The 56,127-nt window shown below is 71.6% G+C and carries 55 protein-coding genes (2 of these 55 cut by a window edge); 28 read left to right on the top strand and 27 right to left on the bottom strand.

Annotated features, from left to right (window positions below; genetic code table 11):
- The 7 genes from WN71_RS33405 to WN71_RS33375 all read right to left on the bottom strand — a co-directional run.
- Positions 1–485 carry the 5' portion of a TMEM175 family protein gene (locus WN71_RS33405; protein WP_052743274.1) on the bottom strand. The gene continues 214 nt to the left of window position 1, outside the view, so only the first 485 of its 699 coding nucleotides appear in the window; the start codon lies at positions 483–485; its stop codon lies off the left edge, out of view.
- A gap of 343 nt (positions 486–828) precedes the next feature.
- Positions 829–1,545: an ABC transporter ATP-binding protein gene (locus WN71_RS33400; RefSeq protein ID WP_046592919.1), complete on the bottom strand. Its 717-nt coding sequence runs from the start codon at positions 1,543–1,545 to the stop codon at positions 829–831.
- On the bottom strand, positions 1,542–2,315 hold the full coding sequence (locus tag WN71_RS33395; RefSeq protein ID WP_046592920.1) for an ABC transporter ATP-binding protein: 774 nt from the start codon (positions 2,313–2,315) through the stop codon (positions 1,542–1,544). The genes WN71_RS33400 and WN71_RS33395 overlap by 4 nt, the downstream gene beginning before the upstream one ends.
- Positions 2,312–3,916: a branched-chain amino acid ABC transporter permease gene (locus WN71_RS33390; RefSeq protein ID WP_052743275.1), complete on the bottom strand. Its 1,605-nt coding sequence runs from the start codon at positions 3,914–3,916 to the stop codon at positions 2,312–2,314. Before WN71_RS33390 ends, WN71_RS33395 begins: the two co-directional genes overlap by 4 nt.
- Before the next feature lie 5 nt (positions 3,917–3,921).
- Positions 3,922–4,827 (bottom strand): branched-chain amino acid ABC transporter permease, encoded by a 906-nt coding sequence (locus WN71_RS33385; protein WP_046592939.1) that lies wholly within the window; start codon positions 4,825–4,827, stop codon positions 3,922–3,924.
- A 50-nt stretch (positions 4,828–4,877) separates the two neighbouring features.
- On the bottom strand, positions 4,878–6,104 hold the full coding sequence (locus tag WN71_RS33380) for a branched-chain amino acid ABC transporter substrate-binding protein (RefSeq protein WP_046592922.1): 1,227 nt from the start codon (positions 6,102–6,104) through the stop codon (positions 4,878–4,880).
- Positions 6,105–6,310: 206 nt separating this feature from the next.
- Positions 6,311–7,924, bottom strand: coding sequence for a PucR family transcriptional regulator (locus WN71_RS33375; RefSeq protein ID WP_052743276.1), 1,614 nt, complete (start codon positions 7,922–7,924; stop codon positions 6,311–6,313).
- A gap of 223 nt (positions 7,925–8,147) precedes the next feature.
- Between WN71_RS33375 and WN71_RS33370 the strand changes: the two genes are divergently transcribed.
- The 4 genes from WN71_RS33370 (at position 8,148) to WN71_RS33355 (ending at position 12,821) form a co-directional block, all read left to right on the top strand.
- Entirely contained in the window at positions 8,148–9,116 is a 969-nt protein-coding gene (locus WN71_RS33370; RefSeq protein WP_206300207.1) for a sulfurtransferase, read from the top strand.
- A gap of 206 nt (positions 9,117–9,322) precedes the next feature.
- Positions 9,323–10,402 carry a PP2C family protein-serine/threonine phosphatase gene (locus WN71_RS33365; RefSeq protein WP_206300206.1) on the top strand — a complete coding sequence of 360 codons (1,080 nt, stop codon included), beginning with the start codon at positions 9,323–9,325 and terminating at the stop codon, positions 10,400–10,402.
- Between the two features lie 148 nt (positions 10,403–10,550).
- Positions 10,551–11,690 carry an SPFH domain-containing protein gene (locus WN71_RS33360; RefSeq protein ID WP_240529857.1) on the top strand — a complete coding sequence of 380 codons (1,140 nt, stop codon included), beginning with the start codon at positions 10,551–10,553 and terminating at the stop codon, positions 11,688–11,690.
- Between the two features lie 48 nt (positions 11,691–11,738).
- On the top strand, positions 11,739–12,821 hold the full coding sequence (locus tag WN71_RS33355; RefSeq protein WP_046592925.1) for a TFIIB-type zinc ribbon-containing protein: 1,083 nt from the start codon (positions 11,739–11,741) through the stop codon (positions 12,819–12,821).
- 90 nt (positions 12,822–12,911) lie between these two features.
- On the opposite strand, the gene WN71_RS42065 is transcribed toward WN71_RS33355, so the two are convergent.
- Positions 12,912–13,574 (bottom strand): hemopexin repeat-containing protein, encoded by a 663-nt coding sequence (locus WN71_RS42065; protein ID WP_046592926.1) that lies wholly within the window; start codon positions 13,572–13,574, stop codon positions 12,912–12,914.
- A 226-nt stretch (positions 13,575–13,800) separates the two neighbouring features.
- On the opposite strand from WN71_RS42065, the gene WN71_RS33345 reads away from it, so the two are divergent.
- Entirely contained in the window at positions 13,801–14,571 is a 771-nt protein-coding gene (locus WN71_RS33345) for a hypothetical protein (RefSeq protein ID WP_167382984.1), read from the top strand.
- 231 nt (positions 14,572–14,802) lie between these two features.
- Here WN71_RS33345 and WN71_RS33340 read toward each other — a convergent pair whose 3' ends face one another.
- The 3 genes from WN71_RS33340 to WN71_RS33330 form a co-directional block, all read right to left on the bottom strand.
- The gene (locus WN71_RS33340; protein ID WP_046592927.1) at positions 14,803–15,246 is read right to left on the bottom strand and encodes an anthrone oxygenase family protein; all 444 of its coding nucleotides are present in this window, start codon (positions 15,244–15,246) and stop codon (positions 14,803–14,805) included.
- 186 nt (positions 15,247–15,432) lie between these two features.
- On the bottom strand, positions 15,433–16,407 hold the full coding sequence (locus WN71_RS33335) for an L-threonylcarbamoyladenylate synthase (protein WP_046592928.1): 975 nt from the start codon (positions 16,405–16,407) through the stop codon (positions 15,433–15,435).
- Between the two features lie 125 nt (positions 16,408–16,532).
- Positions 16,533–16,961, bottom strand: a complete 429-nt coding sequence (locus WN71_RS33330; RefSeq protein ID WP_046592929.1) for an organic hydroperoxide resistance protein — start codon at positions 16,959–16,961, stop codon at positions 16,533–16,535.
- A gap of 246 nt (positions 16,962–17,207) precedes the next feature.
- On the opposite strand from WN71_RS33330, the gene WN71_RS33325 reads away from it, so the two are divergent.
- The 3 genes from WN71_RS33325 (at position 17,208) to WN71_RS33315 (ending at position 19,464) form a co-directional block, all read left to right on the top strand.
- Positions 17,208–18,026, top strand: coding sequence for an LLM class flavin-dependent oxidoreductase (locus tag WN71_RS33325; RefSeq protein ID WP_240529856.1), 819 nt, complete (start codon positions 17,208–17,210; stop codon positions 18,024–18,026).
- Complete coding sequence (locus WN71_RS33320; protein ID WP_046592930.1) at positions 18,023–18,694, top strand: alpha/beta fold hydrolase; 672 nt, start codon at positions 18,023–18,025, stop codon at positions 18,692–18,694. The genes WN71_RS33325 and WN71_RS33320 overlap by 4 nt, the downstream gene beginning before the upstream one ends.
- Before the next feature lie 83 nt (positions 18,695–18,777).
- Positions 18,778–19,464, top strand: a complete 687-nt coding sequence (locus WN71_RS33315) for a winged helix-turn-helix transcriptional regulator (protein ID WP_046592931.1) — start codon at positions 18,778–18,780, stop codon at positions 19,462–19,464.
- A 24-nt stretch (positions 19,465–19,488) separates the two neighbouring features.
- Here WN71_RS33315 and WN71_RS33310 read toward each other — a convergent pair whose 3' ends face one another.
- The gene (locus WN71_RS33310; protein ID WP_079178304.1) at positions 19,489–20,925 is read right to left on the bottom strand and encodes an RNA polymerase sigma factor; all 1,437 of its coding nucleotides are present in this window, start codon (positions 20,923–20,925) and stop codon (positions 19,489–19,491) included.
- Complete coding sequence (locus tag WN71_RS33305; RefSeq protein WP_079178303.1) at positions 20,922–21,344, bottom strand: YciI family protein; 423 nt, start codon at positions 21,342–21,344, stop codon at positions 20,922–20,924. The genes WN71_RS33310 and WN71_RS33305 overlap by 4 nt, the downstream gene beginning before the upstream one ends.
- Positions 21,345–21,801: 457 nt before the next feature.
- Between WN71_RS33305 and dacB the strand changes: the two genes are divergently transcribed.
- A complete protein-coding gene (dacB, locus tag WN71_RS33300) occupies positions 21,802–23,379 on the top strand; it encodes a D-alanyl-D-alanine carboxypeptidase/D-alanyl-D-alanine endopeptidase (protein WP_107469837.1) in 1,578 nt (525 codons plus the stop codon).
- Between the two features lie 47 nt (positions 23,380–23,426).
- Positions 23,427–24,302 carry a PhzF family phenazine biosynthesis protein gene (locus tag WN71_RS33295; protein ID WP_046582744.1) on the top strand — a complete coding sequence of 292 codons (876 nt, stop codon included), beginning with the start codon at positions 23,427–23,429 and terminating at the stop codon, positions 24,300–24,302.
- A gap of 144 nt (positions 24,303–24,446) precedes the next feature.
- Here WN71_RS33295 and WN71_RS33290 read toward each other — a convergent pair whose 3' ends face one another.
- A complete protein-coding gene (locus WN71_RS33290) occupies positions 24,447–25,475 on the bottom strand; it encodes a serine hydrolase domain-containing protein (protein WP_052742909.1) in 1,029 nt (342 codons plus the stop codon).
- A gap of 520 nt (positions 25,476–25,995) precedes the next feature.
- On the opposite strand from WN71_RS33290, the gene WN71_RS33285 reads away from it, so the two are divergent.
- The 7 genes from WN71_RS33285 to WN71_RS33255 all read left to right on the top strand — a co-directional run bounded on the left by WN71_RS33285 (position 25,996) and on the right by WN71_RS33255 (position 32,513).
- A complete protein-coding gene (locus tag WN71_RS33285) occupies positions 25,996–27,192 on the top strand; it encodes an ATP-binding protein (RefSeq protein WP_046582742.1) in 1,197 nt (398 codons plus the stop codon).
- On the top strand, positions 27,189–28,040 hold the full coding sequence (locus WN71_RS33280; protein WP_240529855.1) for a roadblock/LC7 domain-containing protein: 852 nt from the start codon (positions 27,189–27,191) through the stop codon (positions 28,038–28,040). The genes WN71_RS33285 and WN71_RS33280 overlap by 4 nt, the downstream gene beginning before the upstream one ends.
- A complete protein-coding gene (locus WN71_RS33275; RefSeq protein ID WP_046582739.1) occupies positions 28,033–28,443 on the top strand; it encodes a DUF742 domain-containing protein in 411 nt (136 codons plus the stop codon). The genes WN71_RS33280 and WN71_RS33275 overlap by 8 nt, the downstream gene beginning before the upstream one ends.
- A 3-nt stretch (positions 28,444–28,446) precedes the next feature.
- Positions 28,447–29,007, top strand: coding sequence for a GTP-binding protein (locus tag WN71_RS33270; protein ID WP_046582737.1), 561 nt, complete (start codon positions 28,447–28,449; stop codon positions 29,005–29,007).
- 10 nt (positions 29,008–29,017) lie between these two features.
- Entirely contained in the window at positions 29,018–30,379 is a 1,362-nt protein-coding gene (locus WN71_RS33265; RefSeq protein ID WP_046582735.1) for a cytochrome P450 family protein, read from the top strand.
- Positions 30,380–30,471: 92 nt separating this feature from the next.
- The gene (locus tag WN71_RS33260) at positions 30,472–31,719 is read left to right on the top strand and encodes a cytochrome P450 (RefSeq protein WP_046582734.1); all 1,248 of its coding nucleotides are present in this window, start codon (positions 30,472–30,474) and stop codon (positions 31,717–31,719) included.
- A complete protein-coding gene (locus WN71_RS33255; RefSeq protein WP_046582731.1) occupies positions 31,716–32,513 on the top strand; it encodes an enoyl-CoA hydratase/isomerase family protein in 798 nt (265 codons plus the stop codon). Before WN71_RS33260 ends, WN71_RS33255 begins: the two co-directional genes overlap by 4 nt.
- 98 nt (positions 32,514–32,611) lie before the next feature.
- Here the strand turns inward: WN71_RS33255 and WN71_RS33250 are convergent, their stop codons facing one another.
- The 4 genes from WN71_RS33250 to WN71_RS33235 form a co-directional block, all read right to left on the bottom strand.
- Positions 32,612–33,193 (bottom strand): sugar O-acetyltransferase, encoded by a 582-nt coding sequence (locus tag WN71_RS33250; protein ID WP_046582729.1) that lies wholly within the window; start codon positions 33,191–33,193, stop codon positions 32,612–32,614.
- Between the two features lie 93 nt (positions 33,194–33,286).
- Complete coding sequence (locus WN71_RS33245) at positions 33,287–34,021, bottom strand: M15 family metallopeptidase (protein WP_046582727.1); 735 nt, start codon at positions 34,019–34,021, stop codon at positions 33,287–33,289.
- Between the two features lie 73 nt (positions 34,022–34,094).
- Complete coding sequence (locus tag WN71_RS33240; protein WP_046582726.1) at positions 34,095–34,451, bottom strand: hypothetical protein; 357 nt, start codon at positions 34,449–34,451, stop codon at positions 34,095–34,097.
- Positions 34,429–36,624, bottom strand: a complete 2,196-nt coding sequence (locus WN71_RS33235; protein ID WP_046582722.1) for a glycoside hydrolase domain-containing protein — start codon at positions 36,622–36,624, stop codon at positions 34,429–34,431. The genes WN71_RS33240 and WN71_RS33235 overlap by 23 nt, the downstream gene beginning before the upstream one ends.
- A gap of 627 nt (positions 36,625–37,251) precedes the next feature.
- Here WN71_RS33235 and WN71_RS33230 point away from each other — a divergent pair.
- A complete protein-coding gene (locus tag WN71_RS33230) occupies positions 37,252–38,649 on the top strand; it encodes an MFS transporter (protein ID WP_046582717.1) in 1,398 nt (465 codons plus the stop codon).
- Between the two features lie 254 nt (positions 38,650–38,903).
- Here WN71_RS33230 and WN71_RS42060 read toward each other — a convergent pair whose 3' ends face one another.
- On the bottom strand, positions 38,904–39,494 hold the full coding sequence (locus tag WN71_RS42060; RefSeq protein WP_052742908.1) for a PepSY domain-containing protein: 591 nt from the start codon (positions 39,492–39,494) through the stop codon (positions 38,904–38,906).
- A gap of 145 nt (positions 39,495–39,639) precedes the next feature.
- Here WN71_RS42060 and WN71_RS33220 point away from each other — a divergent pair, with 145 nt between their 5' ends.
- The 3 genes from WN71_RS33220 (at position 39,640) to WN71_RS33210 (ending at position 42,507) form a co-directional block, all read left to right on the top strand.
- The gene (locus tag WN71_RS33220) at positions 39,640–40,302 is read left to right on the top strand and encodes a response regulator transcription factor (RefSeq protein ID WP_046582713.1); all 663 of its coding nucleotides are present in this window, start codon (positions 39,640–39,642) and stop codon (positions 40,300–40,302) included.
- Positions 40,299–42,071 (top strand): sensor histidine kinase, encoded by a 1,773-nt coding sequence (locus tag WN71_RS33215; protein WP_420856550.1) that lies wholly within the window; start codon positions 40,299–40,301, stop codon positions 42,069–42,071. Before WN71_RS33220 ends, WN71_RS33215 begins: the two co-directional genes overlap by 4 nt.
- A gap of 82 nt (positions 42,072–42,153) precedes the next feature.
- The gene (locus WN71_RS33210; protein WP_046582712.1) at positions 42,154–42,507 is read left to right on the top strand and encodes a VOC family protein; all 354 of its coding nucleotides are present in this window, start codon (positions 42,154–42,156) and stop codon (positions 42,505–42,507) included.
- Positions 42,508–42,706: 199 nt separating this feature from the next.
- Here WN71_RS33210 and WN71_RS43005 read toward each other — a convergent pair whose 3' ends face one another.
- Positions 42,707–43,042 (bottom strand): hypothetical protein, encoded by a 336-nt coding sequence (locus tag WN71_RS43005; protein WP_046582710.1) that lies wholly within the window; start codon positions 43,040–43,042, stop codon positions 42,707–42,709.
- Positions 43,043–43,209: 167 nt separating this feature from the next.
- Between WN71_RS43005 and WN71_RS33200 the strand changes: the two genes are divergently transcribed.
- On the top strand, positions 43,210–43,710 hold the full coding sequence (locus tag WN71_RS33200; protein WP_052742907.1) for a YcxB family protein: 501 nt from the start codon (positions 43,210–43,212) through the stop codon (positions 43,708–43,710).
- A gap of 60 nt (positions 43,711–43,770) precedes the next feature.
- Here the strand turns inward: WN71_RS33200 and WN71_RS33195 are convergent, their stop codons facing one another.
- Together WN71_RS33195 and WN71_RS33190 are read right to left on the bottom strand one after the other, a co-directional pair.
- Positions 43,771–46,041, bottom strand: coding sequence for a serine/threonine-protein kinase (locus WN71_RS33195; protein ID WP_052742906.1), 2,271 nt, complete (start codon positions 46,039–46,041; stop codon positions 43,771–43,773).
- Between the two features lie 82 nt (positions 46,042–46,123).
- On the bottom strand, positions 46,124–46,861 hold the full coding sequence (locus WN71_RS33190) for a TetR/AcrR family transcriptional regulator (protein ID WP_063777670.1): 738 nt from the start codon (positions 46,859–46,861) through the stop codon (positions 46,124–46,126).
- Between the two features lie 175 nt (positions 46,862–47,036).
- On the opposite strand from WN71_RS33190, the gene WN71_RS33185 reads away from it, so the two are divergent.
- Positions 47,037–47,477, top strand: a complete 441-nt coding sequence (locus WN71_RS33185; RefSeq protein ID WP_046582706.1) for a VOC family protein — start codon at positions 47,037–47,039, stop codon at positions 47,475–47,477.
- A gap of 10 nt (positions 47,478–47,487) precedes the next feature.
- Here the strand turns inward: WN71_RS33185 and WN71_RS33180 are convergent, their stop codons facing one another.
- Positions 47,488–48,228, bottom strand: coding sequence for a hypothetical protein (locus WN71_RS33180; protein ID WP_046582757.1), 741 nt, complete (start codon positions 48,226–48,228; stop codon positions 47,488–47,490).
- A 184-nt stretch (positions 48,229–48,412) separates the two neighbouring features.
- Between WN71_RS33180 and WN71_RS33175 the strand changes: the two genes are divergently transcribed.
- The 4 genes from WN71_RS33175 (at position 48,413) to WN71_RS33160 (ending at position 50,600) form a co-directional block, all read left to right on the top strand.
- Positions 48,413–49,324: an LLM class flavin-dependent oxidoreductase gene (locus WN71_RS33175; RefSeq protein WP_240529854.1), complete on the top strand. Its 912-nt coding sequence runs from the start codon at positions 48,413–48,415 to the stop codon at positions 49,322–49,324.
- Positions 49,325–49,608: 284 nt separating this feature from the next.
- Positions 49,609–49,824: a hypothetical protein gene (locus WN71_RS33170; protein ID WP_046582705.1), complete on the top strand. Its 216-nt coding sequence runs from the start codon at positions 49,609–49,611 to the stop codon at positions 49,822–49,824.
- Between the two features lie 120 nt (positions 49,825–49,944).
- Entirely contained in the window at positions 49,945–50,223 is a 279-nt protein-coding gene (locus WN71_RS33165; protein ID WP_046582702.1) for a hypothetical protein, read from the top strand.
- Positions 50,223–50,600 (top strand): hypothetical protein, encoded by a 378-nt coding sequence (locus tag WN71_RS33160; RefSeq protein ID WP_046582700.1) that lies wholly within the window; start codon positions 50,223–50,225, stop codon positions 50,598–50,600. Before WN71_RS33165 ends, WN71_RS33160 begins: the two co-directional genes overlap by 1 nt.
- Before the next feature lie 73 nt (positions 50,601–50,673).
- On the opposite strand, the gene WN71_RS33155 is transcribed toward WN71_RS33160, so the two are convergent.
- Together WN71_RS33155 and WN71_RS40375 are read right to left on the bottom strand one after the other, a co-directional pair.
- Positions 50,674–51,045 carry an antibiotic biosynthesis monooxygenase family protein gene (locus WN71_RS33155; protein WP_046582698.1) on the bottom strand — a complete coding sequence of 124 codons (372 nt, stop codon included), beginning with the start codon at positions 51,043–51,045 and terminating at the stop codon, positions 50,674–50,676.
- Between the two features lie 238 nt (positions 51,046–51,283).
- A complete protein-coding gene (locus WN71_RS40375) occupies positions 51,284–53,218 on the bottom strand; it encodes a lamin tail domain-containing protein (protein ID WP_240529853.1) in 1,935 nt (644 codons plus the stop codon).
- A gap of 296 nt (positions 53,219–53,514) precedes the next feature.
- Between WN71_RS40375 and WN71_RS33145 the strand changes: the two genes are divergently transcribed.
- Entirely contained in the window at positions 53,515–54,939 is a 1,425-nt protein-coding gene (locus WN71_RS33145) for a DEAD/DEAH box helicase (protein ID WP_046582695.1), read from the top strand.
- Between the two features lie 63 nt (positions 54,940–55,002).
- Here WN71_RS33145 and WN71_RS33140 read toward each other — a convergent pair whose 3' ends face one another.
- A complete protein-coding gene (locus tag WN71_RS33140; protein WP_046582693.1) occupies positions 55,003–55,590 on the bottom strand; it encodes a histidine phosphatase family protein in 588 nt (195 codons plus the stop codon).
- Positions 55,591–55,741: 151 nt separating this feature from the next.
- On the bottom strand, positions 55,742–56,127 hold the 3' end of the coding sequence (locus tag WN71_RS33135) for an FAD-dependent oxidoreductase (RefSeq protein WP_046582692.1). Its footprint extends 724 nt past the window's final position; the window shows 386 of its 1,110 coding nt (coding positions 725–1,110); the start codon falls outside the window, past its right edge — the gene reads right to left on this strand; it ends in the stop codon at positions 55,742–55,744.

Here is a 56,127-nt window from a genome sequence, read left to right as displayed (position 1 = left end):
GCGAGGAACAGCAGGCTGAAGGCGATGCCCATGGCGACCATGGTGGCGGCGTAGATCGCGGCGGCGGTGTGGGCGTCGCTGTTGCGGGCGGTGAGGTAGGTGGCGAGCAGGCGGGTGGGGAAGGGGATGACGGAGACGGTCAGGAGCAGGAAGAGGTTGGCGAACAGGGTCCGGCGGTCCACCCGGCGTGCCAGGGCGCACATGGCGTGGTGGTTGATCCAGATGATGCCGATGACGAGGAAGCTGACGAGATAGGCGAAGTAGGACGGCCACTGGTGGCCGAGCGCGGCGCCGAGCGACTGGCCGTGCAGGGTGTCGGGTTCGGGAACGTGGAGATCCAGGACCAGCAACGTGATCGCGATGGCGAAGACGCCGTCACTGAAGGCCTCCAGGCGGCTGGTGCTGAAGTCCGCGGCGGCCGTGTCCGTGGCCGGGGCGGTGGCCGCGGGCTCCGGGGAAGCGGCGGACGAGGCGTCGTCGGTCATGCGGACTCCGGGACGGGGTGGTCGGTGAGGCCCGCCGGGCCTGGGAACCCGTGGGGGACAAGGGCCGCCGGCACGGTCGTACGCCACGGTGGGGTCGCGCGGAGTGCGGTGTGCCCGAAGGAGACAGGTGACGCGGAGCGCGTGCGGTCCATGCACCGCAGAGTAGAGCAGGAACGCGGATGCGCCCCGGCATCGGAGGGGTGGAACTCGCGCTGCTCCCGGGGAGAGTGGGCCGTCCCGACGAGGCGATCGATGTGATGCCCTCGGCGGCGGCCCCGCGGGAGGGCAGGGCGCGGCGCCGACGAGGAGGGGGGCTCACCGCCCCCGCCCCCGCCGCCGAGGATCAGTCCTCGCCCAGATACGCCTTGCGCACGCTCTCCGCGCGGGCCAGTTCCGTGCCCGTGCCCTCCAGGACGATCCGCCCGGTCTCCATCACGTACGCGCGGTCCGCCAGCGCGAGGGCCGCTCGGGCGTTCTGTTCGACGAGGAGGATCGTGGTGCCGGTCCGTCTGAGCTCGGCGACCGTGTCCATGATCTTCCGCATCATGATCGGCGAGAGTCCCATGGACGGCTCGTCGAGCATCAGCAGGGCCGGGCGGCACATCAGCGCCCGCCCCATGGCGAGCATCTGCTGTTCGCCGCCGGACAGGGTGCCCGCGGCCTGTGCCCGGCGTTCCCTGAGCCGTTCGAACAGGGTGTAGGCCCGCTCCAGGTCGTCGGCGATCCCCGGGGCGTCCTTGCGCAGGTACGCCCCGAGGAACAGGTTCTCCTCGACCGTCAGGCTCGGGAAGATGTGCCGGCCCTCCGGGCAGTGGGCGAGGCCGAGCGCGACCACCCGGTGGGCCGGGACGCCCGCGAGGTCCTCGCCCCGGAAGCGCACCGAGCCGCCCGCGGGGCGCAGCAGCCCGCTGAGCGTGTGCAGGGTGGTGGTCTTGCCGGCCCCGTTGGTGCCGATCAGCGTGACGGCCTCGCCTTCCTCGACGGTGAAGGAGATGCCCTTGACGGCCTCCACCTTCCCGTAGGCCACCCGCAGGTCGTCGACTTCGAGCAGCGCGCTCACGCGGTCTCCTCCTGGGGCGCGCCGAGGTACGCCTCGACGACTCGGGGATCGGCCTGTACGTCGGCGGGGGCGCCCTCCACGAGTTTCGAACCCTGGACGAGAACGGCGACCCGGTCGCAGAGGTTCATGATGAAGCGCATGTCGTGCTCGATGACGAGGACGGCCACGCCCCGGTCCCTGATCGCGCAGACCAGTTGTTCCGTCTCCCTGGTCTCCTGGGGGTTCATGCCCGCGGTCGGCTCGTCGAGGAGCAGCAGGCCGGGGTCGGAGGCGAGGGCGCGGGCGATCTCCAGGCGGCGCTGGCCGCCGTAGGAGAGATTGCGGGCCGTCTCCCGCGCGTGTCCGCCGAGGCCCACGAATTCGAGCAACTCCCGTCCCACCGTGCGGGATTCACGCTCCGTACGGCGGTAGCGCGGGCCGCGTCCGATGGCGGACAGGAGTCCCTCCCTGGTGCGGGTGTGGCGGCCGACCATGACGTTCTCCAACACGGTCATGCCCGCGAACAGGCGGATGTTCTGGAAGGTGCGGGCGATGCCCGCGCGGGTCACCTTGGCGGGCCGGGGCGGCAACAGCGCTCCCCGGAAGCGGACTTCGCCCTCCGTGGGGACGTACAGGCCGGTCAGGCAGTTGAAGAAGGTCGTCTTCCCGGCGCCGTTGGGGCCGATGAGGCCGACGATCTCGCCGCTGTCGACCGTCAGGTCGACGCGGTCGACGGCGGTGAGTCCGCCGAAGCGCATGGTGACGCCGTCGGCCCGCAGCAGGGTGCTCATGTGGTGACCGCCTCTTCGTGGAACTCCAACTGCCGTTTGCGGTCGGGGATCAGGCCCTCGGGGCGGTAGATCATCATGACGACGAGGGCGAGGCCGAACAGCATCATCTGGTACTTGCTGAAGAACTCGAACTTCGCGGGGATGAGGTAGAGCAGTGCCGCGCCGACCAGCGGTCCGGAGACGGTTCCCATGCCGCCGAGGACGACGGCGGCCAGCAGGAAGGCGGAGTTGGGCGGGGCGGTGTCGGCGAACTTGTAGTTGTCGGGTACGGCGTTGGTCTGGAGGTGGGCCATCACCGTGCCGGCGAGGCCCGCGAGGGACGCGCCCATGGCGAACGCGAGCAGCTTGAAGCGGAAGCCCTCGATGCCCATGGCGGTGGCGGCCTTCTCGTCCTCGCGCAGGGCGATCCAGGCCCGGCCGATACGGGAGTCGCCGACCCGGGAGTAGAGGAAGACCACCAGGGCGATGACCGCCAGGAGCAGCAGGTAGTAGTTGGCGAACCGGCCGAACTCCACGCCGAGGATGTGGTGTTCGGCCCCGAAGTCGAAGCCGAGCACGTTGATGTCCGGGACCGAGTTGATGCCGTTGGGCCCGTTGGTCAGGGACGGTCCGGAGCTGCCGTCGAGGTTGTTGACGGTGATCCGGAAGATCTCGCCGAAGCCCAGGGTGACGATGGCGAGGTAGTCGCCGTGCAGTCGCAGGGTGGGCGCGCCGATCACGATGCCCGCGACGAGCGAGACCGCCATGCCGAGCAGCGCGGTCGCCCAGAACGGCAGCGGGCCGATGTCCAGGGTGGAGAAGCTGGAGCCGGAGACCAGGGCCGCGGTGTAGGCGCCGGTGCCGAGGAAGGCGACGTAGCCGAGGTCGAGCAGTCCGACCAGGCCGACGACGATGTTCAGGCCGAGGGCGACGGCGGCGAAGATGAGGATGTTGTCGGCGATGGCCGTGTACTGGCCGTCGGACTGGGTGAACGGGAAGACGAGGGCGGCCGCGAGCGCGGCGACGGCGGTGGCGGTGCGGTTGCGCGCGGTCAGCGCGCCGAGTGCGGCGCCGAGTCCGGACACGGTCAGGGCGCGCCCGAGGAAGAGGGCGGCCGGCAGGAACGCCAGGAATTCCTCGGGGGAGCCGGTGGTGATGCCGTACGTCAGGACGTACATGGCGAGCACGAACACGGCCGTGATGACGAGGACTTCGGCCCAGCGGGGCAGGCGCGGGACGGGCCGTGGCGGGTCCAGGGTGTCGTCGGGGAGCCGGTGGGCGCCGACGGCGAGCAGCGCCGTGGAGCCGGCCGCGAGCCAGGCGCCCGGCTCCAGGTTGACCACGCCCCCGAGGTCGACGGCGATCGCCACGACGGTCACCCACGTGGTGGTGAGGGCGGCGAGGGAGGCGGCCCGCAGTGCGCGGACCGCCCCGGCGGGCGCCAGGCGTGGTGCGGCGAGCAGTGCGGTGGCGGTCAACGCGCAGACGAGTGTGACCAGTTGGCTGCCGCCCGGGTAGCCGTAGAGGGTGAGGTCGCCGGGGTAGAGGGGGGTCCAGGTCCAGGCGAGGAAGGGAGAGATCAGTGCGAGGGCGGCGCCGGCCGCCGTGAGGTGCTTGTTCATCCGTATCACGCCCGGTCCGCGACGCGTTCGCCGAACAGGCCCTGGGGTCTGATCAGCAGGACGACGATGAGGATCACGAAGGCCCAGACGTCCTTCCAGACCGAGCCGCTGAACATGGCCAGCGCGTCGATGTGCGGGAGCGCCCCGGAGGCCAGCGACTCGGCGAGGCCGAGGACCACACCGCCCGCCATGGCGCCCTGGATGTTGCCGATGCCGCCGAGGACGGCCGCGGTGAAGCCCTTCAGGCCGGTGATGAAGCCCATGTTGTACGAGACGGTGCCGAGCCTGAGGCCCTGGGTGACGCAGGCGACGGCGGCGAGCGCGGCGCCGATGGCGAAGGCGATCACGATGATCCGGTCGGTGTCGATGCCCATCAGCCGGGCGGTGGCGGGGTCCTGGGCGGTGGCCTGCATGGCCCGGCCGGTGCGGGTGCGCCGGACGAACCAGGTCAGCGCCACCATGCCGAAGGCGGCCAGGGCGAGCGTGAGCAGCCCGGCGACGGACACCTGCACGCCGGCCAGGTCGAGCGGCGCCGTCTCGAACTGCGGGAACGGGACGGGCGCGGTGACGCCCATCGAACTGCCCGGCAGGGTGAAGAAGTTGAAGACGACCTGCTGCAGGAACAGGGACAGTCCGATGGCGCTGATCAGCGGGGCGAGCCGGGGCGCGCCGCGCAGCGGGCGGTAGGCGAAGCGCTCGGCGCCCGTCGCGGCGGCGACCGACACCGCGACGGCGACGACGAGCAGGACGGGCAGCGCGGCCCACAGCGGGATCGCCCGCAGCCCCGGCACCCATGCGTAGACGAACAGGGCGCCGAAGCCGCCGAGCATGTAGATCTCGCCGTGCGCGAAGTTGATGATCTGGAGGATGCCGTAGACCATCGTGTAACCGACCGCGATCAGGCCGTACATGGAGCCGAGGATCAGTCCGTCGGCGAGGAGCTGGGTGAGTTCGGTGGCGGTCACTTGGTGAAGACCTTGATCCCGTCCTGCCAGGCGCCGTTCTTCACGGTGTTGATGCTGATCACCTTGTTGACGCTGTCGCCGTACTCGTCGAAGCCGACCTGGCCGGTGGCCCCGGTGAAGGTCACGGATCCCATGGCCTTGACGACCTTGGGCCGCAGTTCCTTCGCGGCCGGCGCCCCGGTGTCGGCGGCCGCCTTGACGGCCTGGATGAGGGCGTTGGTGGCGTCGTAGGTGTAGGCGCCGAAGACGCCGTACGGCTCGTCGTAACCGGCCGCCTTGTAGGCGCTGATGAAGCTCTTCGCCGAGGCCAGGTCCTCCACCGGGCGGCCGTCGGATGTGGTGTAGATGCCGTCGGCGGCCTTGGTGCCGGCCAGCGGGATGACCGCGTCGTCCTTCACGGCGTCACCGCCGCCGAGCGGGCCGTCGAACCCTGCCGCGACCAGCTGCTTCTTGAGCGCGCCCGCCTGCGGGTACTCGCCGCCGTAGTAGACCCCCTGAGCGCCGGAGGACTTGACGGTGCCGACGACCGACGCGTAGTCGCTCTCGTCCGGGTTGATGCTCTGGTGCACGACTACCTTGCCGCCGAGCGCGGTGAACGCCTCGGTGAACTCCTTGACCAGACCGGCGCCGTAGACCTTCTTGTCGTCGACCGCGGCCACCTTCTTGATGCCGAGATCCTGGTAGAAGTACTCGGCGGCGACGGGGGCCTGCACGTCGTCCGTGGTGATCACGCGGAAGTAGTTGTCGAACTGCCGCTTGGGCGCGCTCTTGTAGTCGGCCCCGCGGGTCAGGGCCGGGTTGGTGTTGGCGCCCGAGATCTGGACGATCCCCGCCTGGTGCAGCGTCGACTGCATCGCGGCCGACACCGAGGAGTTGTAGGCGCCGACCACGCCCACCACGTCGTCGTCGGCGGCGAAGGCGGCCGCGTTCTGCTGGCCGATGGTGGGGGTGGCCTGGTCGTCCTTCGCGGCGAGCTTGAAGGTCACACCCGGCACGGTGTGGTTCTTGTTGGCCTGGTTCACGGCGAGTTCGGCCGCGTTCTTCATGCCGAGCCCGACCGCCGCCAGGTCCTTCGACAGCGGCGCGTCGAACCCGATGGTGACGGTGGTGGTGGCGCTCGTTCCCGAGGCGCTTGCTCCCTTGTCCCGGCTGCCGCACGCACACAGGGCCAAGGCCCCGGCCGCGAGCGGCACCCCGAGACGGAACAGACGGGTGCGACGCATGAGTTGTCTCCCCTTCAGCGATCGACGGCTTCGGCCACCGGCCGCCGGGACGACCGGTGCTTCGGCGGTCCGTGGCTTCAGCGATCAGTGGTGGCTGAAACCTAGGCATCGGGGGGTGCGCCGCATCCTGTCGAAACGGCAGACGTACGGCGCTCGTTGTTGTCCGCGCGGACGATGCCGGGCGGCCGATGATCTGCTCGGGGCGCTCAGTGCGGGAAGTACGGGCTGCTTCCGGCCTCTTCGTCCGCTCGGGTCAGCAGCCGCAGGCCGATCATCGCCGCCAGCCGGTGCTCGGGATCCTCCAGATCCAGTCCGGCCACGGCCACGGCCTTGCGGACCCGGTAGCGCAGGGTGTTGGGATGGACGTTCAACTCCTTCGCCGCGACGCCCACATCACCGAACGCGTCCAGGTAGAGCAGCAGGGATCGGGCCATCTCGGTACTGTGCGCGCGGTCGTGGGCGACCAGCGTGGCGAGCCCCGGGTGGCGCACCCCGCCGTGCCGCGCCAGCACGTCGAGCGCCTCGCGGACCATGAGCGAGGAGGTGAGCCCCTGGTGCGAGGCGACCAGTCGGTCCGGGGTGCGGGAGAGGATCTGCAGCCCGTGGTGGCCACGCAGCTTCACCTCGGGGATGTCGTCGAGACGGGCCGCGGTCCCCGCGACCACCGCCTGCACCGGTGTCCTCGTGTGCGCGCGCAACACCGCCACCAGGTCCCCGGCCCAGCGCAGCAGTGCGCCCTGCGCGTCCGCGGTGCCGGTCTCCGGGAGCATGGCGTAGATCTGCCCGCAGGCCTGGGCGACCAGGGCGTTCCTGCGGTACGCGGCGGCGTGCACCGCGACCATCCCGGAGGCCTCGGCGAGGCGGGCGTCCGACGCCGTCGTATCGCCGTCGGGGTCGTCGCGCAGGTCGACGGCGACGACGGAGGCCCCGGCCGTGGGCGGCACGCCGAGGTGGACGGCGAGCGCCCGCGCGTTGAAGCGGCCGGTGAGCAGGCCGTGCGCGAGGTCGTCGCGGGAGCGGACGCGGCTGGTGGGATCCCCGAGGTAGTAGTGGTCGACCAGCCGGCCGGCGGCGAGGCGGGCCGCCCCGCGCAGGATCTCCCCGGCCTGCTCGGCGAGCGGGCCGTCGCCTTCCTGGAGCCAGATGGTGCCGAGGGGCCGCAGGCCCGCCTGGATGCCGACGACGAGTCTGCGGCGGGCGCCGATGTCGGGTCGCGCGCCGACCTCCACCACGTCCTCGCTCTCGCGGACCCTGCGGTGGACCCCCTCCTCTCGCAGCAGCGCGAGATACGGCTCCGGGCAGGCCCGGCCGAGCACGGAGCGGCGGCGCAACTCGTCGGTCTCGTCCACCGATCCGGCGTGGGCCAGCACCCGGTGGGCGGTGTCCTCGATGCTGACGGGACCGCCGGCGAGGGCGGCGACGGTCTGGGCGAGGGAGTAGAGGTCGCCGTGCGAGGGGCTGTCCGCGGCGGCGGCGCGGGCGAGTTCGCCCTGCACGACGGCGGCGACCTCGTCCCAGCGCGTGCCGTGCGCCACCACGAGCAGGGTCGCGCCGCTCCGCTCCGCCGCCCGGGGGAGTGCGGGGTCCTGTCGTACGGCGATGACGGCGTCCTCGCCGAGACGGGCGGGGAGGTCGTCGGCACGGGCGCCGACGGCCAGCACCAGCGTGCCGGGGGAGGCGGTGAGCAGGTCGCCGGGTTCGGCGATGACGACCTCGCTGACGAGGGTGGGCCGACGGGAGGCGGGCAGGACGGTGGCGCCGAGAAGGTCCGCTATGCGGCCCAGAGGGGCGGGCACGGGAGCGCCGAGCTCGTGAGGCATGGCGGCACATTAGGGGACGGCGCTGTGCGGTGGCGGCGCGGGCGCCCGCGGCCGTGCGCCCGTCACTCACGCGACAGGCGCCGGCGGCCGTACGGTCCGTCACGTGACCGGCGCCCGGCCTCGTGCGGCCGTCGGTCGGAAGGCCCGGCGGCAGAGATCGGCGACTGTCTCAACATGAGAAACGATCTTGCTCGAATAATGGACACCGACCTAGGGTGCCGGCATGAGTGACATCGCGGATGTCCCGCCTTTCGTGCGGGTCGAGGAGCTGGACGGTCTTCCCGGGCGCGTGGTTCTGGCGGACATGAGGTGGTACCTGGACGGCCGTTCGGGGCGCGCCGCCTACGAGCGCGGACACCTGCCGGCTTTCGTGCGGGTCGAGGAGCTGGACGGTCTTCCCGGGCGCGTGGTTCTGGCGGACATGAGGTGGTACCTGGACGGCCGTTCGGGGCGCGCCGCCTACGAGCGCGGACACCTGCCGGGCGCCGTGTTCGTGGATCTCGACCGCGTGCTGACGGGGCCGGCCACGCCGGCGGGTGGCCGTAACCCGCTGCCTTCGCCGGAGGTGTTCGCCGAGGGGATGCGGTCGCTGGGGATCGACGACGGCGACATCGTGGTGGCCTACGACGATCAGGGCGGGGTCATCGCGGCCCGGCTCGTGTGGATGATCCGGACCACCGGCCGCCGCGCGGCGGTCCTCGACGGCGGACTGGCGGCCTACGCGGAGGCGTACCCCGGCTCCCTGACGGCGGACGAACCGGCGCCCGCCCAGGGCGACTTCGCGACCCGCCCCTGGCCGGTGGAGCGCCTGGTGGACATCGACGGGGTCCTGGGGCCGCGTGCCCTGGCGGTGGACGCCCGCAACCGTGACCGCTTCGCCGGAGAGCTGGACCCGGTCGACCCGCGCCCGGGCCACGTGCCCGGTGCGGTGAACGTCCCGTGCCGGGAGAACCTGGACGGCCGGGGACACCTGGTGCCGAGGGAGCGGATCCGGGACAACTTCGCCGCCGCGGGGGTGGACCGGGACACCGCGTCGCGGGTCGTCTCGTACTGCGGCTCGGGGGTGACGGCCTGCCACAATCTCCTGACCCTCGAACACGCGGGCCTCGGCGAGGGACGGCTGTTCGTGGGCGGATGGTCCGCGTACAGCCGGGACGGGTCCCGGCCGGTGGAGACGGGAGCCGCCCGCTGACGCGCTTCGCTCCCGGAGTCACGCGGCGAGACCGCCGATCGGGGTCGGCCCGCGATCGAGGTCGGCCGCCGTTCGGGGTCGGCCCGGCGCCCCGGCGGCCGCTTGATCCATGGTGCGAGCCCGGCCACCGTCTACCATCCGCCCTTGTGGGTCTTTTGAGACGGTTCAGAACGAAATGGGTCGAGATCTGGCGTCGGGGCCCCGTGATGCTGGCCCCGGTCGCCCTGACGGCGGTACTGGGACTGCTGGCCGCCTTCACCCCGCCGGAGGTCGCCTTCACCCGGCTGCTGCCGACCGCGCCGGCGCTCGCCGCGTCGGTCTGGTCGGTCGGGGCGACCGCCGTCCTGGGCCTGGTCTGCCTGGTCGCGGTGCTCGCCCATGGCCTGGCCTTCTCGGACGTCTCCGCCGGATACACCGCGGGCGCGATCGGCGCCGTCACCCTCGCCGCCGCCTACGCCAGTCACCTGCGGACGCAGCGCGAGCACACCCTCGCCGAGGTCCGCGCGGTGGCCGACACCACGCAGGAGGTTCTGCTCAGGCCGGTCCCGAGCCGGATCCGCGGTCTGGAGATCGCGACGTTCTATCTCGCGGCCGCACCCCAGGCCCGGATCGGCGGGGACTTCTACGCGGTGGCGGACACCGACCACGGCCTGCGCCTGGTGCTCGGCGACGTCCGCGGGAAGGGACTGCGGGCGGTCGGCGTCACGGCCGCCATCCTCGGCTCGTTCCACGAAGCGGCCTACGACGCTCCCGGCCTCGCGCAACTCGCCCGACGGCTGGACACGGCCATGGCCCGCTACACGGCCGACGCCCCGTCCGACGACGCCGCCGAGCGCTTCGCCACCGCGGTCATCGCCCAGTTCCCGTCGGCCGGCGGGTCTGTGTCCATCCTCCACTGCGGACACCCGCCCGCCCTTCTTCTGCGTGGCGGCGCGATCCGGGCCCTGGAACCCGACGTGCCGTCACCGCCCATCAACATGGCGGCACTTGTCGGCGGCGACTACCACATCGGCCAGTTCCCCTTGATGGACGGCGACCTGCTGCTGCTCTACACCGACGGTGTCACCGAGACCCGCGATCCGAAGGGTGTGTTCTTCCCGCTCGCAGACTGGGCCGCACAGGCGGCGGCCGGTTCGCCGGAGGAGTTCCTCAGGCTGCTGCACCGAGCCCTGCTCGATCACAGCGAAGGCAAGCTGGGCGACGACATCGCCTGTGTCGCCGTGCGCAGCACCCCGAACGCGAAGGTCGCCGACGAGAGGCGCCCGGCAGGGACGCGGGTCGGGTAGGCGGTACCTGCACGCGGCCGAGCGGAGCGTAACGGGCATACTGTCGGTTGATCGCTTGATCGTCATGCGGTCACCGTCCTGGGACCGCCGAGCGGCGAGCGGCGGTCTTCGGAGAGACGCGGGGGGAGTGGGGTTTGCTGTGGGGCTGATGGACCGTATCCGCGGTGAGTTCATCGACATCATCGAGTGGACCGACGACAGCCGGGACACCATCGTGTGGCGCTTCCCGCGCCACGGCAACGAGATCAAGATGGGCGCCCGGCTCGTCGTGCGCGAGTCGCAGGTGGCCGTCTTCGTCAACGAGGGCAGGCTGGCCGACGTCTACGAGCCCGGCACCTACACTCTCTCGACGCAGAACATGCCGGTCCTGTCCACCCTCAAGGGCTGGAAGCACGGCTTCGAGTCGCCGTTCAAGGCCGAGGTCTACTTCGTCACCACCCGGCAGTTCACCGACTTCAAGTGGGGCACCCAGAACCCGGTGATCCTGCGGGACGCCGAGTTCGGCATGGTCCGGGTCCGCGCCTTCGGCACGTTCGCCGCCCAGGTCGTGGACGCCGCCGCGCTGCTGCGCGAACTCGTCGGCACCGACCCGCAGTTCCGCACCGAGGAGGTCGGCGACCACCTGCGGCAGCTGATCGTCTCCAAGCTCGGTTCCGCGCTGGGCGCGGCCGGCGTGCCGCTGCTCGACCTCGCCGCCCGGCAGGACGGCATCGGCCGGCAGCTCGCCAAGGCGCTGACGCTGGAGCTGGCCTCGACCGGCATCGCCATCCCCCGCTTCTACATCGAGAACATCAGCGTCCCGCCGGAGGTCGAGGCGGCGATCGACACCCGCTCCCGGATGGCGATCGCCGGCAACCTCGACGACTACGCCAAGCTCCAGGCGGCCGACGCGATCCCGCTCGCCGCCGCCAACCCCGGCACCGGCGGTGACGCCGTCGGGCTGGGCGTGGGCATGGCGCTGGGTCAACGGATCGCGCAGAGCACGTCCGGTGCGGCGGCCGGCTCCGCCGCCGCGCCGCAGGCCCCGGCACAGCCCGCCCCCGCTCCGGCCCACTCCGACGTACCGCCGCCGCTGCCCACCGCGCCGCGCTGGTTCATCGCGGTCGCCGGACAGCAGCAGGGGCCGTACGACGAGAGCGCGCTGGCCGGACAGGTGACGGCCGGACACCTGCACCGGACCACGCTGGTCTGGCGCAGCGGGCAGGCCGCCTGGCTGCCCGCGGACCAGGTCCCGGAGCTGGCGGCGCTGCTCGCCGACGTACCGCCGCCGCTGCCCCCGCAGGACTGAGATCCGCCACCCGGAACCCTCCGGCAACAGGTGACAAGGAGAGTCGAGTTGACGGATCAGGACGTCACTCCGGCGCCCGACCGGGCGTTCCAGTGCGAGGCGTGCGGCGGGGTCAGCGAGTACGCGCCCGGAACCTACGCGCTGCGCTGCCCGTACTGCAGGCACGAGCAGGACATCACGCCGATCCCGCGGCAGGTGACCGAGCACCCGATCGAGGAACTGGCCGCGCTGCCCCGACGGGCCGTCGTCCCCGGGCAGATGAAGGTGTACACCTGCCCCGGCTGCCACGCGGTGACCGAGAGCGACACGCTCAGCGACAAGTGCCAGTTCTGCGCGAGCCCGTTGGTCTCCGACGCCGCCGGCACCGAGCGGGTGGTGCCCGAGGCGGTGCTGCCCTTCGGGGTGGGCCGCGACCAGGCCCGTGAGGCGCTGGCGAAGTGGACCAGATCCCGCTGGTTCGCGCCGAACGAGCTGAAGAAGGTCACCGAGGCCGAGACGTTCAGGGGCAGTTACCTGCCGCACTGGACGTACGACGCGCAGACCACCACCGAGTACCGCGGCGAGCGGGGCGAGTACTACTGGGTGCAGGAGGAGGACTCCGAGGGCCGCACCCGGCAGGTACGGCACACTCGTTGGCACCACACCTCGGGGACGGTCGGCCGGTTCTTCGACGACGTGCTGGTGCCCGGCAGCGGCCAGGTGCCGGTGGAGGAACTGGACAAGCTGACCCCCTGGCCGCTCGAGGAGACGGTGCCCTACCAGGAGGAGTACCTGGCGGGATTCCGCACCGTCCGCTACGACGTCGAGCCGGAGACCGGCCTGGAGTCGGCGAAGGCGCGGATGGCACCCGTGATCCGCGCCGACTGCAAGCGGGACATCGGCGGCAACGAGCAGCGGGTGCACTCGATGTCCACCCTCTACAGCGGCCTCACCTACAAGCTGGTGCTGCTGCCCGTCTGGTTCCTGACCTACCTGCACGCGGGCAGGGCATGGCCGGTGATGGTCAACGCCCGCACCGGCGAGGTCATCGGCGAACGGCCGTACAGCGCGGTGAAGATCGCCCTGGCGTCGGTGGGCGGCGCGCTGCTGATCGCGCTGGTGGTACTGCTCGTCATGGTCCTGCGCACCTGACGAAGCCGTACTGGGCCCGGGCGGTGGCGTGTTCCGCCCGGGCCTGCGCCAACTCGCCGGGCGTGTGCCCGACTTCCGGAGGCGTGGCGCTCAGGCGTGGTTCGGATTGATCCAGACCGCGTCGAAGTCCTGCGCGGGGAACCCCGGAGGGAAGCCCGGCCACTGGTCCGCGGTCGTCAACGGGTAGCCCGGATCGACCGTGAGCGTGGCCGGATCGGCGCGCACGTACTGCGCGCCCTTGAACAAGTACGCCTTGCCGTTGGGGAGTCGTACGGCGTCGTCGATGTCGGAGTCGAACCCCACGTCGGCGAGGCTCGGGGCGAGCGAGGAGATCTTGTCCGGGCCGGTCAGGATTCCCGACGGGGTGTCTCCGCGCAGGCATTGATCGTCATGGAAGAACCAGACGGAGCCGTCGCCCACGTCGAGGGCGCCGTCGAGGTAGTTCTCGAATCCGGTGCCCGTGACAAAACCCGACCATCCGGTGGTGAGCGGCCACGGGTACGGCGGCTCACCCACCAGATCGGACACGTCGTTCGCGGCGATGTTGTACCGGACGTACGTGCCGCCCTTGTAGAAGTAGACGTATCCCGCGCCGTCGTTCACGGCGGCGTCGATGCCCTGCGCGAATCCGCGCGCGGCGAGACTTCCCCAGTTCGTGGCGATCTGCTTCACGTACTCGACGCTGCCCGGATCGGGATCCAGCGCGTAGCGCGCGTAACTGTCCCCCTTGATGAAATAGACCTTTGCTCCCATGACACGGCTCCTTACAAAGGCGTCAGGTACCGGCCGTGCGCTATGTAAGCCATGGTTCTCTCCGGCGACGTGACACGCAAACGCAGCCGGAACCGGCGATGACGCCACGCCTCGCGTATGTGCGGCCGGGTTTCCGGCTTTCCGGCTTTCCGCCTGTCCGGCCGTACCGGGGGAGATCCCACTACCGTAGGCGCGGATGCGAACGGGACGGTGTGAAGGGGCTGTTGTGACGAGGACACCGGAGCCGAGGACACCGGAGCCGCGGGAGGCCACTCCCGAAGCCCCGCCCGGGCGGGTGCTGAACCCGCTGTGGATCATCTCGCTGTTCCTGGGCCTGGCGGAGGTCACCGTCGGTGTGGCCGCCTCGCAGGCCCACGGCTGGATCCAGGGCATGCTCGCGGTCTTCTCCGTGGCCTTCCCCTCGGCGGTGGCCGTCGCGTTCTTCCGCATCCTGCTCACCCGGCCCTTCGTGCTGTACGCGCCGAAGGACTATTCCGATCCGCCGAGCATCGAGACCTACGTGGCGGCGATCTCGTCAAGTGCCGGCAGGAGTTGGGAGAATGTCGAGACGGCGGTGCGCACCGCGCTGACCGAGGTAGTCGTGCCGCGGCTGCCCCTGGAGGACCGCGCGCGGCCGCAGGCGCTGGTCGAGGAGGCCGTCCGGGCCGCGCGACAGGACTTCCAGCGGCGCTCGGTGGAGATCGACCTGAGCGGCATCGAGGCGAGCATAGAGACGAAGGTGCTCAGCTTCCCGGTGGACTCCATGACGGTCAGTGATCTGCTCGACACGATCTATGTATCGATCCGTGAATACGTCGACATCGAGTCCTACGGCCTCGAGTGGGTGCTCCGCGACGCGGCGACCGGCCGGATCTTCACGGAAGTCGGCCGTTCGTGGCGGCGTGCGCGCCGGCTGGACCCGAACGACGCGCGCAGCCTTCAGGAGGTCGGCATCGACCCGGGGGCTCGGCTGCTGGCGATACGTCCCACGGGCTGACGCCGTCCGCCGGGCCCGCGCTCGTTTCGCGGGGCCGCGGGCCGTGGGTCGGGCGGCCGGTCCGTCGGGCGGCCGGTCGAGGACCCACTCCCCGATGCCGGCGGTCATGAGGGCATGGGGATCGTTGTCCGTCGGGACGGACCTGACCACGCCCCGGCGGCCCTCGCCGTGGTGCACCCGGGCGCTGCCGTGCGGCAGTGCCCACTCCTCGTCGGGCCGCGGCGCCCGCGCTCAGCGGGCGGTGGCCAGCAGGGCGAAGGCGGCGATGATGACGGCGACGCGGACGTAGTGGAAGCGGTTCCAGCGGTTCAGCTGCTGCTTCCAGTCGGCGGGACGGTTCTCCGGGGTCCACGTCTTGTTCCGGTTGTTGATCGGGACCAGGAGCAGGATCGACATGACCACGCTGAGGATCAGCAGGGCGCCTGCGGTGACGACCAGGCCCGCTCCGTCGTGGTGGCGTCCGGCGACGGCCCAGATCGCCACGAGGACGACCGAGCCGATGTACCAGAACGGCATGACGGCGCCGAGCATCCGGCCCCCGTGGGCATGGCCGAGCTGGGTGCTGTCCTCGGGGAGCGCGTCGAGGATCGGGTTCATGACGAAGGCGACGGCGAACTCCACCCCCACCATCACGCCGACGATCACGGTCGTGAAGATCTCAAGTGTGCCGAGCATGGTGACCCCTCCTGAGTTCTAGCACTGCTAGGTGATGGTGCAACGCTAGTACTACTGCCGCTCGATTGTCTAGCGTTGCTAGCATCGGGTCATGGGTGAGCGGGGGCAGAGCCTTATGGGGGAGGGGGCTGGGCCCCGCACCCGACGGGGCGGGTGTCCCGTCAAGGTGCGAGGCGCGTCGGTCGGTCAGTCGGTGGCCCGGGGCCCCGCGGCGCGGCGGAGCCGGTTGGCGATGGCCAGGCCCAGTCCCCGCTCCGCGGGCAGGGACGCGATGATCAGGTCGCAGCCCTGCTGGTCGAGGTCGCGAAGGAACCCGTACAGACCGCGGGCGTACGCCGCCGCCGAATCCGGGACCGCCACCACCGCGTGCGCCTTCACCGCGGTGTCGCCGAAGGGGGCGGGGACGAAGACGCCCACCCGGTGTCCCGACTCCTGCGCCAGCTCCGCTTCGTGGACGACCTTCTCCGGCTCCACGAGGACGACCCGCGCGCGGGGCGCGTAGTGCGACGGATGCTGGCCCGGGACGCGGACCCGGCTCGTCGAGGGAACGGCGAGGGGGCGCCCCAGCGCCGCTTCGAGGTCCTCGCGCGTCACCCCGCCGGGCCGCAGGATGGTCGGGGTGTCGCCCGTGACGTCGACGATGGTCGACTCGACGCCGACCTCGCACCGGCCGCCGTCCAGCACGAAGTCGACGCTGTCGCCCAGCTCGGCGCGGACGTCGTCCGCCGTCGTGGGGCTGACCGAGCCGAACCGGTTGGCGGACGGGGCCGTCACGCCGCCGCCGAAGGCCGACAGCAGCGCGAGCGCGACGGGGTGGTCGGGCACCCGCACGGCGACCGTCTCCAGGCCGCCCGTCGCCTCGTAGGGAACGCGGTCGCCGCGCCGCAGCACCAGCGTCAGCGGCCCGGGCCAGAAGCGTTCGGCCAGCAGGCGCGCCGTCGCGGGCACGTCCCGCACCCAGCCGTCCAGGTGTTCCGCGCCGCCGAGGTGGACGATCAGCGGGTGGTCGGGCGGACGTCCCTTGACCTCGAAGGTGCGCGCCACCGCGGCGGGGTTCTCGGCGTCGGCGCCCAGGCCGTAGACCGTCTCGGTCGGAAGGGCGAGCAGGCCGCCGGCGCGCAGCACTCCGGCCGCCTTCTCGATGTCACTGGTTGTTGCCATCACGCCGGCAATCCTAAGACCGCGCCCGGGGCGGGCGGACGGCCGTCGCTCCGGGGGAGGGCGCGGGGCGGGTGCGGATGCGGGGCGGTGTGCGCGTGGGGGCAGGGGTCAGGCGGGTCCGGCCGTCACAGGGGTGTTCCGTTGACCACCAGCCTCACGTCGATGTTGTCGCGGGTGGCGCGGGAGTACGGACATGCCTGGTGGGCCGCGCCGGCCAGTTCGGTCGCCTGCTCGTCGGTGAGCGAGGGCAGTGAGATCCGCAGCTCGACGCCGAGCCGGAGGCGGCCGCCCTCGGCGGGGGCCAGGGAGACCGCCGCGTCGATCTCCGCGTCGTCCGCTGTGAGTTCGGCGCGCCGCCCGAGCACGTCGAGGGTCGTGCCGAAGCAGGCCGCGTAGCCGATCGCGAAGAGCTGCTCGGGGTTGACGCCTTCGCCGTCCCCGCCCAGCCCCTTGGGCTGTCGCAGGTCCAGGTCGAGCCGCCCGTCGCTCGTGCGCCCGTGCCCGTTCCTGCCCCCGGTGACCTGCGCGTGCGCCGTGTACAGGGCCTCGGTCATCGTGAACTCCCTTTCCTGGTAGGCGAATATGAACCTGTCACTTCAAAAACAAGAAGTCAATGGATTACGATCAGGTAGTCGACGGAGGTCGGCCGGGAGGGCTGATGGCGGAGTTGAAGGTCGGGTACCTGCTGCCGACACGTGACCGGGCCGTGGCGGGTGAGCACGATCTGAGGCGGCTCGTCGGCCAGGCGCGACGGGCGGAGCGACTGGGGGCTGGACTCGGTCTGGGCCGGCGACAGCCCCGTGACCAGGCCGCGCGCGGATCCGCTGCTCGTGCTCGCGGCCGCCGCCCGGGACACCGAACGGGTCGCGCTCGGTACGGCCGTACTCCTTCCGGCGCTGCGCCATCCCCTCCTGCTGGCGCAGCAACTCGCCACGCTGGACCGGCTGTCGGAGGGGCGCCTGATCGCGGGCATGGGCGGCGGGTTCCCCAACGCCGCCACCCGGGCCCAGTTCGAGGCCGTCGGTGTCGGATTCGCCCGCCGTACGAGCCGTATGGAGGAGTCGATCGACGCCATGCGACAGCTGTGGTCGGGGCGACAGGTGTCGTACCGGGGTGAGCACTTCGCGTTCGAGGACGTGCGGATCGCGCCCGCGCCGCACCGCCCGGGCGGACCGCCGGTCTGGCTGGCGGGCGGGGGCGGAGCGGCGCTGCGGCGCGTGTCCCGCATCGCCGACGGATGGCTTCCCTATCCGCCCGCGGCGACGACGTACGCGCAGGAGCGCGAGGTGATCCGGGCCGCCGGCGAGCAGGGCGCGACGCCCCGTGGTGTCACCCCGGCCCTGTACGCGACGCTGTGCCTGGACGAGGACCCGGGGCGGGCGCGGCACCGTATGCGGGCGAGCATCGAGCGCTACTACGGCGCCCCGCTGGAGTTCGTCGCCGCCGTCCAGGCCCTGTTCGCGGGTACCGCCCGCCAGGCCGCGGCCTGGTTGGCGGAGTACGTCGCGGCCGGCGCCCGCCACCTCGTCATCCGCCTGGCGACCGACGACCACGACGCCGGACTCGAGGAGTTCGCCGACCGGGTTCTGCCCCTCCTGCGCGGGGAGAGTGACCGATGACCACCTTCGTGCTCGTCCACGGTGCCTGGCACGGCCCGTGGGCCTGGGAGCGGCTCGTGCCCCTGCTGCACGCAGGCGGGGCGCGCACGGTGACGCCCGACCTCGGCGCCGACGGGGACCGCGGGCTCCACGACCACGCCGAGACGGTCGTCGCCGCCCTCGACTCCCTCCAGGAGCCGGGCCGTCTCGTGCTGGTCGGGCACAGCTACGCGGGACTCGTCGTCCGGCAGGCCGCCGACACGCGGCCCGACGCCGTCGGTCATGTCGTACTCGTCGACGGCTGGGCCGGTCCCGACGGCGCCGCCCTGTTCGGCCTCGCCCCCGACTCGTTCGTCGACGCGCTCCGTGCGGCGGCGCTGGCGTTCGGGGACGGTCGGCGGATCCCGGCGCCGCCGCCCGCGGCGTTCGGCGTCACCGACCCCGACGACGCGGCCTGGCTGGCCTCGCGCCTGCGCCCGCAACCGCTGCGCGGCTTCACCGAGGCGACCCGGCTGAGCGGGGCCGTCGAGCAGATCCCCGGAACCGCCCTGTGGTGCAGGCCGCGCACCTTCCCCTTCGACCGGTTCGGCGCGGCCCTCGGGTACCGGACGCACCCCCTGGACGGGCCGCACGACGTGATGCTCACCGACCCGGAGCCGCTGGCCCGGATCCTTCTCGACCTCGGATGACGCAGGAACCCGGGCACCACCGAGGAACGCGGGAAGAACGTACGTGATTCAAGAACCGGAAGCGCGAAGTCTAGAATGACGTAGTGGAACAGCGAACGTACAACCAGTACTGCGCCACCGCGCGCACCCTCGACCTCGTCGGCGAGCGCTGGACGCTGCTGCTGATCCGCGAGCTGCTGACCGGGCCCAAGAGGTTCGGCGACCTCCAGTCCAGCCTGCGCGGCCTCGGCACCGGGCTGCTGGCCGCCCGTCTCAAGCACCTGGAACGAGAGGGACTGGCCCGGAAGGTCACGTTGCCCCCGCCCGCCCGGACGCCCGCGTACGCCCTCACCCGGGCGGGGGAGGAGCTCGGACCGGCGATCCTCGAACTGGCCCGCTGGGGCCTGAAGTGGGCGATGGCCGACCTGCGCGAGACCGACACGTTCCATCCGGGGTGGGCGGTGCTGGGCCTGCGCGCCTGCTTCGAGCCCGAGGCCGCCGCCGGGCTGCACGCGGTCTACGAATTCCGTATCGACGACGAGCTGTTCCACGCCCGGATCGACGACGGCGTCATCGAGGCGCTGCACGGGCCGGCCCAACGCCCGGACGTGACCGTCTCGATCTCCCAGGAGGCGTTCCTCCGTGTGACCGGCCAGGGCCTGTCGTTCGGGGAGGCCATCGAGTCCGGGGCCGCGTCGGCATCAGGCGACGAGGAGGCACTGCGCAGACTCCGCGGCCTGTTCCGCCTGCCGGTCCCGCAGGTGCGGGGAGCGGATCGCCCGTCGTCCTGAGGACCCGGGTCGGGCGTTCTGCCGTCACTCGGCGGGCGGTTCGGCGGCCGTCGTCGCGTCGGCCACCGGACCATGCACGGGTGCCGAACCATGCGCGCGAGCCGAACTGTGCACGGGTGCCGAACCATGCGCGCGAGCCGAGCTGTGCACGTGTGCCGAACCATGCTCGGGTGTCGCGCCGTTGAGCGGTCCGCGCATCCGGCGGGAATCGGCGAGGCGTCGGGTCAGGAACTCGCGTTCGGCGGTGTTCTCGGTCAGTTCGAGTGCCCGGCCGTAGGCGATCGCGGCCTCCCCGGGACGGTCCAGCCGCCCCAGCAGGTCCGCCTTGATCGCGGGCAGGTACGGGTAGCTCGCGAATCGGCCGTCGCTCTCCAACTCCTCGACGGCGGCCAGTGCTTGAGCCGGCCCTCGGTCCATCGACAGTGCCACCGTACGGTTGAGCGCGACCACCGGCGAGGGCCACACCGTCAGCAACTCGTCGTAGAGGGTCACGATCTGCGGCCAGTCCGTCCGGTCGTAGGACGGTGCCTCGGCGTAGAGCGAGGCGATCGCCGCCTGCAGCAGATAGCGGCCCGGCGGGCCGGCGCGCAGTCCGGCCACGATCAGGTCGTGCGCCTCGGCCATCGCCGGGCGGTCCCAGAGCGAACGGTCCTGGTCCTCCAGGCGCAGCAGGCGGCCGTCGGCGTCCACCCGGGTGGCACGCCGGGCGTCGGTCACCAGCAGCAGCGCCAGCAGTCCTCGGACCTCTCGCTCGTCCGGCATCAACTCCCGCAGGATCCGGGCCAGCCGCAGCGACTGGTCCACCAGGTCCTGACGCACGAGGGACGCGCCGGACGGCGCGGTGTGCCCAGCGGTGAACAGCAGATGGATCACACCGAGCACGGCCCGCAGCCGATCCGGCAGTTCGGCCGCGCTCGGCAGCCGGAACGGGATGCGGGCAGCCGCGATCTTCTTCTTCGCCCGGGTGATCCGGGCGGCCGTCGTGGCCTCCGACACCAGCAGCGCCCGGGCGATGTCGGCCGTCGGCAGCCCGCAGACCAGTCGCAGGGTGAGGGCCAACCGGGCTTCCGGTGCCAGCGCCGGGTGACAGCACAGGAAGACGAGCCGCAGCCGCTCGTCCGGGACGACGTCCTCGGACCGGACGGCGGGCGCCTCCTCGACGGCGGGCGCGTGCTCCGACTCCTCGGGCTCCACCAGGAGCGGGAGTTTGGAGCGGAACGCCCGCTCGCGTCGTACCGCGTCCATGGCGCGGCGCTTGGCCGCCACCGTGAGCCAGGCCTCCGGGTTCCTCGGGATCCCGTCGCGGGCCCAGCTCGCCAGGGCCGCGGCGTACGCCTCCTGCACGCACTCCTCAGCCACCTCCAGGTCGCGGGAGACCCGCGCCGTCGCGGCGAGCGCGAGGGCCCACCCGCGACGGTGCGCGTCCGCGAGCGCCGTCGCGACCGCTGCCGGTGATGTCATGTCGCGGCGGGACGATCGGCGACGGAGCGGCCCGCGGCGGGCCGATCCCCGGCGCGCCCGCCGTCACCGGCCCGTTCCGCGACGAAGCCGCCCTCGACGGGCCGTACTTCGACGCCGCCCCCCTGCCACGTGGCGGGATTGGCCCGCGCGATCTCCAACGCGGCGTCCAGGTCGGGCGCCTCGACGACGGCGATCCCGGCGACGACCTCCTTGGCGTCGATGAACGGCCCGTCCGTCACCACGTCCCCGCGGACCGAGGTCGCCGTGTCGGCGGCGGGATGCAGCGCGAAGGCCGCGACCAGGGCGCCGGAGCGCACCAACTCCTCGAAGTGGCGGTCATGGGCCGCACGCGCCCCGGGGGCGGCCTCGGCCGCGTCGGCGTGCGTCTTCGCGTAGATGAGGATGGCGTACTGAGCCACGGTGCTGTCCTTCCAGCTGGTTGTCGACCTACACCCCTACGTCGTACGCGCGGCCCGGAATCGACAGCCCTCCCCGTACTTTCGGCGGCCGAACCGTGCCGTGTCCCGCACCCACGACCCGGCCCAGGCGCGCGGCGCGCCTGATTCTGGCACGCGGCGTCACCAGGGCCCTTTCGCGGGCGGCCGTCCGCAGCCGCCCCGCGGCTCGTGCCCGCCCCGGCTCGCCGCGGCCGCACTGCGCCATCCCGGGCCATGATGATCGCCCGACCGGATGAAGTTGCCGCCCGGCCCGTCGCCACGGCGCCGAGCTGCGGAATACGCGCGGCTCGGGTTCCTACGATGCCGCCTGAAGCGACCTGGCCAGCAGGGCCCGTGCGAGTCGGTCGGCCCCGCGCGTCGCGCGCCGCCGTTCCGGCCCGGCTTCTTCGACTCCAGAAACGGCGGATGGATGAGACCGATGAACTCTGCGCGGTTGCGGGCCTGGGCGGCCGCCGGTGCGACACTCGCGGTGGTGGCGGGGGCGGTGGCCGCCGGCCCGCCGGCGGCGGCGCACGGCGACGACCTCGGGCCCGCCATCGAGGCGATCATGCACAAGGCCGAATACGACCACGCGCAGTGGGGCGTGCTGGAGACGGACCCGGAGAGCGGCCGGGTGATCCACTCCCAGTTCGCGAACCAGTTCTTCGTCCCCGGTTCCACGCTCAAGCTGATCACCATCTCGAGCGCCTGGCACACCCTCGGCCCGAACCACCGCTTCACCACCCCCGTGATGGCGACCGGCACCCGCACCGGCTCCACGCTCCACGGGAACCTGGCGCTCGTCGCCCAGGGCGACCTGACGATGGGCGGGCGCACGAAGCCCGACGGCTCGGTGGACTACACCGACATCGACCACACCGAGGCCGAACTCCCCGGCGCGTCCCTCACCCCCGAGAACCCGCTGGCCGGCATCAACGAGATCGCGCAGCAGATCCGCGACGCCGGCATCACCCGGGTCGACGGCAACGTCATCATCGACCCCCGCCTGTTCAAGCTCCCGGACCTGACCCCGCAGCCCACCCCCCTGATCCTCAACGACAACCTGATCGACCTCCTGACCACCCCGACGACGCCCGGACAGCCGGCCGAGCTGTCGTGGCGTCCGCAGGTGGCGCCGTACCACGTCACGTCGAGCGTGCGTACGGTCGCCGAGGGCGGCACCACGAACGTCAGCGTGACCGCCTCGCCCGACGGCACGCAGATCCACCTCTCCGGCACCATCGCCGCCGGCTCCCAGCCCCTGCTGCGGGTCTCCGACATCCAGGACCCGAACGCGTTCGGCCGCACCGCGCTGATCGAGGCCCTCGGCCGGGTCGGCGTCACCGTCACCGCGGCGCCCACCGGCGCCAACCCGCAGGACCAGCTGCCCGCCTCCTACCGGGGCGACTCCCGCGTCGCCGCGTACGTCTCGCCGCCGTACAGCCAGTACGCCAAGCTGATCCTCAAGGTCAGCCACAACCTCGGCGCCAACCTGGCGCTGTGCAACATGGCCGTCGCGCGCGGCAGCAAGGACTGCTTCGACGCGTTCCCGATCGAGCGCGAGTTCCTCACGGACGTCGCGCACGTCGACCCGACCCAGTTCCAGGCGTCCGACGGGCGCGGCGGTGTCCAGCCCGACCGGGTCACCCCGCAGGGGCTCGTGGAGCTCCTCACGTACTGGCTGCACACGCCCGACGCGGGTGCCTTCCGACGGCTGCTCCCGATCCTCGGTGTCGACGGCTCCAACGCGATCTCGTGCACCGAGAACTGCCCGGCCAAGGGCAAGGTGTTCGCCAAGCCCGGCACCTACCTCGGGTACGACGAGCTGAACCAGCAGCTCGAGGTCGCGGCCCAGAACGAGGCCGGTTACCTGCGCACCGACGACGGCCGCCTGCTGACGTTCTTCGTCGGCGTCAACGGCGCCTCCAGCCCCGACCTGAACAGCTTCATCAGCATCTTCGACGACGTCAACCAGATCACCGCCCTCCTCCAGGAGCAGGCCTCGGCGCGCCACTGAGCAAGGCCGTGAGGAATAGCCCCGGGCCGGGCCGGGTTGGGTCGATCATGACGACCAACTCGCCCCGGCCCGAGGTGTTGCGATACACCGCCTTCTCCAGCGACCCCGAGGGCGGAAACCCCGCCGGGATCGTGCTGGACGCCACCGGTCTGGACGACAGCGCGATGCTGGCCATCGCCGCCGAACTCGGATATTCCGAGTCCGCGTTCCTGACCGCGCCCCCGGAGGGCCTCGGCGGCGGGCCGGGGCGGTCCTACACCGTCCGCTATTTCAGTCCCAAGGCCGAGGTGCCGTTCTGCGGACACGCCACCGTCGCGACCGCCGTCGCCCTGGCCGAGCGGAAGGGCCCGGGGGACCTGGTGTTCTCGACTCCGGCCGGCATCGTGCCGGTGGAGGTGAGCGAGGAGGGCGGCACCCTGCGGGCCACCCTCACCAGCGTCGAGCCGCACATCGAGGAGATCGCCGCCGCCGACCTCGCGGAGGCGCTGGCCGCGCTCGACTGGCCGGCCGCCGATCTGGACCCGGCCTTCCCGCCGCGGGTGGCGTTCGCCGGAGCCCGCCATCTGGTGCTCGCGGCGGCGACGCGCGAGCGGCTCGCGGACCTCGACTACGACTTCGCGCGCCTCGAAGCCCTCATGCACCGGCTGGATCTGACCACCGTTCAGCTGGTGTGGCGCGAGGCGCCCACCGTCTTCCACGTGCGTGACCCGTTCCCGGTCGGCGGCGTCGTCGAGGACCCGGCCACCGGTGCCGCGGCCGCCGCGTTCGGCGCGTACGCCCGTGAACTCGGCCTGGTCGACGAGGAAGCCGTCCTGACCCTGCACCAGGGCGAGGACCTGGGGCGCCCCGGCGAGCTCACGGTGACGCTGCGCGCGGGCGACCCCCGGGTGCGGGTCGGCGGCGCGGGCACGCGCATCGGCTGAACGCCCGCCGCGGCGCGGGACGGACAGTCCCCCGCGCCGCGAGGGCGTCGTCGACGGCGATCCCTCCAGTGCGCCCGCCGATCACGCCGCCCGCCCCGCCGACGCATTCTGTCGGCGCGCCCGCCGGCAAGGCCCGGCCGCGCCTCACGACGTGCAGAGCGTCTTGAGCGCCAGTTCCCGCAGCGGAGCGATGCGCGTCCGGGCGGCTCCGCAGTACACCGCGTTGGTCGCGACGGCGATGTAGCGGCCGTTGGCGGGGGCTACGTACAGGCTCGTGCCGGTCCATCCGTGGTGGTACGCCACCGCGCCGTCGGCCGCGACGATCCAGCCGAGGCCGCGTCCGAGCCCCGGTTCCATGGGTACCTGCGGCACGAGGCTCGTGCGCAGCCACTGGCCGAGCGGGTCGCCGTCGCGGTGACCGCGCAGCAGGCGGCGCGCGTAGGCGGCCAGGTCGGCCGCGGTGGAGAAGGCCCCGGCGTGGCCCGCGATGCCGCCGAGCAGCGCGGCGTTGTCGTCGTGGGCCGCTCCCCAGATCCGCGGGGTTCCGGGGATGCGCTGCTCGGTCGGGGCCACGCGGGGGCCGCGGCCGACCGGCCCGTACAGGGTGTCGTCCATGCCGGCCGCCCGCCACAGGTCGTGGGTGAGGACGTCGAGCGGCCGGCCCCGCAGGTGGGTGAGGACCAGGCCCAGCAGGATGTAGCCGCGGTTGATGTACTGGTGTGTGCCGGGCGCCCGGTCCACGGGCTCGCGGCACAGCAGTTCGTGCAGGGGCGCGTCGGCGCCCCGGTAGTGGTCCAGGCGGGTCGAGGCGCGCAGGCCGCTGGTGTGGCTGAGGAGCTGACGGACGGTCGCCTCGCCGCTGGGGGCCTCCCCGGCGAAGGGCGGCAGGGCCTCGCGCACGGGCGCGTCCAGCTCCAGCAGTCCGTCGGACAGGGCCGAGCCGATCAGCGGCCAGGTGGCGACGACCTTCGTCAGCGACGCGATGTCGTAGAGCGTGCGCCCGTTCGGCGGGAGGGGGCCGGTCTCCTCGGAGATGACGCCCGCCGTCAGGACGTGGGGCTCCTCGTCGAGGGTTCCGCAGACGATGACGCCGCCGGGGGTGGCGCCGTCGGTGATGACGCCGTTCAGCGTGTCGGTGAAGCGGGCCAGGTCGTCGGTGGTGAACGGCGTCACGGGGGTGCCTCCGGGGTTGCGTGGTGATCGCTGCTCCCAGCGTGGCGGGGTGGGACGGCCGACGGGCGCAGCCGCGCCGTGGGCCCGCCGCTCCGTGTATACGGATCCCCGCGATGTGCCGGGCGAGCGGGCCGCGCGGTGGGCCGCGAAGCCGCAGGTGCCGGTGGAGGGAGCCGCTCCGGAAGATGGCCCCGGCTCCTGCGGCCGGTTCACCCTGCGTTCACGCCGAAGAGGGGAGCGGGACCTTCCGCGACGGCGTCCGGCATCCGACTGCCTGTCAAGGTGCTTGTGAGGGTGCTGTGTTGCTCGTGCTGCCGGAGTACCCAGGGTGACATCTGCACACTTGTGCGGTGATAGCATTCCCGCGTTCGCGACCTTGATCCACTTTGTCGGGCCGAGCGCTCTCGGGTCGGCACGCTCGTCGTGAGGCAGCGGTCACGCAGTCCTGGTGGCCGTGCCGCGATCCACGCACAGTGGTGGACCGGTCGCCTTCTGCAACCACGCACCGAGAAGGGTTTCCATGAGTCAAGACGTGCTGGTGTGGTGCTTGGTTGCGATTGCGGTGATAGCCGTCGCCACGGTCGTCGTACTGATTCGGCGCACCAGAGCCCTGGGAGTGAACAAGCGCCGTTCCGAGGCCGCACTCAACGAGCAACTGGGCGCCCTGCAAAGTCAACTGAGTGTCTCTCACGCCGAACTCCAGCAGTTCAAGAATGCGCAGCAGTCCGTCATCAGCGAGGCGGAGCGTACGTCGGAGGAGAGCACCAAGGCCGTTCTGAAGGGCGCCGCCCGCTTCCTCCAGAGCCTCGCGGCCGAGCAGACCACACTCCTGGACGACATCCAGCGCAGGTACGGCGGCCACTCGGTCCTGTCCGACCTGCTCGAAGTGCACCACGCCAACGCGCAGATGGCGCGCAAGGCGCAGGGCATCGCGGTCATGTGCGGCGCGCCGGTCGGCCGTCGCAACAAGCCCGCCAGCGTCTACGACGTGGTGCGCAGCGCGCAGGGCCAGATCCGCAACTTCCAGCGGATCGAGATCATGCAGCAGAGCGGTATCGCGCTGAAGGCGACGGCGGTCGCGCCCGTCGCCCTGGCGGTCGCCGAACTCCTCGACAACGCGGCCAGCTTCTCGCAGCACGACGCGCCCATCGAGGTCACGTTCCAGCGGGTGCAGAACAACCTGTGCATCGTCATCGACGACGCGGGCGTCGGCATGAACGACGAGGACCGGCAGAAGGCGACCGCGCTGCTGTCCGGCGACTCGGTCCCGCAGCTGTCGCAGCTGGGCAACCAGCCGAAGTTCGGCTTCCCCGTCATCGGGTTGATCGCCGGCCAGTACGGATTCCGCGTGGACGTCACCGGCGTCTCCCGCTACGGCGGTGTGCGCGCCGTCGTTCTGCTGCCCGAGGAGCTGTGGACCGTGGAGGAAACGCCGCCGCCCGCCGAGGAGGGCGACGCGCCCATCAGCATCCACCGGGGCGAGGGCCAGGCCCGGGCCGCCTCGCGCACCACCCACGGGCTGCCCAAGCGTGGCTCGCGCCAGGCGCCGATCGCCGGTGTGCCGAGCCCCGCGGGGGCCACGGCCGAGCCCGTGGCCCCCGCGGCGCCGCGGCCCATCAGGCGCTCCTCCGGCAGCAGCCTGGGCGCGCTGCAGCGGGGCACCCTCTCCGGCCGCGACCTCGACGCTCCCTCGCCCGAAGGGGCCGAAGACGCATGAGCACAGATCTGTCGTGGATGCTGACGGACATCGTCCAGAACGTCCCCAAGGCGCTGCACGCCGTCCTGCTGTCCGCGGACGGCATCCCCCGCGGAGCCACCGACGGCCTCACCGACCGCAGCGCGCGCACGATCTCCGTGGCCATGGCCGGGATGCAGTCGCTGAGCCGGGCCACGGCCCACTTCGCGGGTCCGGCCGAGGACCGGCAGTGGAACCAGACGATCATCGAGTTCGCGCAGGGCTGGGTCTTCCTCATCGGAGCCGGGCAGGGGGCCTATCTGGCCGCCGCCGCCGAGCCCGAGGTGGACATGCAGCAGATCTCCTTCCGCATGCACCGGCTCGTCGCCCGGCTCGGCGACAACCTCACCTCCCCGCCGCGGGTCAGCCCTCCGGAAGGGGCCGGGGCCGCGGGCGGCGACGGCCGCCGGGAGGAGATGCCGGCCGGCCGCGGGTTCGTCCTCGCCGACCTCGACCGGGTGGTCGCCGAAGTACCGGGCGCCCGGCACGCGTTGCTGCTGGGGGCCGAGGGGCTGCCCCGCGGGGCGAGTTCGGGGGTCGGCAGGGATCTGGCGGACACCATCTCCGCGGCCATGACCGGCATCCACGCCTACAGCCGGGCCACTTCGCAGTTCATGGGCGCTTCCGAGCGGGCCGAGTGGCGGCAGACGGTCATCGAGTTCCAGCACGGCTGGATCTTCCTGATCGCCGCGGGCGAGGGCGCCCTGCTGGCCGCGGCCGCCGAACACGACTGCGACATCGAGGAGTTCACCACGCGCCTGCACGACGTGGTGCCCTCGTTGGTACCGGACGGCGCGGCCGCCCGGGGACAGGGAGGCGGCGATGCGTGACGAGGCGGATCAGGAACCGGTGACGCCCGACGAGGTGGATCTGGATCTCGAGCTCACCGGCGATTTAGTTCCTCTGTTCGTGATCACGAAGGGGCGGGCGCTGCCGCCGGCGCACCAGTTCTCGCACACCACCCTCGTGACCGCCAAGAAGGACGCGCACGCCGCCCGTCAGCTCAGCCCTGAGGCCCGCTCCGTGCTGGACCTGGTCGCCGACGGCTATCTCTCCGTGGCCGAGGTGGCGGGATACACGCACCTGCCCCTGGGTGTCGTACGCATCCTCCTGGCGCAGATGGAGGAGAGCGACCTGCTCGTCGTCAGGAACCCGGTTCCGAGCGCCGAACGTCCCGACCGCGAACTGCTCAGCGCGGTGCTCGATGGCCTGAAAACCCGATTCGGAGCGTAGCCCGTGTACCTGGATCCAGACGTCTCCCACGCAGTGAAGATCCTCATAGTGGGCCACTTCGGAGTCGGAAAGACCACTTGCATCGGCAGCATCTCCGAGATCGAGCCGTTGCAGACCGAGGAAGAGATCACCGAGGCCAGCGAGGGCTTCGACGACCTCTCCAGGACCCCCGACAAGGTCACCACCACCGTGGCCATGGACTTCGGCCGGCTGACCCTCAGCGAGAGCCTGGTGCTGTACCTGTTCGGAACCCCCGGGCAGGAGCGGTTCAAGGAGATGTGGGAGAGCCTGTCGCGCGGGGCGCTCGGCGCGCTGGTCCTCGTCGACCCCGAACGGCTCCAGGAGAGCTTCTCCATCCTGGACCTGGTCGAGCGCTTCGGGCTGACGTACGCCATCGGCGTCAACCGCTTCGACGGCACCACCGACTACCCCCTCGACGAGGTGCGCGAGGCGCTGAACCTGGCCGCCGAGACCCCCGTCGTGGCCTGCGACGTGCGCGACCAGCAGTCCTCCGCCCAGGCCCTCATCACGCTCGTACAGCACCTCATGACCACCCTCGGCTAGGAGCCACGGCATGCAGCACCAGCCCGACACCGCCGGCATACCGGCCGGCTGCCCCGCACACCAGAACGTCCAGCTGTACGGGCCCGAGTTCGGCTCCGACCCCGAGGGCCACTACGCGCACCTGCGGGCCAAGGGACCCAGCGCCCCGGTCGACATCGCCCCGGGCGTCGAGGTCGAACTCGTCACCAGCTACGACGCAAGCCTGCACATCCTGCAGAACCCCGTCACCTTCGTGCGGGACGCGCGGCGCTGGAACGCCCTGAACGAGGGCCGCGTGCCCGCGGACAGCCCCGCCCTGCCGATGATGGGCTACCGGCCCAACGCGCTGTTCAGCGACGGCGCCGCGCACGCCCGGCTGCGGCAGGCGGTCACCGACAGCCTGGCCACCGTCAACGAACTCCAGCTGGTGCGGCAGACCCAGCAGTCCGCCGACTACCTGATCAGCCGGTTCAGTTCGGACGTGCGCGGCGAGGCGGAGCTGATGGCCGACTACGCCATGCCCCTGCCCCTGCTGGTCTTCAGCGATCTCTTCGGCTGCCCGCCGGACATCGGCGACCGGGTCATCACCGGCATCACCGGCATCTTCGCGGGCACTCCGGGCGCCGACGTCACCCTCGGCGGGGCGCTGGCCGAGCTCATCGCCCTCAAGCACCGCCGCCCCGGCGAGGACCTGACGACGCGTCTGATGCAGCACTCCGCGAACCTCACCGACGAGGAGGTGCTGCACCAGCTGGTGACGCTGCTGTCGGGCGGGACCGCTCCGCTCGCGGCCGCCATCGGCACCAGCACCGCGCTGTACATCAACGGCGACTGGCCGGCCAACCTGCCGGTCGAGGACGCCGTCCTGCAGACGCTGTGGAACTACGCGCCGATCGCCAACTACGCCGCCCACTACCCGACCCACGACGTCGAACTCGGCGACCGGGTGCTGCGGGCCAACGACCCGGTACTCATCTCCTTCGCCGCCGCCAACACCGACCCCAAGCTGTCGGAGCACCGGGAACAGCTCAGCTCCAAGGCGCACTTGGCCTTCGGCGCGGGCCCGCACGCCTGCCCGGCCAAGGACCCGGCGTTCATGATCGCGGTCAGTGCCGTGGAGGCCCTGCTCAACCGGCTGCCCGACATCGAGATGCACCTCGCCTTCAAGGACCTCGACTGGGTGCCGGCGCCGTGGAGCCGCTCCCTGGCCGCCGTGCCCGTCCGGTTCACCCCGCGCTCGGTGCGGCCGGCCGCCGCGCAGCCGGGCGCCCCCGCCGCGCACGCCCCCGCCGCCGCTTCGGCCGCCACACCCTGGCCCGGGGCCACGGCGCCGAAGCCGCAGCCCAAGGGAGGGCTGTTCAGCCGCTTCCTGGCATGGACCAGGGGAGAGTGACGCAGGTAACGTCACCAGGACTATGCGTTATTGGATGGTTCAACCATTCAAAGGGTACGGATGACGGCTGTGATCAGAAAGGAGCCGTCATCGTGGGCCACGTAGCCACTCCGTCCACCGACCGCAGGGCCGCTCTCTCCCTCTTCTCCCGTCTGCGTACGGCGGAGGGACAACAGGATCCCTTCCCGATCTACGCGGAACTCCGGTCGCGGGGCGGAGTCGTCCCCGCGCCCTGGGGCGGATTACTCGTGACCGATTTCGACCTCTGCGACCGCATCCTGCGCAGCGCCAACTGGCTGGAGCCGGACGCCCGATGGCGGGAGAAGCAGGGCCCTCGCACCCGTTGGAGCGCCCCTTCCGCCCGTGAGATCAGCAGGACCCTGCCGGCCCTCAACCCGCCGGAGCACACCCGCGTCCGCAGAGCCGCGGGCAGCTTCGACCGCGGCACCATCCAGCAGATCGGGCAGACGGTCGAGCAGATCGTCGAACAATTGCTCGGTTCGTTCTCCGACCAACTGCGAGAAGGGGAGGCGGACTTCGCGGCCCTGGTCGGTGAACAACTGCCCATCGCCACCATCGGCGACTGGCTCGGCCTGCCCCGGGCCGACTGGGCACGGCTGCGCGAACTGACCCACGACCAGGTCTTCACCCAGGAACTGCTGCCCAACGCGAGCCAGTTGGCGCGCTCGGACATCGCGATGGCCGAACTGCGCAGCTATTTCATAGAACTGGTACGCGAGCGCCGAAGACACCTTCGGGAAGATCCGGTCTCCCGATGGATCACCACGTGGGACGCGATGGAACCCGACCAGGACAAGGCCGACGAAGCCGTCTACTTCCTCGCCCTGTTCGTCCTCCTGGCCGCCCTGGAGACCACCGCGACCCTGCTCTCGACCATGACGCTCCAGCTCGTCGACCACCCCGACCACTGGAACCTGATCGCGGGCCGGCCGGACCTCATACCCGCGTTCGTGGAGGAGACCCTGCGCTTCGATCCTCCCTCCCACGTCATCAGCCGGGTGGCCGCGGCCGACTGCACGCTGGAGGGCCTGGACGTCGGCGCGGACGACATGGTCCACCTCATGATCGGCGCGGCCCACCGCGACCCCGCCAAACACGCCGACCCCGACCGCTTCGACCCCCACCGCAAAGCCGCGCACCTCGCCTTCAGCGGAGGCATCCACTACTGCCTCGGCGCCCCCCTCGCCCGCCTCGAGGCGCAGACGCTGCTGCGCCAACTCGTCCACCGCCTGCCGCAGCTCACCCTCGTACGCCGACCCGCCATGGCGCCGCGCGTGGCGTTCAGGCGCCTGCTGAACCTGGACCTCGCCCTCGCATGAACCCTTCCCCCGCCCCCTCGCGGACCGTCCTGCCCGGCGCGATACACGCCGAGCAGGACGGTCCCGTCCTGCGCGTCCACCTCAACCCCGCGCGCCAGGACGACACCCTCGGCATCGCCGCCGTCGACGCCCTGCTCGCACTCCTCGACGACCTCCACGACCGCCCCGACGTCCGCGTCCTCGTCCTCTCCTCCCTCGGCGAGGACTTCTGTCTGGGCGCGGACCGCAGCGAGTACCAGGCCGCCCTCGCCATGGACCCCACGGGCGGCGCGCTGCGGCGCATCGTCGACAAGGCCCAACGGCTGTGCCAGGCACTGGAGACCACGCACGCCGTCACCATCGCACGCCTGCACGGCAAGGTGATCGGCGCCGGACTGGCCCTCGCCGCCTACTGCGACCTGCGCGCCGGGGCCGACACCTGCCGCTTCCGGATGCCCGAGGTGGGCCTCGGCCTCCCGCCCGCCTGGGGCGGAGCCATGGGCCGGCTCGTCTCCGAAGCCGGCGCGGCGAGAATCCGCGAACTCATGCTCACCTGCGGCATCTTCGACGCGGCCACCGCCCAGCGGCTCGGCATCCTCCACGAAGTCGCGCCGCTCGACCAACTGGACCGCACCGTCGCGGCCTGGACCAGGCCTCTGCTCCGGCGCTCCCCGGAGGCCCTCGTGCTCACCAAGCGCATGCTCGCCGGCTACGCCCGCGCCGACCGCACGGCCGATCCCTCCCTGCTGGACGCCCACCTCCTGACCGCCCAACTCCTGCCCGCTGCCCAGGGTCAGGCGCCAAGGGTCCCGTAGCACCGCCGGCGGTGCCGGACATCCGGCCGGGGTCCCCGTCCACGCGGACGGGCACCCCGGCCGTGCCGCGTCAGGCTCCGGCCCGGCCCCCGGGTGACCTACAGACTCCGCACCACCCGGGCGGGATTGCCGACGGCCACGACGTTCGCGGGGACGTCCTTGGTGACGACGGCGCCCGCGCCGATGACCGAGTTGTCGCCGACGCGGACCCCGGGCAGCACGATGGCGCCGCCGCCGATCCACACGTTGTCGCCGATGACGATCGGGCGGGCCGCTTCTAGCTTGTCGCGCCGCGGCTGCGGCTCCAGCGGATGGGTCGGCGTGAGCAGCTGCACGCCCGGACCGATCTGGCAGTCCTCACCGATCGTGATGGCGGCGACGTCCAGTGCCGTGAGGTTGTGGTTGACGAAGGTGCGCGCCCCGATGCTGATGTTGCTGCCGTAGTCGACGTACAACGGCGGCCGCAGGTGCGCCTGCTCGCCGAGGAAGCCCAGCAGTTCGCGCAGGAGCGGCCGCGCGGCGTCGGCGTCCTCGGCGTAGGCGGCCTGGTAACGGGTGGCCAGCCGCACGGCACGCTGCTGGCGCCGGCCCATCTCGGGATCGTCGGCGATGTAGAGGTCGCCCGCCTCCATGCGCTGAAGGTTGGTGCGCGGGTCCTGGGCGAAGTAGTCGGTCGGCATGGGTTCCTGTCTACCCGGTCGGCGTACGGGCATCGCGCTCAGGCACCCGTCCGGTGCCCGGCGGTCCCGGACCGCCGGGCCGCCGAGCGGTGCTCAGGACTGCCGGCGCTCCACCTTCTCCGCCGCCGCCAGGCGCTTCTTGTCCTGGGGATCGCGGATCACGCCCGCGCCCTGGCCGGGCGTGCTGTTCCAGCGGCGGAGCTTCTTGTCGAGGGCGCGCAGCCGCGAGTCCCCCGGGGCGGTGACGATCTCGAAGTGGGACTCGTCCGGGACCGTGAAGTCGCCGCCCCAGCGGACCACGCCCTCGCACTCGGCGAGGATGTCCCGGATCACCGCGACCTCGTACGCCAGGAAACCCCCCTTCACGCCGCGCGGGTACGAGCCGGGACGGATGTCGACGGCGGTGCCCGACGCGTGGTTCTCCTCGTGGTCACCGTGCTTGACGCTGCCCGGTGTGCGGAAGCCGACCACGTCGCCGGGGCGCAGGGTGTCGATCTCGTAGTGGAACCGGCGGATCACGTGGACCAGGACGGTCTCGGCCGGGCCGATGGCCACGTCCACCCCGAAGCCGGTGCCGGCCACCGGCCGCGTCCACACCGAACCACCCTGGTTGGCGGCCGTGTTGACGAGCCAGCCGTTGGGCGATCTGGTGCCCGGCTGCACCTTCGCCGCGGCCGCCTCGACCTTGGCCATGTGGGATCCGGTCGGGTCGGTCGGGTTGCGCACGGACTGCTGCGCCGCCGCGGGGGAGGCGAGCGTGATGCCCGCGCCGGCCGCGAGCGTGACCCCGGCCGCCGCACGCAGGAATACTCGTCGTGTTGTCGTCATGAAGGTGATCCGTTTCTTCGGAAGGATCGCAGGGGCGGAGGGCTGTCGGGGGTGTGTCGTCGGCGCCCGGTGGTCACAGCTCTGCCAGGCCGTACAGGACGGTGGGCAGGAGGACGAGGGCCGTACTCACGAGCCAGTAGTGCTTCAGCGCCGCGCCGCGGGTCCGGCGGACCAAGAGGTTGGCGGGGATCCAGAGCGCCGCGAAGAGACCCAGCAGCACCGTGAGCACGATCAGCCACGGCATGACGCCGTCGTTGTCCGTCGGGTCCCGGGACATCAGGCCGAGCCCCGCCAGCGGATGGACGAGCAGAAACGTGGCGGTGAGCCCGAACGGAACGGCGCCGACGCAGCCCAGCAGGAGATTGACGGCCGCGCAGACCGCCCAGCCCCGCAGGGACGAGGACGTGTCACTGACCGCGCTGCGGCGCATAGTACTTCTCCAGGGTCCGGTACAGGCCGATGAGGCTCTGGCCGTACGCCTGTGCCGCATCGCCGGTTCCGTTGTAGCGGGCCAGCAGGGCCTGGGTCTCCGCCTCGCCGATGTCGGTCGTGGGGCGCGCGTCGCCCAGCTGGTAGGCGTTGTAGAGGGTCAGGTAGGCGGCGGTGGTGATGTTGTAGACCGGGTCGTCGTGCAGGCTCTGCCAGACGGACTGCAGGTCGTCGTCCGGGTCGAGCTGCGTGCCGTTGATGATTCCCTGCTGCATGCAGTAGTTGCGGGCGTCGATCGCCACCCACGCGTAGATCTGGCCGAGTCCGGTGGTGGAGTCGTCCTTGAGGCCGGCCTCCACGGCCGCGTCCGCCGCCAGGTCCAACGCGTTGTACTTGCGGATCTCCCACAGCACCGGGGCCTGGATGAGCGCCTTGCGGAGGCCCAGTGTGCGAGCCAGCGCGGTGAACAGCCAGTCGGCCTGGACCACCACGTCGAAGGCCTCGGTGGTGGTGTTGGCGAACTCGGTGGCCTCGTCGTCGTCGAAGATGCTGGAACCGCCGCTCTCCGGGACGCCGATGCTCGTCAGGTACTCCTGGACGTCGGCGAGCATCGCGTCGCGCTGGTCCGTGTCGAAGGCGACGTCCGGGTAGTCGACCGCGGTGCCGGGATTCCTGCTCGACTGCCCCGTGTCGCGGCCCGAGGCGATGTCGTTGTCCAGCTCCAGCCATTCGGTGCCCAGCCCCACGGTGGTGGTGGCGATCTGGTCGAACGCCCAGTTCTCCGGCATGGGGTAACCGAGGTTGCCGGAGAAGCCGGTGGACATGTCGGAGACGAAGCTCGTGCCCGCGTACCCCGCGGCGCTCACCCGCGAGCAGATGTTGCGCGGGCCGTACACGCCGACCGTGTAGTTCGAGTTCTCCGTCAGCGTGTCGTGGACGCCGTGGAAGTGCGGAAGGATGTTGTCGGTGACCTCGTAGTCCAGCGCGTCGTAGTCCACCGCGAAGTAGATCCGGGTGCCGTCCTTGAAACCGTGGTAGCGGGCCCACTCGATCGCCGACAGCGCGTCGTACTTGCCCTGGTTGTAGGTGAAGTAGCTCGCCTGACCGCCGTAGGTCTGGTAGATGGGGAAGACGCGGATACCCGCTCCCATCACGATGTCCAGTTCACCCGGCTGGATCATCTTGTTCAGGTCCGTGCCGGCGACGTTGCACAGATACCGTCCGACCGTGTCGTAGCCGAGCGACTTCAGGCCCGCCGCCATGTTCGCGGTGATGCTGGTGACGCAGTCGAGGGCGGTGCCCTGGCGGCTCGGGTCGCCGGTGGAGACCAGCAGCGAGGCCCAGGTCTGGAAGTCGCCCTTACCGGTCACCGAAATCTTCACGAAGTCCTGGAAGACCCGCACGGCGGAGGCGAGGGAGTCGTCGAACGTGCTGGTGAAGGAGACCCCGGAACGCTGGTTGAACACCATCGCGGCCGAGAACAGCTGCACCCAGGTGCCCGTCGAACCCACGGACAGCGTGTTCGCCTTGATGCCGGCCTGCGTGGCCGGGCCGAAGACGCCGTTGGCCACACCGTCCGCCAGCCCGATCGTGTACTGGATGGCGAACATCAGCGCCTTCTGCACATCCCTGGAGAAGTAGCCGTCACAGGGGATGACGAAGAAGTCGGAGCGGCCGATGTAGCGGGAGTTCATCCACTGCTGGATCGAGCGGACCGTGTCGCTGCCGCCGCTGATGGTGACGTACGCGTCCATGTTCAGCAGCGCCTTGAACAGCTTGGGCACCATGGCGTCGCCCGCGTAGACGCTGTCGACGCCCGCGTTCGCCTTCAACTGCTCCACGCTGGCGGAGACCCGGTCGCTGTAGACGCCGTCGATGCCGCCGCCGTCATAGCCCTTGCAGTAGAGCCCGGACTGGATGATGCGCACGACGTTGGCGGAGGGAGCGGTGGCGGCGTTGATGGAGGGCCAGCGGGAGGTGAGGGTTGACAGCGTTGTCGGACCGAACGTGTCCGACAGCGCGGTGATGCCCAACTCGTACTGGAGACAGCGGGTCAGCGCATACATGGTGGGCCACCCGGTCTGCCCGTTCTCCGTGACCTGCGGTATGCCGCTGACGCCCGCATAGGTTTCGTTGATGAATCGCTGTGCCGCCAGCACCATTTCGTCGGCCACAGGCAAGTCCCCCTTGAAGATGTGAAGTTGGGGTGCGGGTTCGGTAATTCCCGCACAGCGAAGGGAAATTACCAGCGGGTCCACGCCTTTGCGCCGTCCGAAGATGAAAAGAGGATGAGGATCGTGAATCCGCCTCTCGATGTCCTGATTTTTCTTCACTCGCACGGGAGGCGACGGGGTCGTCGCATCTGTCGCCGCAGCGCCGACGACCTGGTGTTCTGTTGCCGGTGGGGTGATGTCGGATCGCGTCCGGGCGACCCCTCGAACCTTTGCTTGCCCTTTACATTCAGTCGGCCGCGGAGTCCTGAAAACTACTTGTCCCGGCCGGAATTGATGTGCCTTTCCGTGTTCGGTATCGCGCGTTCCGTGTCGCGGTGACGGGTTCGACCGCATCCGGGAGAAGGGGGAATGTGACCGGCGTCGAAAAGGCGCGAGAGCGCGGATGCGCGACCGCCGGCTCTCGGTTTTTGCCACCGAGTGGTGAGGGCGTGTTGGCGCCTCGGCGGGCGTTCGGGTTAGGCTGCCCCCCGTAAGGTGCAGGACCCCGCGGGGTCCGTCGGGATCTCCGGCCGGCACGACGAGCCAGTGGGCTCGTCACGTTCTCTCGAAGACAGAGAGCCAACCGGCATGCCCGAAAACACCTGTCCACGACCTCTGATCCGCTGGTGGATCTTCGCGACCGTGCTCGTCGCCGACGTCCTGGACCTGCTCAGCACGACGATCACCAACATCGCCGCACCCTCGATCGTCCACGACCTGCACGCACCCGCGGACCTCGCCCCCTGGCTCGGGGCCGCCTACGCCCTGGCCCTCGGCTCCGCCCTGGTGCTGGGAGCCCGCCTCGGGGACCGCTACGGAACCCGACGGATCTTCCTCATCGGCCTGCTCGGCTTCACCGCGGCCTCCCTCGGCTGCGCCATGGCCACCGGCGCGATCACCATCGTCTCGGCCCGCGTCACCCAGGGCGCCTTCGGAGCCCTGCTGATCCCGCAGGGCTTCAGCATCGTTCTCGCCGCCTTCCCCCGCGATGAACTGGGCAAGGTCTTCGGCCTGTTCGGACCGCTGATGGGCGCCAGTTCCATCAGCGGCCCGGTGCTGGCCGGCCTCCTCCTGCGCGCCGACCCCTGGGGCCTGGGCTGGCGATCCGTCTTCCTCGTCAACGCCGTCCTCGGCGCCGCGCTGCTCGCCGTGGCGGGCCGCATCCTGCCGCGTCGGCCGGCATCCCGGGAAGCGGCCGTCGCACCACTGCCGTCGATCCTCCTGATGCTCGGACTCCTCGCCGTCCTCGGCGGATTGATCAGCGGGGGCAACGGCCACTGGGGCGTCCGCGACATCGGGCTGATCGGCATCGGCGCCGTCGTGCTGGCCGCCTTCGCCGTGCACCAGACGCACCACCCCGACCCGCTCCTCGCCCGCGCCCTGTTCCGAAGCCGCAGCTTCGTCGCCGGTCTGGTGGTGGGGTCGGTCTTCTTCGCCGCGACGGCGGGCCTGCTCTACGTCACCTCGCTCTACCTCCAGGAGGGACGGGGACTCGGGGCGCTCGCCACGGCCGGGGCCATGGCACCGATGTCCCTGGGAATCATCGTCGCCTCCTTCACCGCCCGCGGCCTGATCGAGTCCCTGGGGCGGCGGCTGGTCGCCACCGGCCTCACCCTCGTCGGGGCAGGAGCCCTGGCGTTCCTGCTGACCGTGCACGGCGAGCCGGCCAGGTACTGGCTCCTGACCCTGCCCCTGTTCGTCTGCGGACTCGGCATGGGCTGCTGCTTCGGCTCCGTGTTCGCCGTCACCCTCGGAGACGTCACCCCCGAACAGGCGGGCAGCGCCTCCGGCACCCTCAACGCCGTACAGCAACTCGCCAACTCCGCGGGCTCGGCGTTGATCTCGACGCTCTATCTCGCGCATACGGCCGGTGACGGGCCCGGTGAAGCCGTCACCGCGAGCCTCGTCGCAGTGCTGGCCATCGTGGTCGTCTGTCTGGCGTGCCTGCCGCTGCTGCCCGCCGCGGCGGCGCCGGACAGCCACTGACGGCGAAGGTCCGGGCAGCGCACCGGCGGCGTCGGCGGGCGGGAGGCCGTCACGCCGCCGGGTGAGGTGGGCGCGCTCGGCGGGGGTTCTGGGTGGCGCCGATGGCCGGGGGTGTCGGGCTTCGCTGTGAGCGGAGTTGACCAGAGGGGGCGACCGTGCGTCGCCCCCTGCCCTGTCCACGAACGAGATCGGCCGGATACGACATGTGGCTTCGTCGCCTCGACACCATCCTGTCGGGTCAGTGGTCGGTCAGGTCAGTGGTCGTCGTCGGCGTGGCCGCCGCGGTTGCGGTCCCGGTCCTGGGTCCGGTCCTGGCCGCGGTCGTGTCCGCCGTCGTCGCCGGGGTGGTCGTCCGTTGCCTTCGGGTGGTCGTCGCCGGCGTGGACTCCGTGGTCGTCGCTCGTGCGGTCGTCGACGGCGTCCGTCGAACCACCGCGGTCGTCCCCCGCCTCCAGGCGGTCGTCGTCGCCGTGCCGGTCCAGGTGGACCGCGCCCGTGCGGATGTCGACGAGCACTTCGCGGCGGACGTGGTCGGCGCCGGTGATGTGGACCTCCCAGTAACCCGGGTGGTCGCCGCCGCGTTCGACCTCGGTCACGGTGCCCGGGTACGGCTTCCGCGCGGCGGCCGCCGCCTGCGCGGCCGTAAGAGAAGCCGAGGACGAGGACGAGGACGGCGAGGGCGACGACGGTGACGCCGTGGGCGCCGCCGAAGCCGTGGCGGACGGCCGGTCCTCGGGACCGCTGCCGTGCCGGTCCGTGTCGGCGGTCGCGAGCGCCGAGTAGCCGGTGCCGCCGATGAGTACGGCGGCCACCAGAACGGTGCTGATGGAAGCGGTGCGCTTCATGTCGAGCCTCCCCGGCCGGACGATCGCCGGCCTGTGTCGAATCTGTGTCGGACCTGTTGGGTGACGCCAATGTGCCGGGGGGATGCTGAAGCGGACCTGAAGCCACCTGAAGATCGCTTCAGGTTCGTTCTGGGAGGCTGAGCCCATGCGCTTGTTGATCGTGGAGGACGAGAAGCGGCTCGCGCTCTCGCTGGCCAGGGGCCTGCGGGCCGAGGGCTTCGCCGTGGACGTCGTCCACGACGGCAACGAGGGCCTGCGCCTGGCATCCGAGGGCGTCCACGATCTGGTGGTGCTCGACATCATGCTGCCGGGCCTGAACGGCTATCGCGTGTGCGCCGCCCTGCGCGCGGCCGGCAACGAGGTGCCGATCCTGATGCTCACGGCCAAGGACGGCGAGTACGACGAGGCCGAGGGCCTGGACACGGGCGCCGACGACTACCTCACGAAGCCGTTCTCGTACGTCGTGCTGGTGGCACGAGTCAAGGCGCTGCTGCGCCGAAGGGGCTCGGCCGGCGCGTCACCCGTCTGGCGCGTGGGCGGGCTCGTCGTCGACACGGCCACGCGCCGGGTGTGCCGGGGCGAGAGCGAAGTGACGCTCACCGCGAAGGAGTTCGCCGTGCTGGAACAGCTCGTGACACGGGCCGGACAGGTGGTCGGCAAGCCGGAGATCCTGGAACACGTCTGGGACTTCGCCTACGACGGCGATCCCAACATCGTCGAGGTGTACGTCAGCACGCTGCGCCGCAAACTCGGCACGGACACGATCCAGACCGTTCGCGGCGCCGGGTACCGGATGGTGACCGCGTGAGGAGGCGGCTGTTCGGTTCGGTGAAGGCCACGATGGTCGTGTGGGCCACCGCCGTCGTGACCCTCGCGCTGGTGGCCGCCGGGATCGCGGTGCTGATGTCCCTCAGGACCAACCTCACCGGGCAGGCGCAGAACGAGGCCAACGACACGGCCCGCAGGATCGCTCTCGGCGTCGCCACCTGGCGCGGTGGTGACGCGCGGCTGACGCTGCCGGAAGGCGCGCGCGAGGGCGTTCCGGTCCAGGTGACGGACGAGGACGGGCGCCTGCTGGCCGTCGGCGCGGGGCTGGAGAGCATCAGCGGCACCGGCGTGACGGCCGTACGCGTGCCACGGACCGCCGCCTCGGCCGCCACCCCATCACGGTCCCCGTCCTCGTCTCCGTCCAACTCCCCTTCCCCGTCCACTTCTTCGACGGCGACGGCGACGGCGACGTCGATGGCGACGGCGACGGCGACTGGGGCGAGTGCCACGCCGGTCTCCGCGACCCGGCTCGGCCAGGCGACGGCGGACGACCACAGCGGCGGCGGCCGCGGCCGGGGCAAGGGCCGCGGCAGCGACGACGGCGCCTCCGACGCGGGCGGTTCGACCGCCCGCGGCTCGGACGACCACGGCACCGACGATCACGGCGCGGACGACCACGGCGCGGACGACCACGGCTCCACCACCAGCCCGACGCCCGAGATGAAGGACCCGGCGGTCGGGACGATCGGTGACACCGTCCTGGAGGGCTCCGGGCGGGCCGTGATCGACGGTCGCGGCGCCCCCTACCGGTTCGCCACCATCAAGGCGACGGATCTCGGCGGCCGGACGGTGCTGGTGCACGCCGGCGCCTCCCTCGCGGCCCGCGACGGCGCCGTGCGCAGCGCCGCGGTGGCGATGCTGGCCGGCGGGCCGCTGGTCCTGCTCGTGGTCGGGGGAGTGACCTGGCTGGTGACCCGGCGCGCGCTGGCCCCGGTGGAGGGCATCCGGCAGGAGATGGCGGCGATCACCGCCTCCGAGGACCTCTCCCGGCGCGTACCCGAACCGTCCTCGCACGACGAGGTGGCCCGACTGGCCCGGACGACGAACGAGACCCTCACCGCCTTGGAGGCCGCCGTGGACCGGCAGCGTCGTTTCGTCGCGGACGCCTCCCACGAACTGCGCAGCCCCATCGCCTCGTTGCGCACCCAGCTGGAGGTTGGCTCGGCGCATCCGCAACTGCTGGACGTGCCGGGCGCGGTCAAGGACACCGAACGGCTCCAGCATCTCGCCGCCGACCTGCTGCTGCTCGCCCGGCTCGACGCGGGGGAGCGGCCCGGTGCGGGCCACGTCGATCTGGGTGAACTGGTCCGGGAGGAGCTCGGGCGCCGGGCCACGGACCGTACCCCGGTCGCCGTCGAAGTCGACGGCTCGGGTCACCAAGTGGCGGGATCGCGCGGCCAGTTGAGTCGCGTGATCGGCAACCTCGTGGACAACGCCCAACGGCACGCGCGTACGGAGGTCTTGGTGCGGGTGGAGGGTCGGGGCGGCCGGGTCGTCCTGACGGTCGCGGACGACGGCAACGGCGTGCCGGTCGCCGAACGCGACCGGATCTTCGAGCGGTTCGTACGGCTGGACGACGCCCGCGCCCGTGACGACGGCGGCGCCGGGTTGGGCCTGGCCATCGCCCGCGACGTCGCCCGGCGCCACGGCGGGACGCTCACCGTGAGCGACGCGCCGTCCGGGGGCGCCCTCTTCGCGCTGCGCCTTCCGGCGGTGGCCGTACCCCCTCGGAGGCGCACGCCGGGGTGACCGGCAGGTTCCGCCGAGACACGGTCGCACGACACGGGCCGAAAGAACCGGCGTCAGGGCGGGACCCTGGCAGGATGGCGGCATGGAGCGTGTGGTGGGGATCGGCGGCTACTTCGTGCGGGCCACGGATCCCGAGGCCCTGAAAGCCTGGTACCAGGACCATTTGGGCCTGGGAGCCGATGAACACGGTGTGTGGCAGCAGGAGCTGGGGCCGACCGTGTTCGCGGCCTTCGACTCCGGCACCGACTACTTCGGCTCGCGCGCCCAGCAGACCATGCTCAACTTCCGGGTCCGTGACCTCGATGCGATGCTCGCGCAACTGCGCGCCGGTGGAGCGGACGTCGCCGAGGAGACACAGGAGATGGACGGGGTCGGCCGCTTCGGTTGGGTCAGCGATCCCGAGGGCAACCGGATCGAACTGTGGCAGCCGGCCTGACCGAGCGCTCACCCCGTGGGCGGGCTCGCCCCCGCAGGTTGGCTCAGGGCCCAGTCACGGTCACCGGGCGCCGGTTCGGGCCTCCAACGGGCCCGTAGGACCCCGTCGTCGTCGGGCATGACGGCCGTGCTCAGCGGAACACTCTCACCCACGTACACGGACAGGAGCACGGCGGCGCGGGCGTCGCGCAGGCGGGCGGTCAGTTCCGGGAACGCGGTCTCGTCGACGATGACGCTGTGGACGTCACCATCGCGGTCCTGCCAGACACCCTCGACGAGGCCTTCCGCGGGGAGGGCTCGCAGGATGGTGTCGATGTCGCCGGACAGGGGCAGTGCGCGAGGGACGGGACCTGCGGCTCACGGACGTGCAGGCGATCGACGCCGGATTCCACGGCGAACGCCCGCACGGCCAGCAGATAGGCCGCCTCGGTCTCGCGGTGATCGCTGACGGTGTCCTCGGTGCCGGTGCAGTGCCCGTGCCGGTCATGGTCGGCGGGGTCGTACTTGGTGACGCGGTAGACGTAGGGGAGTTCCACGTCCCCATCTTCCGGCACGGGCCTGACACCGCCGTGGCGAGGTGCCTGAGAGACCAGACGAGACGAGACGAGCAAGTGGCGTCAACCGGCCCGCCTGTGGGTGCGTGTGCGAGGTGCCGTTAGAGTCGCCCCGAGCAAGGGCTTGGCCTGCTCGGACGGGAGCCATCGTGGCCGATACACCGATAGTCACCACCTTCGTCAGCACGCCGGCCACGGTGCTCGGCTCGTACCGTGCGTGTGCGCGGCGGGGGTATGTACAGCGCCTTGTGATCAGTATCGGGTTCGTCCTCCTGGGCGCCGGTGTGTGCGTGGCAGGCATTGCCCAGGCAGGCGGTTCTGTTTCGGCCGGGGTGGTGTTCATGCTCTGGGGCGCCGGATTCTTCCTGCTGCGCGAGCGGTCCGTCCGGAGGCAGCTGGCGCCTTACCTGGTGGGGGATCGGGAGGTCACCGTCACCATGACGGACACGGAGTACCGTACCCATGGCCCGGACCGGTCCACGTCCCGGACGTGGACGACGTTCCGGAGCGTCTCGCGCGTCGGTGACTTCTGGGTGCTGCGCGTCTCCCCGCAGATGGCGATGGGCCTGCCGGTCGCGGCCCTGGACGAACGGCAGACGGCTGCGTTCCTCGCGTTGTTGGGGGAGAAGGGGTTGGGCCCGGTCGTGTGATGCGCGAAGGTGCGGAGCCGGTGGACCTGCCGGCACCAGGCCTTTGCGCCTTGCTCGACGTCACGATTTCGGGTCGGTGCTCAACAAGCCCCAGAAGAAGGTCAGCAGCGCGGTCACGACAGCCGCCGTCCCACCCACGAGGACCAGCCCGCTGAAGGCGTTCGACACGCGTGTGCCGTGCGGAAGCGGAATCGGGAACCAGCTGGGGGCGCTGGCGTCGAAGGCGGCGGGGTTGCTGCAGAGACCGATCAGTACCCCCAGGATTCCGAAGATCCAGAAGCATGCCTTCGCGAGGAACACCGCGACTTCCAGCGCCTCTCCGATCCGCGACTTGGCGGGCGCGGCCGAGGCGGTGACGTCACCAGTCAGGACCGGTGTCCGCTGCTGCGGGGCGATGTCGTCGGTCCGGACCGGTGTCGCCTGCCGCGCGGCGACGTCGACGGACCGGCCCGGCGTCCGCTCCTGTCGTGGTGTCCTGTGCGGGCCTTCCGCGTTGGCGAGGAGGACGAGTGCGCTCGCCGCGGACGGCCGTCTCTCCGGGTCCTTGTCCAGCAGGGCCGTGATGAGCCCCCGAAGTCGCCCGGCCTTCGCCGGTGGCGGGGGTTCCTCCAGTGCCACCGCGGCCATGGTCGCCGTAGGTGTGGCGCGGGCGAAGGGCGACACGCCTTCCGTCGCCTCGTAGAGGCTGGCCCCCAGCGCGAACAGGTCCCCGGCTGGTGTGTCCCTGCCGTTGAGGCGTTCCGGCGACATGTAGGGGAGTGTGCCGGCGAGGACGGCCTGGGTCGTCGTGGTGGACCCCTTGGCGATGCCGAAGTCGGTCAACAGCACCGTTCCGTCCTCGGCGAGCATGATGTTGGCCGGTTTCACGTCCCGGTGCAGGACGCCCGACTCGTGCGCCGCGTCGAGTGCGGCGAGGACTCCGGCCGCGACATGAGCGGCCATGACCGGCCCCAACGGGCCCCGTTCCCGGATCTCCTGATCGAGCGTCCGTCCCTCGACCAGCCGCATCACCAGCCACGGTGTTCCGCCGTCGCCGACCACGTCGAAGACGGTCACGATGTTCGGATGGTCCCGCAGCCGGGCGGCGTGCCGCGCCTCGTCCTCCGCCTGCCCCAGAACCGCGTCGCGCTCGGTGTTTCCCGCCGAGGGGTCCACCCGCACCTGCTTGAGGGCCACTTCCACCCGCAGACGCTCGTCGTACGCGCTCCACACCTCGCCGTACCCACCGGACCCCAGCTTCTGCAGAAGCCGGAATCGCCCGGCGACCAGTTGCTCCACGGAGGTCCTCCTCGGGGTGGACACCTGGCTCGGGCCGGTCGGTGGGTGCATGGCCTGGGAGGTGCGGAGCACCGTGACGGTTTCCGTGGCGCGTCGGGCGTGCAGGGCGCGGAACGCCGTGGCTGCCTCGGTCAACCGCCGTGTGCGGGCGTCGAGTCCGGGTCCCCGGCGGTGGTCGGCGCCGTGCCCCTGTCCGGGTTGCCGAGCGATGTCCCGCAGCCGTGCGGTGACCGTCGACGCGTCCGACGGGCGGTCCGCCGGGTCCTTGGCCAAAAGGTCGAGCACGAGCCGGTCGAGCGCCTCGGGAATGTCCGGCCGGGCGGCGGCCGATGACGGCGGGGCGACCTGGTGGTGCCGGTACATCGCGCCCGGCCAGTCCGCCCTCGGGTCCACCCACGGTGCCCCGACCAGGAGTTCGTGGAGGACGCAGCCGAGGGCGTACAGATCGCTGCGATGGTCGACCGCCAGCGTGGCGAACTGTTCCGGCGCCATGTAGGGCAGCGTCCCCGCGGCCTGGACCACCCCGGTCAGCAGCGAAGTGGCGTTCGCCAGGCGGGAGATGCCGAAGTCGCAGATCTTCACCACACCGGATTGCTGAAGGAACAGGTTCGCGGGCTTGATGTCGCGGTGGACCACCCCCTGCGTGTGGGCCGCGGCGAGCGCGTCCGCCACCTGCCTGCCGAGGTCGACCACCCGCTCCCACGGCAACCCGTCGCGGTGGAGCCTCACTTCGCGGTCCAGGCTGTGTCCGACGAGCCGTTCCATCACCAGGTACCAGGGGGTGCCACCGTCCCGGGAGGGGCTGCCCAGGTCGAAGACGGTGGTGATGCCCGGATGCGACAGCATCGCGCCGATCTCCGCCTCGCGGCGGAACAGGGCAAGGTCGCGGGGTTCGAGGACGCCCGCGGGCGACAGGATCTTCACGGCGACGGGCCGTTTCAGGCGGAGGTCCTTGCCCTCCCACACCTGGCCCATGCCGCCGCGCCCCAGCAACCGTGAGAGTTCGTAGCGGTCGTCCAGTAAGAGCCCCGGCGTCACCGTTGCGCCGTGCATGCGCTGCCTCCGCGCTCGGTCCGACAGTCGGCGTCGCCCGCAGCATAGCCGTTTCACCCGATCAGAGGAACGCCTATGTCTGTTAGGGGTGTGAGGGTGGGCGCTGGGGTCGGTCGGGGGCGGGGCCGAGCAGGCCGCCCTCCCAGAGGCGGCGGACATAGCCATTCAACTCGATTCCGGCGGCGTCGAGTTGAGCCTGGTCGCCATCGGCCACGGCGGAGGTCGCGAGCGCGGTGGTGGCCGCGAGGATCATCCGGCAGACGAGCCGGCCCTCGGCGTCTGCGACCCCGAGGGTCTCCGCGACCAGCTCCACCACGGTGTCGTACAACGGCGCCCGGACCGGCAGCACACCGGGACCGGCCGCGAACGCCTCCACCAGGCACAGCCGGGCCGTGGGCCAGTCCGCGGCCAGGGTGCTCAGGTAGGCGCTGATCAGCCGTTCGAAGCGCGGCAGCGGACCGTCCACGGCAGTGTCGGCGGCGGTGCCCCCGCCCGTACCGGCAGCCGCGTCGGCGCCGCCGTCGACACCTGGCCCGCTCCCCGACGCGGCGAGCCGCTCCAGCACCCGCGCCAGCAGGCTCTCCCCGGCGGCCTGGTAGGCGGCGGCGAAGCAGTCCGCCTTGGAGTCGAAGTAGCGGTAGAACGTCTGCCGGGACACTCCCGCGCGCCGGATGACGTCCTCGACGGTGGCGGCGGCGTACCCCCGCTCGGCCAGCACCTGCGCCATCGCCGTGTACACCCGCCCCCGCTGGAGCGCTTCCACCTGGTCGACCGGCAGGGCGCTCCTGCCCCGGGGTAGTTTGCGCTGCGGTGCCGTCACGTCACGCAGATTAGCCTGGCGGGCGTCCGGGCCGACGGCCGCCGGAGCGCGGGCGGGTGCCGTTGGCGCCCACGGGTGGGAAGCCCGGCGGAGGCGGGTGGGCCGCACGGCCGTGGTCACGGCACGGCACGGCCGGTCCCGCGCGATGGTGTGTCGAGTCGTTACGCTCGCACCTATGACCCTTCTGCGGATGGACAACGTCGCCGTCGTCGTCGACGACCTGGACGCGGCCGTCGCCTTCTTCACCGAGCTCGGCATGGAGCTGGACGGAAAGGCGCAGATCGAAGGCCTCTACGCGGACCGCACCGTCGGACTCGACGGAGTCCGCAGCGACATCGCGATGATGCGGACCCCGGACGGCCACAGCAAGCTGGAGCTGACCAAGTTCCACGCCCCCGCGGTGTCCGACGCCGCGCCGCGGAACCCTCCGCCCAACACGCTGGGCCTGCACCGCGTCATGTTCGCCGTCGACGACATCGACGACACCGTCGCCCGGCTGCGCGCCCACGGCGCCGAACTCCTCGGCGAGGTGGCGCAGTACGAGAACATCTTCCGGCTCTGCTACCTCCGCGGCCCCGCGGGCATCATCGTCGCTCTGGCCGAACAGATCGGCTGACGCGGGCCGTTCACCGCTGTGGTCGCATGAGGTTCAGATCGTCGCCCCACGCGTCCAGCACGTCGCCGTGTCCGGCCCGTCGGGCGACGGTCTCGGCAAGGCTGAACAGGTGCCGTTGCAGGAGTACGTCGCCGGTCGCGGTGATGCGGTCCACGGACCGGAGCAGCGAGCGCGCGTCCCAGCCCGGAAGCGGGTACCGGTCGAGCTCCCACTCCAGGTACTTGTTGTAGGGGCGGGGGCGCCGGTCGAGCGCGAAGAGCAGCTCGAAAAGGAACCGGACACTGTCGGCGGCGTCCAGGCGGGCGGCGAGCGGCAGGCCGTCCCGGTGGTTCTTGAGTGAGCGGTAGAGCGAGTTGGCGTAGGCGTCGAGCCAACTGCGGGCGTCCCGGGCCGCCTCGGCGGCGTCCAGGCGGGCCTTGTCGGCGAGGATCCGGGCGATGCCTCCGTCGAGCCGGTCGAGCACGATCCGGGCCCGGGCGAGGGCGTAGCGCTCGGGACCCGGCATCCCGGCCGCGCGGAACTCGGTGAGGGAGAGGACGACAAGGTCCAGTTCGGCGCTGCGGTGACCCTTCGACCGTACGAGGGCGGTCGTGGCGGCGTCGTCCACGACCACGTACAGGTCGTGATCGGAGTGCGGGGTGACCATCCCGTCGTGGGCCTGGGAACCCTTGAGGACCAGTCCTACGACGGCCGGATCGGCGGTCGCGAGTTCGACGAACGCGTCGTAGGTGAGGGGCTGTCGAGCAGTCATGGCGTGCATCTCCGGTAGGGCTCCGCACCCTACCGGCGTACGGCTTGCTCCGCCCGGGATTCGGCCGCACAGACGGCCGTCCACCACAGCTGTCCTGCGCCGCGTTCCTGCGTCGCTGTCCTGGCGACTTGCTGTCAGCTGAGCTGATGGTCAGCAGCACTGACTATCGCCTATGGTGATGGTCATGATGACCGCATCATCCCGTCGCGCACTGCGCTTCGGCATCAAGACCACGCCCATGCACCTGGCCTACGACGACATCCTCCGGGTCTGGGAGGAGGCCGACGAGTTACCCGAACTCGCCGACGCCTGGCTGTGGGATCACCTCATGCCGCTGGCCGGACCACCCGGCGGCGCCGTACTGGAGGGCTGGACGCTGCTGGCCGCACTGGCCGCCCGCACCAGCCGGCTCCGTCTCGGCCTGCTCGTCACCAGCAACGTGCCGCGCGCCCCCGCCCACCTCGGAAAGATCGCCACCACCGTGGACGTGATCTCCCAAGGGCGCCTGATCATGGGCCTGGGCGTCGGAGGCACCCGACAGCCCGCCGGCCCCAACCCGGCCGTCAGCGAGTACGCCGCCTACGGTCTCCCGCTCCCGAGTCCCGCCGAGGGGCTGGCCCGCCTCACCGAGACGATCACCATCCTGCGCAGCATGTGGACCGAGGAAGTCTTCGACCACGACGGCCCGTTCACCACCCTGCGTGGCACCCGCAACGGCCCCGGCCCGGTCCGGCCCGGCGGTCCGCCGCTGCTGATCGGCGGCTGGGGCGACCGGACGCTGCGCATCGTCGCCGAGCACGCCGACATCTGGAACGTGCCGGGACCACCCCACAACAGCGCCGCCTGGGCGGCCGAGCGTGGCCGCGTGCTGGACGCGCACTGCGCGGCCATCGGGCGCGACCCGGCCGAGATCGCCCGCTCCGCGCAGATCATCGTCGACTACGCCGACCCGGCCGGCAGCCGCGCCCATGTCACGGCACTCGCCGCCGCGGGCATCGGGCACGTCGTGCTCGCGCTGCCCCGCCCGTATCCGCGCGGGGCCGCGCGCCGGCTCGTAGACGAGATCGTCACCCCGGTCCGCGAGAACGGCGCCTGACGGTGCTTCCGCGGTCGTCCCCCGGCGTCAGCGGCACCGAGTCGGCCGCGGGTGGCTGCGGGTCGGTCCGCTCGCGCCGGTGATCCGAACGACAGCACCTCGGGCCGGTCGCGGAGGGCGTGCGGCCGTCCGGGCGCGCCGCGCTTCCCGGCGTGCAACATGAGATGGAGCCCTCCGACCGCTCGCGACCGGCGTTGAAGTGGAGGGCGTGCCGCGCGGCCACGTACACTCGGCGGCTGCCTCCGCGTTCGGCGTGAGGCGCCGACCGGAAGGATGCCTCGCCCGTGTTCCAGGAAGCCCCGATCTATCGACAGCTCATTGCGGAGCGCGGTGATGTGCCGGCGCAGGTCCGCGGTGAGGCCGAGCGGATCGCGAGGGACCTCCAGCGAGTGATGCCGCCCATGCGGGTATCCGCTCCGGTCGCGGCCGAGCGCGCGTGGTCCGGCGCGCATGGTGCGTCCGCCGCGCCGGCGCTCCCGCCGGGCGCGCAGCTGGGCTGACGGCTGTCCGGGCGAGCCGTGCCGGCGGGCTCACTCGCCCCCACGTGACTGCGCGACTCGCCCCCGGGTGACTGGGGGATTTGCCCGGGGCTACGTGGTAACAGCTGTTACCATGGCCGTATGGCCAAGACTCAGCTGGGCGTGCGCGTGGACAGCGAGATCAAGCAACTGGCGGAAGCCCGTGCCAAGGACCGTGGGCTGAGCCTCGGTGACTACATCGCCGTCCTCGTGCAGGAGGACACCGAGGGGCTGCGGCAGCGGGGACTGGACGCCGCCGCGTGGTTCCTCGCCGAGCACCAGGACGTCTTCGACGAAGCCGAGGACGCCGACCGCGCTCCCGGAGCGCACGACCGTACCCCCGGATCGCACGACCGCACTCCGGGAGCGCACGCCGCCTGATGGACCTGTACATCGACGTCCCCTGGATCCTGCGGGTCGCGGAGATCGCGGGGGCGGGGGATCCCGCCCCGGACGACTACGGGGTGCCGGTGGCCGCGGTCGCCGCACACCGGGCCGAACTCCTGGACCAGCCGGTCTACGACGGCGCCTACGCCCGCGCCGCCGCCCTGGTGCACATCCTCGGCCGCTGCCGATGGCTGGAGCGTTCCAACATGGCCGTGGCGGCGGCGACCGGCGTGATGTACCTGGAGGCGTCGGGGCTCCCGGTCAAGCCCGGCCGGGAGGAAGCCGTCGCCCTGCGCGACCTGCTGCGCGATCCCGCCTGCACCGCCGCGAGGATCGCCGCCCAGCTGCGCGGCTGGCCGACAGCCGCCTGACCGGAGACCAGGCGACAAGGCGACCAGGCGACCGGCAGTCGGCAGCGGGTCGGGCGACTCGGCCGACGGACGGTCAGCCCTCCGCCAGGCGCTGCTCCCGCGTGAACGAGTGGCTGCGCTCCACCTTCGCGACGTGCAGCGTGTAGCTGTCGTACCACTCGGCGCGCCCGCGCTTCTGTGCCTCGCGGTGCTCGGCGTTGCTCCGCCACTGCGCGAGGGCGTCGGCGTCGCGGAAGTATCCGACGGTGATGCCGAGGCCGCCCGGCGTCTGCGCGTGGTCCATCCCCAGGTACCCGGGGATCTCCTTCACGAGCTCCTCCATACGCGCGTTGGTCTCGCCGTAACCACCCTGGTCCTGGGTGCGCACCGTGGTGAAGACGGCTACGTAGTAGGGGAGTTCATAGGCCTCGACGGGCGCGACAGGTGCTTCGGGGTGATCACTCATGGCGCCACCTTAGTGGGGGCCCGCGGAGGTCGAGGCGCGGTTGCCGGAACGGTGCCGCGGCCATGCCGAAGGAGGCGGCTCCTGGGGGAGCCGCCTCCAATGATCATCAGGACCGGCCGGATCGGTGTCGATGCGGCCGATCACGGCTGATCAGCAGCCGAGCAGCCGAGCAGCCGAGCAGCCGAGCAGCCGAGCAGCAGCGCAGCAGCGCGGCAGAGCAGCTCAGTAGCTCAGTAGCTCAGCAGGGGAACGTGCCGCTGTAGAGCGCGTGTCCGTAGGAGGTGGTTCCGGAGCCGAAGCCGTAGATGCCGTCGTCGCTCCAGACCGCCTCACGGGAGCCGTTGACGCAGGTCGACGTCGGGGCGATCGCGAAGCCCTCCAGGTTGTCGGTCGGCATGACGGACGGGTTCGTGTAGGTCACGTCCGGCACGATCGCGCCGGAGGAATTGACCTTCATGAACGTGTGCGTCTCACCGCAGGTGTTGTCGCAGGTCGCGACGATGCGCTGGGTGCCGGCGTCGTACGTCACGTCCATCACGCCGGCCTTGCCCGTGGCGACCGTGCCGAACGTGATGAACGTACCGTCGGAGTTGAGACCGTAGACGTGCAGCGAGCCGTCCCACTCCAGGCCGGCGAAGTACAGACCCGAGCCGTGCAGCGGGTAGTTGGCCGGGTTGTAGGCGGCGCCGGTGAGCGGGTCGACCCAGCCGCCCGCGGTCAGCCAGCTGTCCGGCACGTAACCGACGCCCTCGAAGCCGAGGTTGGCGTCGTCCTTGTCGCCGGTGTTGAGCTGCGGGAACTGCGAGGTCATGTCCCACTGGTGGACCGGGGTGAGCGTCGATCCGGTCGCGGACGGGTCGAACTCCAGGATCGTGTCCTTGGGCACCGTGTTGTTGGCGTTGTCACGCTCGGACGTCACGTAGATGTGGCCGTTGGCGCCGACCGTCAGGCCCTCGGAGTCCGGCTGGCCGGAGCCGCCGGTGAAGGTGATCTGCTTGCCGGTGGCGCTCCAGGTCGTGTCCGGGATCCACTTGCCGTTGCTCTTGACCAGCTTGTACAGCCAGTTCTTGTTCTTGGCCGCCCACAGCACGGACGGGTTGGACGGGTCGAAGGCGAGACCGCTCACGTCACGGCCCTCGGGACCCGTGGACGTGGTGAACGCGCAGACGTTGTCGGCGATGGTGACGTCCAGCCCGCCCGGCCAGGCCGAGGTGCCGGACGGGGTCGAGCCCGTGCCGGAGGGTGCCTCGGGCGTGCAGCCGCTGGTCAGCGAGCCGCCGCCGCCCAGCAGTTGGCCGGTCTGCGTGCCGCCGCCGGTACCGCCGCCGGTGCTGCCCGAGCAGGAGTTCGCGCTGCCGAGCGTGGCGGTCGTGGCGGTCTGGAACCAGCCGGTGCCGTTGGCGCAGCGCTCGTCCGACGGCTTGGCGGCGTCGGTGGTCCAGGTCACCGAGTCGATGGTGTTGCCGCTGCTGTCGAGGAGGAAGACCGAGTCGTTGTCGCCCAGGCCGAGGGTGGAGTTGAACGTGACATAGCCGCCCGCGGGGATGCTCGTCGCGCTCGGCGAGGAGGACGAGATCGTCGCGGCGGAGTGGGAGGTGTCGGCGTCGACGTACTTCCACGAGCCCACGCTGACCGCGCTCGTCCCGCCGTTGTACAGCTCCACGGTGTCGGAGCCGTCCGAGGTGACCTCGTTGATCCGCACCTGGCTCGCCGCGGGGATCGACGGGCAGCCCGAGGCGTTCGCGGCGCCGAAGGTGGCCGCCGTGGTCGTCGTCACCCACGCCCCGGTGCCGTCGCCGCCGCAGCGCGCCATGGCCGGCTTCGCCGTGTCGGTCGCCCACTCCACGCGGTCGACGACCGTGCCGCCGGAGGTGTAGATCACCAGCTTGTCCGAATCACCCAGCCCCTTGGGCGAGTTGAAGGTGACGAAGCCGCCGGCCGCGATCGTGGTGGAGGAAGGGGTGAACGACTGCGCCGAGAAGCTGTCGTCGGACATCTTCCAGCCGCTGATGCTCACCGCGGTCGAGCCGGAGTTGTACAGCTCCACCGTGTCGTTGTTCGACGAGGTGACTTCGTTGATCCGGACGTTCTGATATCCGGCCGGGTCCGCGGCGGCCGCCGGCTGGGCGGCCACCATCCCGGTGGCGAGGAGTCCCGAAAGCGTCAGAGCCACGGCGCACGCTGAGGTGACGCCGGCACGCGAGTGTGAGGTAGGCACGAGGGGGAACTCTGATGAGACGATCTTGAAACGCGGTGTACTCCAGCTGAACGGCACCTTCTGGCCATGGGAACGTCAGGCGTGCAGAGCCGCTCGTGCTAGCGTGGGGTGTTTGCAGTGTCGCTGTGTCGGTGTCGCGTTCGGTGCCCCTGGCTGGTGGCCCCGTCCCGCCGCGCCTTCCTCGGTACGGTCCCTTCGGAGGAAGGCTTTCTGTGAGCGATCTCTCTGTGAGCGATTCAGGACGTCCTGTTGTGAGCGATTCCACACGGGTCGACGCCCCACAGCAGGACGACGCGCCCGAGGCGCCCGACACCGCGTCGGCGCTGCCCGCGGTGACGTCCTTCGCGGAGCTGGGGCTGCCGGCCGAGGTCCTGCGGACGCTCGACGAGCACGGTGTGACGGTGCCCTTCCCCATCCAGGCGGCCGCGCTGCCGAACGCCCTGGCGGGGCGCGACGTCCTCGGCCGCGGCCGTACCGGTTCCGGCAAGACGCTCGCCTTCGGCCTCGGGATGCTCGTCCGTACGGCCGGACGGCGCGCGCAGCCCAAGGAGCCGCTGGCGCTCGTGCTGGTGCCCACCAGGGAGCTGGCGCAGCAGGTCGGTGAGGCGCTCGCTCCCTACGCCGAGGCGCTGCGGCTGCGGCTCGCGACCGTGGTGGGCGGCATGTCCATCGGACGGCAGGCGGCCGCGCTGCGGGACGGCGCGGAGATCGTCGTCGCCACGCCCGGCCGGCTGCACGACCTCGTCGACCGCAAGGACTGCCGACTGGGCCGGGTGCGCATCGCGGTCCTGGACGAGGCCGACCAGATGTGCGACATGGGGTTCCTGCCGCAGGTCACCGAGATCCTGGACCAGGTGCGTCCCGACGGGCAGCGGATGCTGTTCTCCGCGACCCTCGACCGTGACGTCGACCACCTGGTGCAGAACTACCTGCGCGACCCGGCCGTCCACTCCGTGGACCCCTCCTCCAGCGCGGTCTCCGGCATCGAGCACCACGTCTTCGTCGTGCACGGACCGGACCGGTACGCCGTCACCACGGAGATCGCCGCCCGCGACGGCCGCGTCCTGCTGTTCCTGGACACCAAGCACGGTGTCGACCAGCTCACCCGGCATCTGCGGGCCAGCGGGGTGGCCGCCGCCGCCCTGCACAGCGGGAAGTCGCAGCCGCAGCGCACCAAAACCCTGTCCCAGTTCAAGAACGGGCAGGTCACCGCGCTCGTGGCGACGAACGTCGCCGCGCGTGGCCTGCACGTGGACGACCTCGACCTCGTGGTCAACGTCGACCCGGCCACCGACCCGAAGGACTACCTGCACCGCGTGGGCCGTACGGCCCGGGCCGGCCGCTCCGGCACCGCCGTGACGCTCGTCCTGTCGGGGCAGCGCCGCGAGACGAGCCAGGTCATGGCGGACGCCGGCGTCGTCGCCAAGGTCACCAAGGTGCGCTCCGGCGAGGCCGAGCTGAGCCGGATCACCGGCGCCAAGGCCCCCTCCGGCCAGCCCCTCGACGGCGGCCCCGCCGCACCGCGCCCCAAGAACCACAACGCCCCGTTCCGCGGCCTGGGCAGCACCAAGGACCCGCGGGCCGCCTCCGGCGGCGGCAGGCCGTCCCGCAAGACCAGCGAGGCCCGCAAGCTCGCCGAGGCCCGCGAGGCGGCCCGGGTACGCCGGGGCGGCTGAACCCGGACTCCTCAGGACGGCCGACACCTGGACCGGGGCCCGAGGTCGAGCGGCGGACCTGCCCTACGGGACGTTCCAGGCGGAGATGACGGGTTGCCCGTCCTCGGTGGCCAGGAAGCCGAGCGTGCCCGGGTGCGGATGGCCGAGGAGTCGGCTCGCGGACGCGTCGAGGCCGAGCCAGCGGACCGTGAGAACGCGCGCCAAGTGGCCGTGCGCGACGACGGCGACATCGCCCTCCCGCAGCAGCGCACGGACGCGGTCCAGCACCGCGTCCGTCCGCGCGGCCACCTGCCCGAGCTGCTCGCCGGGGTGGTCGGCGTCGCCGGGAACGACGCCGTCGCGCCACAGGTCCCAGCCCGGCCTGGACTCCCGGATCTGCTCGGCGGTCAGACCTTCGTAGCCGCCGTAGTCCCACTCCAGCAGGGCGGGATCGGGCTCGGCGCCGGTAAGACCGGCAAGCTCCGCCGTCCGCATGGCGCGGCTCAGTGGACTGCTCAGCACGGCGACCGGACGGCGGCGGGCCAGTCTCGGAGCCAGATCTCTGGCCGCGGCTTCGCCCGCTGCGGTCAGAGGGACGTCGGTCCGTCCAGCGTGCCGGCCCGACAGGCTCCACTCGGTCTGACCGTGCCGGATCACTATCAGCTCACCCATGACCGCGCACGCTATCCGATCCGGCCGTCAGCCGAGACGGCTCCACCGACTCCACCACCGACTCCATCGGCCGGCTTCCCGTTGCCGCCCCCGCCGGTGACCGGCACCCACCGCGTCGCCCTCGTCCGAACCGGTCCGGCGCGGCCGCCCCTCAGCCGGGCTGGAAGAACGCGAGAAGCTTCTCGGCGGCGCCCGGTGAGCTCAGCATCTCCTGCATCCTTCCGGACATCCGGGCGGCAGCGCTGGTGCGTTCGAACATCTCGCGTTCGTATTCCCGTACGGCGGCGGGGAAGTCGAGCGGATGCGCGGCGAGCGCGAGGCCGAGCAGGGCGCCGTCCAGCAACGCCATGTTGGCCCCCTCTCCCACCGGCGGCATCAGATGCGCCGCGTCGCCGACCAGCGTGACGTCGGGTGCCGACGGCCACGTGAGGCCCGCCGGGAGGGTGGTGATCGAGCGCGATACGACCGTGTCGTCGCTCGCCGCGATCAGCGCGACGAACCGCGCGTCCCAGCCGGGCAGCAGCTCGATCAGCCGTT

This window comes from Streptomyces mangrovisoli (genome assembly GCF_000974985.2).
GTDB lineage: Bacteria > Actinomycetota > Actinomycetes > Streptomycetales > Streptomycetaceae > Streptomyces > Streptomyces mangrovisoli.
This window is presented reverse-complemented; position numbering and strand designations above follow the sequence as displayed.

Coding starts and splice junctions, on each gene's coding strand:
- WN71_RS33250 (WP_046582729.1), bottom strand. CDS start 33,193: ATGCCGACCGACTACTTCGCCCAGGACCCGCGCACCAACCTTCAGCGC.
- WN71_RS33330 (WP_046592929.1), bottom strand. CDS start 16,961: ATGACCGAGGCCCTGTACACGGCGCACGCGCAGGTCACCGGGGGCAGG.
- WN71_RS33155 (WP_046582698.1), bottom strand. CDS start 51,045: ATGAGTGATCACCCCGAAGCACCTGTCGCGCCCGTCGAGGCCTATGAA.
- WN71_RS33395 (WP_046592920.1), bottom strand. CDS start 2,315: ATGAGCACCCTGCTGCGGGCCGACGGCGTCACCATGCGCTTCGGCGGA.
- WN71_RS33160 (WP_046582700.1), top strand. CDS start 50,223: ATGGACCTGTACATCGACGTCCCCTGGATCCTGCGGGTCGCGGAGATC.
- WN71_RS33175 (WP_240529854.1), top strand. CDS start 48,413: ATGATGACCGCATCATCCCGTCGCGCACTGCGCTTCGGCATCAAGACC.
- WN71_RS33340 (WP_046592927.1), bottom strand. CDS start 15,246: ATGCTCGGCACACTTGAGATCTTCACGACCGTGATCGTCGGCGTGATG.
- WN71_RS33370 (WP_206300207.1), top strand. CDS start 8,148: ATGAGTGACATCGCGGATGTCCCGCCTTTCGTGCGGGTCGAGGAGCTG.
- WN71_RS33360 (WP_240529857.1), top strand. CDS start 10,551: ATGGACCGTATCCGCGGTGAGTTCATCGACATCATCGAGTGGACCGAC.
- WN71_RS33390 (WP_052743275.1), bottom strand. CDS start 3,916: ATGAACAAGCACCTCACGGCGGCCGGCGCCGCCCTCGCACTGATCTCT.
- WN71_RS33365 (WP_206300206.1), top strand. CDS start 9,323: ATGCTGGCCCCGGTCGCCCTGACGGCGGTACTGGGACTGCTGGCCGCC.
- WN71_RS33280 (WP_240529855.1), top strand. CDS start 27,189: ATGAGCACAGATCTGTCGTGGATGCTGACGGACATCGTCCAGAACGTC.
- WN71_RS33180 (WP_046582757.1), bottom strand. CDS start 48,228: ATGACTGCTCGACAGCCCCTCACCTACGACGCGTTCGTCGAACTCGCG.
- WN71_RS33165 (WP_046582702.1), top strand. CDS start 49,945: ATGGCCAAGACTCAGCTGGGCGTGCGCGTGGACAGCGAGATCAAGCAA.
- WN71_RS33320 (WP_046592930.1), top strand. CDS start 18,023: ATGACCACCTTCGTGCTCGTCCACGGTGCCTGGCACGGCCCGTGGGCC.
- WN71_RS33310 (WP_079178304.1), bottom strand. CDS start 20,925: ATGACATCACCGGCAGCGGTCGCGACGGCGCTCGCGGACGCGCACCGT.
- WN71_RS42065 (WP_046592926.1), bottom strand. CDS start 13,574: ATGGGAGCAAAGGTCTATTTCATCAAGGGGGACAGTTACGCGCGCTAC.
- WN71_RS33385 (WP_046592939.1), bottom strand. CDS start 4,827: ATGTACGGCCTGATCGCGGTCGGTTACACGATGGTCTACGGCATCCTC.
- WN71_RS33140 (WP_046582693.1), bottom strand. CDS start 55,590: ATGGGTGAGCTGATAGTGATCCGGCACGGTCAGACCGAGTGGAGCCTG.
- WN71_RS33375 (WP_052743276.1), bottom strand. CDS start 7,924: ATGCCTCACGAGCTCGGCGCTCCCGTGCCCGCCCCTCTGGGCCGCATA.
- WN71_RS33275 (WP_046582739.1), top strand. CDS start 28,033: ATGCGTGACGAGGCGGATCAGGAACCGGTGACGCCCGACGAGGTGGAT.
- WN71_RS33185 (WP_046582706.1), top strand. CDS start 47,037: ATGACCCTTCTGCGGATGGACAACGTCGCCGTCGTCGTCGACGACCTG.
- WN71_RS33265 (WP_046582735.1), top strand. CDS start 29,018: ATGCAGCACCAGCCCGACACCGCCGGCATACCGGCCGGCTGCCCCGCA.
- WN71_RS33295 (WP_046582744.1), top strand. CDS start 23,427: ATGACGACCAACTCGCCCCGGCCCGAGGTGTTGCGATACACCGCCTTC.
- WN71_RS33195 (WP_052742906.1), bottom strand. CDS start 46,041: ATGCACGGCGCAACGGTGACGCCGGGGCTCTTACTGGACGACCGCTAC.
- WN71_RS33210 (WP_046582712.1), top strand. CDS start 42,154: ATGGAGCGTGTGGTGGGGATCGGCGGCTACTTCGTGCGGGCCACGGAT.
- WN71_RS33240 (WP_046582726.1), bottom strand. CDS start 34,451: ATGCGCCGCAGCGCGGTCAGTGACACGTCCTCGTCCCTGCGGGGCTGG.
- dacB (WP_107469837.1), top strand. CDS start 21,802: ATGAACTCTGCGCGGTTGCGGGCCTGGGCGGCCGCCGGTGCGACACTC.
- WN71_RS33335 (WP_046592928.1), bottom strand. CDS start 16,407: ATGGCAACAACCAGTGACATCGAGAAGGCGGCCGGAGTGCTGCGCGCC.
- WN71_RS33230 (WP_046582717.1), top strand. CDS start 37,252: ATGCCCGAAAACACCTGTCCACGACCTCTGATCCGCTGGTGGATCTTC.
- WN71_RS33255 (WP_046582731.1), top strand. CDS start 31,716: ATGAACCCTTCCCCCGCCCCCTCGCGGACCGTCCTGCCCGGCGCGATA.
- WN71_RS33220 (WP_046582713.1), top strand. CDS start 39,640: ATGCGCTTGTTGATCGTGGAGGACGAGAAGCGGCTCGCGCTCTCGCTG.
- WN71_RS33380 (WP_046592922.1), bottom strand. CDS start 6,104: ATGCGTCGCACCCGTCTGTTCCGTCTCGGGGTGCCGCTCGCGGCCGGG.
- WN71_RS42060 (WP_052742908.1), bottom strand. CDS start 39,494: ATGAAGCGCACCGCTTCCATCAGCACCGTTCTGGTGGCCGCCGTACTC.
- WN71_RS33245 (WP_046582727.1), bottom strand. CDS start 34,021: ATGACGACAACACGACGAGTATTCCTGCGTGCGGCGGCCGGGGTCACG.
- WN71_RS33285 (WP_046582742.1), top strand. CDS start 25,996: ATGAGTCAAGACGTGCTGGTGTGGTGCTTGGTTGCGATTGCGGTGATA.